This window comes from Bacillus sp. TH25 (genome assembly GCF_016650935.1).
GTDB classification, from domain to species: Bacteria; Bacillota; Bacilli; order Bacillales; family Bacillaceae_G; genus Bacillus_A; species Bacillus_A mycoides.
On the sequence record NZ_JAEKEU010000009.1, the window covers coordinates 1,326,447 to 1,384,117 of the forward strand.

Below are 57,671 nucleotides of genomic sequence, written 5' to 3' on the forward strand. Positions count from 1 at the left end.
ACCTAAGTGAGAAATCATATGGTAATGGATAGGTCGGGATGCTACAAAATATCTATGGTGAGAATGTCCTAACGGACTGGCGAACTTGCGAATGTACGGGTCTAAACGTTTAATATGTCAGAAATGTGTATGTCGTCAACGACGGCGTTATCTACCGAGAAGTAAGATTAAATAGTATGAAACTCGGAACATCTAACGATGAGGATGTAAAGATAACAGGCTTAAAGCAAGCACCTAAGGGTATATGTACAGCTAAGTCAATCGGAACGTAGTAAGCAAGAAACTGTCACCAACGCCTACTAGCGGACAGATGCATATAAGGTTCTAACGAACCGAAATTGCTTAATTCTTGTGAAGGTGGGGACACAGTACCTATGAAGCATGTAACAAATGTGGAGGGATAGTCCCTAGTCTTGTTCTTTGAAAACTAAATCAATTAGATGTAACTCACAGGATCGAGTAAGATGATGTGACCTTTCGTAAGAAAGGGGAATTAATACGTTGGTGAGTACAACATTGGTTGTAATATAGTTGCTTTAGTATAGAAGAATAAGATGGGACGCTGTATGCGATGAAAGTCGCACGTACAGTGTTAAGCGGGGGAAAAGATGGAGATAACTTCAAAGTCTTACCTATCGCAACTATAAAAAAAGAACCCGCTAACTGCAACGAGTTCTAAAAAGGAGTTTAACTCAACTCTCAGGGAGTATTTCTTTTCTATAATGGTACAGACCTGATATCGATCCGAAAAGAAGTGAAATGGAAATTATCATGATGAGATACTGTCTTAAATAGATAGTATTTGTAGGCATCCATAGAATAAATATGGCTAATAAGACAAGTAGTGAAGTGCACATTGTATAAGATATTTGGTGCTTGAGTTTTAGTCTTTCTGTATCGTTGGTACCTATTTTCTTAAACGTTATAGAAAATAAGATAACAGACGCTAGAGAGAGAAGGGGTGTCATACCTACAAATAAATTAAAATGAAGAATATCACTAGATAGCCATGATTCTAGCCATTGGAAAATAACCATTTTATCATCCTTTCTTAAATGTCTAAAAAATCATTGTTGTTAATCTATGTATATATTAACATATTGTGGGTTTTGGAGGGAGGATAACAAAAATTTCATTTTGTAGAAAAGGGGAATGGATATGAACATCAAAACGCAATTAGAAAATATCGTTTGGCACATCCAAACAAACAGGGATGTCATAGGGGATAAACAAACACTGGAAGATGTATTGATCTCCTTAAAGAGAATGGTAAGGGATGAAGAAAGTAAAAGAGCAGCTAGCAAAAGCTAACTGCTCACCCAAGGAAAACAAAGAAAGGATAACCATGTGTCTACAGTATTAACGTAATATTTAGTTTTATTCAGGGTTGGTTCCAAAAAAGTGACATACCGCCAAAATATAAAATTATTAAAAGGACAATTACTATGAAAGCAATTAAAGAGATTTTCTTCCAGGGATTTTTCATTAGTAGACCTCCTTTATGAAGAATATTAACACTTTACCAGAATCTGAACAAAATAATCCTTTGAATAGAAAGCGAGGTTATGAAAATGGAAGATAACGTAAAGCTATTAGGCGTAGGCGCAGACGGAATGTGTGGAATGGAGTTTACAGAGAATAAGGTCAATGTTCGGAGATGGCTTTTTATTTATTCGGATAAAAGGATGATAAGGTCTTTTGTCGAATAGATAGATTTGGAGAGGAGGGGGCATATATGCTGATTTCTTTTAAAGACGAAACAAAAAAACTAAAAGCTTCAATAGACAGCCATGATCTAGCAGGATTAATAGCAGTGCTAGAAAAAAATAAAAAAGTAAAAATAGGACATGATCGTTATGAAGTTGTCGAAGTGAGTTTAGAAATCAACAAGTACACAAATAGTGATGATTTAGCAGAGGTTATAGTAACTGTGAAAGAGGCTTAAAGTAGCAAATAAATCAGAAATAGCATCCATAACGGGTGCTTTTTTCTTTGTTATATAGAAATTATATATTAAACCAGTAAAACTTTGAATGAGACAAGCATATACTAATAACTGACACGACGTATTCATTCTTTATAATCGTATCGGACGAGCACCTTATAGGGCTCTTTTTTTATTGCACATAAGGAATTCCCAAACATACAATATCGAGTCAATGCCAACCAACTTATTCCTTTTCCGATAGCTATATATATTCCGCTATAAAGCTCTTTTATGTTGCGCCATTAGAACGGGCAGGGCATTGTCGTATATTTAATACTCAGAAGCTTAGGGCACTTTATAGTGTTCTTTTTTTATTGAACAAAATGGATATTTGGATAGGAGGATGAAGAAGTTAATGGAAACAATTAATAAATTTGCAGACTATATGAAACGTCTTGGTGAAAATAAAAAGGTAGTCGTTGAGGAAGAGGATGTAAAAGATATTACTGAAGATATCGAAGCGTATTTAAATAATAACGGCCATACTTATTCTTATAGTGAGAATATGGCAGGACAAGTGTTAATCATTGTTCATTAAACCAATAGCAATTATCGTAGGCGTTGCCGTGATCTTGGTTTAGCGTCTTGTTTGTTGTTAAGGGATGATAAGGGGTGAGGGCATGGAAGTTATTTACGAACATCCTTGGTTAACTACATGGTTTATTTTATGATTTGTATTTGTGCATCTAGTGTTGTATCTATGGAAAAGAAGTAACAAAACAAACGAACACAACGAACGAAAATAGAGGATTAAACGTCCGTAATGGGTGTACTTATTTAGAATTATGCTTGTTCACAAATTAGACATATTTAGAACCCTTATTTTCCAACAACCTATTTGTTCGGTTTACATGTACGGAAATTAAATGCTGTTATTAAGCTATAGTTAATTTACGGACACTTAAACGGACAAAAGGGGAGAAACGGAATGATTCTTGGATATGCTCGTGTATCAACACAAGATCAGAACTTAGCAAGGTAACTCAAACAATTGAGTGATTATGGATGTGATTATGTGTTTGAAGAAAAAGTTAGTGGAGCTACAACAGACGGACCAGAGTTATTACGCATGTTAGAGAATCTGCGTGAAGGTGATGTAATTGTAGTTACTGAATTAGCACGTATTACAAGAAGTACACAGGACTTATTTAATTAAGCTCGTTTCTAATCAAGACATAAAATACTCATTAAAAAATCGATTTCTTAACGTACAGGAAATCGACTTTTTATTTATAATCCCTTCATCCAATTCTTTCTACATTTTAGGCATCTTTGCAGCAGGACCATCTAGAATTAGAGTGTAAAAAATGTATCTTGAATAGTAGAACGAAAAGATTGGCAACGAATTTGTTTTGCCCAAAATGCCGTTTCTGCTTCTCTTTCTTGTAATGTCATGTTAGTTCTAAAGGGAGAAGGAAGAATAAGAGCAGTTACAGCTGGTATTGAATGAAAAGTTATATTATCTAGCTTTAGAAATTTTCGCCACATATTAAGATCACTCCACACATCCTCTGGTCCAGGGCTCCATCCTTCAAGAAGACGATGGTGGGTATCTATGCGGTGTCCAGCAATCGTAGGACTAAAATTTATATGACTCTTTCAACATACGATCGCGAGTCTCAAGTTCCTCCAATGATCCCTGAATGGCCATCATTTGTTACTTATTCACAATAGCCATATAGCCGCTATGTACAAAATCTGCTTTGGATAAAGCTTGCTCCATGTATTGTAAGTGATCAGGAAACCATGAATCATCGTCACTCAGATAACATATAAATTTTCCTTTTGCCAATTGTAATGCCTCATGTCGATAAATTTCTCCGTTCCTTTCCTTGCACTTGAGCCTATAAAAACAGAGAAGAAATCTTTAATCAAGCTCCTGCTTTTCAGCATGAAATACACCAAAACAATTACTTGAAATATTATTCATTTATTAAAATGAGTATGCTTTTTTAACTTTGCAACAGCAACCATAAATGCTCCTCATAATAAATATAAGGTTATTTTATATATACATAGATTTTATTCATCGTAAGCCTACTGAAAATAAGAAAAGACGTAAAAAGACAGCGGCTTATATTGTCATGCAATTTAAACTTTTAAAAGGGTGAATGGGGTATCGAAAGCTGTACAGTTATCTTTTAAACAAAGGAGTCAAAGTTACTCTGTCTCAAGTAAGACACGCCTTATGTAAGGTCAGCTTAAAGTGAAAAATTTTCACTTATTATAAGAAACAAAAGCAATAACTCAATACGTTTCCGAATATATTAGAACGCTCTTTTATACCTAGTACGAAGGAAAGACCAACAGTGGTTGAGGAAATACAAATTATATTAGGTAGATTGGCAATAAATAGTGATTTATCACAGCTAACAGAGGAAGAAAAGCGGCAATATTACCATTTTGTATGCAGAAAATATGGACTAGATCCATTTACAGAGTCGTTTGCTTTTATTCGGTTTAAGGGAAGTAAGTGAACTACAGCTATAGGCGCAGTTCCTATTAGTACAGAAGTTGGAAGAAAACTTAGTCCCGCTTAGTTAGCTCATACACTGATGACTTGTGCAACCAAAGTAAAGAGACGAGCGACAGTATCACTGTGTTGTTTAGCTATGATGGATGGAACAGAAGTAGGTGTACTTTTTGGTGTAAAACGATTTGATATACAATCCGTCATCGAAAATAAAGATTTACCTCTACAATCCAAACAATCTTATGGCGGTTATACATTTATGGTAAAAGAATCAATGGGAAAATCAGAACTATTTGGGAAAGAAAAAATAAAAAAAGAAGTGACTGTTTTGACAGAATTGAGAGAGTCATAATGGTACATCAAAAACTTCATGAATAGAAGAAGTGCACCTATTATCATATAGAATTTGTTGTGAAAGATGAAAGAAACAAGCAAGCATACAATAATGATGAAGTATGGCATTATATATATTTCTTATATTAGCACTTATTTATTTGTCAATTCTCCTTTGTGTGAAAGTAGAGTGCACGAAAATGAAAGCGGAACGAATCTTGAGATTACTATTGAAGAGGGTGTGCTTATTTATTGAGTTGTAGTACATAGATACTATAAGAGAGCATAGGATGCACATATTTTTAGAGGAATTATGTAATAAGTGACATATGAAGAAGACAATGTTGCAAATATGAGAGGTTGAAAAGAAAGCTCACAAACCAATGTAGTTTTAAGAATAGTAGTAAATAAAAAACTGTATCTAGCCTGAAAAATACATCGAAAGGATAGCAACGGTATTTAAAGTATCTGAGGATATATTGTAAGGAAGGCAGATGTTCAATGAGTATATGCTTATAAAAAATACTGTAAAAAAACTATTGTATGTTAAAAATTTATATGTTACATTGATGTTACAAAATTATTACTTTATGTGACTTTTGTTTCGTTTTGTTTTCTTGTTATTTATTTTTTGTTACAAATCATATATTAAAAGCGTTATTTCTATGTGCGTAAGAGTGTGTGTAGTAAGAGGTCTGAGTTAGAACTTCATACATTATATTAAAGATCCTTTCTGTCTTAAAAGAAGAAGAATACCAACTATATAGGGGTTTTTAGGTAATGAGATTATATAAAATGTACTTCCTTCCCCACACAATTTAGTACATATTTAAGGTTCAGTCTAATTGCTGCACAGCTACTTTTGCATATGAGTGTATCGAAATAAATGAAGAGATTGGTAATTATAACAGTATTAAAAAATTAATCTCGAGATGGATTTAAATAGAGTGATTGAGGTATATAAAGTGAAAAATTCTTATAAAGTGTTTATATGTATTTGGATAATTATTTTGTTGTTTTTTGTAATTTATTTTGGATACAAAATGACATCTGATAATAATCAGGTATCAATACAAGAAAAACAGGTAAAACAAGAAGTTCAAAAAATGTCAGAAGAATCAAATGAGAGAGAAATAGAATCCTTTGAAATATTCTAAAAGAAATCAGTAATAAAAAGAGGGCAGTTACGTACTAGCGGGTTCCCTTTTGAGGTGCAAACAGTGCAAATCACATCACATTTTTTGGCACTAATATCAATGGGATTCTCTAATTAAGTAACAATAATAAACGCAGAGGAGGGATAGCCTAATAGCTATCCCTTCATCTTAATTTCACTATCTTGAAAAAGTTTATGTTATTCAAGAGATTTAAAATGGGGTGGTTGTTCTTGATTGGATGAACATCGCATTTTTAAAAAGAAAAACAAGAATAAAGGGCTTCTTCATCAAATTTGACAGGGCATTACACTTATAGCGATTACTCACGAATTTTCGCTATGCAGAGAGCTTCCGCTCTTTGTTTGAGCTAACGTAGCGGAGCCTCCTCTCCGTCCCCTTGAAAATACGTTGGTTCAAACAAGGCGTAGGAAGAAACATATGCGTCTTGGATATAAAGATTGACTCCTTTTATATACAACAATATAAAATTGGTGTTCGTATCACCGACTCCACGGAGTATAAACGAGAAGATTCTTATTCTTCTCCCAGTCACCGAACGTAAAGAGCGTAGCTAATAAGAACTAAAAAAATTACATGATGCGGTGGCTTGGAGAAGGTTGAGAGTGATCAGCCTTGAAATGATTGCGAAATTCCCCTTTCGTGAATGTTTCTCCCATCCCTTTTAAAGCTGTCACTTCGGTGATGGTTTTTTGTTTTTATAGGATTTTCTTCTGTTCTGTCGAATAGATAGTGGGAAAGGGGATGAGTGCATGAGAGTGTTTTTTAGGAGTGAATCTGGAGAATTGATTCTTGATTCGAAAAATGAGGATGTAGCTAGTTTAATGGCTGTTTTGAAAGAAACTAACAGTATTAAAATAGGTCTCTTTAATTATGATGTAAAGAGGTATAAATTGGAGTATTATCGACATCCCAAAAACGAGGAACCAGAAAAAGAACTAAATATCATTTTGAAACGTAACTATAATGATCAATAGCATCCATAACGGGTGCTTTTTTCTTTGTTATATAGAAATTATACATTAAACGTGAATATGAATGAAATTGAATGTTGTGTTAAGAAGTTTGAAATGAAATGCAATACACTGAAGTGTTTGTCGATCCTGCATGTAAGTCGTTAAGAGAAGAATTACACCTGATTTGTATCCAACCAAGCGTAGTTGACAATAATGTTCGTGATATAAAGGGTTCGAGTAAAGGGAAAGAAGTTGGTATCGAGAGACTACAAAACACCATTACTAACGAGCAATTTTTACTTGTCGAGTGTGATGAATACGACCACTATAACTTCCTAAAAGAAATTGGTATGTATGTCCGTTTAGATAACGGAGAACCGATAGATGCTTATAACCACGCATTAGATGAGGCTCCCTATTCTAACAATTACTTCTATAAACAATATGTAAAATAAGGCGGTGAGAGCTTGTTTGGGAACATCGTTGCAAAAGTGAGGGGGTGGCTATATAAATTGGCACTGATCAAAGGTTACATGTACTTGTAAAACAAGGGCGACTTGTTCCTATTAAAGTAGTTGATAGGGTTTCATTATACTTTCGTGAAGATGTTGAAAAACTTGCAAAGGAATTAGAGGGCTTGAGAGAAAAATATCGACCATATGAATGACTAGAAGCCCTTTATAAACAGGGCTTTTTTCTTTGCAGGAATTTCTTAACTATCAGTTCAATTGCATCCGTTGTAGCGTTATGCGGTGGATTGTTAATTATGGTTGGAAGTCAGGAACGCGGATTCTCTCTTATTTCTCGTGCAGGAATTGGATATATCGTGGTCCAAATGATTCCGTTATTTATGAGGTTGCTTGTTGAAATTGCAAAGGCAATCTAATTCTATGACTCTAGTTTTTTATGAAAATTTTTAATTATTATATTAAATATCTATCAAATATATCATCAGTCTATACAAATGCAATGAAATAATCATAAGAATAATAGAGCATGTCTATCAATACTCACAAAACTAGAAAGATGGTGATATATTTGTCTAATCTTATACCAGATTTACAAAAATTTTTAAGGAGATATATTTCAGTCAACCAAGTTTCTGGTGCAATAGTAGAAGGGCTCCTTACACAAATTAATACTTCTAATGCGACAGCTGTAATCAATAGTGAATATGGTGTAAATGAGGTTGCAATTGATCAAATTATCTCATATATAATTTTGCCATATATATATGTTGCTAATCAGGCTACTAGCGATGTATCGGTTATTGATCCTGCCAATAATATGGTTATTACAACAATCCCAGTTGATAGTGGACCGTTTGATGTCGCAATTAACCCAAATGGTCTTCAAGCTTATGTGACATGTAGTTTTGGGAACTCGGTTGCGGTAATAAATACAGCCTCTAATACGGTAAGTGCAACTATACCTGTAGGGAACAATCCAAGAGGTATTGCAATTTCTCCAAATGGTCAAAGAGCATATGTTGCCAATGCGGATTCTAATACAGTTTCGGTTATTAATACAAGTAACAATACTGTTATCGCGACAGTCTCAGTACAAACATTCCCAAGTGGCATTGCAGTAACACCAAATGGTCAAAGAGTTCTTGTAGTAAATACTAATTCGAATTCTGTTTCTGTGATAAATACTTCTAACAATTCACTAGTGACTACGATTACAGTAGGTATGTCTCCTAGGTATATTGCAATTACCCCAAATGGTCTTCGGGCTTATTTTACAGTAGGTAGTAGTTCTGCTGGAGCTGTTAGAGGGCTGGATACTACAAAGAATATTTTAATAGGTTCTTATATTATTGTTGGTGTTAACACTTATGGTATCGCAATTACTCCAATTACTTTTTAAAGAAATATTTTAGAATGAATTAATAACATTAGATTTTCATTTGGATAAATTAGTGTATTTGTGAACTTAGAGTAGAAAAACTATCAAACCATTATAAATTGTTATTGATACATACATAATGAACAAGGGGGGATATCTTTAAATGAATCAGTATTTCTCAATAACAACGGCTGTATATTTTATTTACATTTATTGTATGTGAGGCGTATGCTAGATTTAGTTGTAATAAATGGAAGGGAGCTGTATTTTTGAAAAGAAAAGTTTTTTCATCAGTTTTGCTATCGTCACTTTTGTTTTTAGGAGTAAATGATTCAGGAGGGGTAGATGCTTCTACTATTACACAAGTAAAATATAACCAAGGCGGGGCAAAGTACATATATACAAATGCACCTGAAGTTGTATACGATAATCCAAATATGGGATCGAACTTTGACGCTGGTAAGTATGCTTACTACACAAACGAAAGAAAATTAGAAGCAAATCAAGAATATAGTGCTGAATTTTTTAATCGAAATTATACAGGGGCTAAGTTGAAATTTGGATATGCTGTACACAATGAAGATCGTCTACCACAAACTATAAGAATTAAAAATAGTGCTGTAAATGCCGCATATCCGGTTAATCCTGACGGTTCTTGGGATATAATGGGGATTACATCTAGTACTATAGTTAAATATGGAAATAGTAGCAATGATCAAGCTATTACTATTCCAGCAGGTGGACATGTATTTATATTAGAGAAAGATGTAGAAGACACTTTTGCAGTTAATGGAAAAATTAAATTCATTCCGAATACAAAATTAACCCTACGTCAATTTGTTTCAAAGAAAAAACCAGATGGACAGTTCCCTAGCCCTTCAGAGATCTTTGATTCTATAAAAACACCACAGGTTAAAAATTATAGTAAAAATACTTCAACTGCTAATTATAATTACGATGAAAGGTATGCTGTTATTGATAATGCAACAACAAGTAGCTTTTATGTAGGTTCAAAAACAAGTAAAGCCTATCCTCAATCCCGTGTTGGTATTAATGAATACGAAGCACCTATATGGTATCTAGAAAATTCTAACCCAACTCTTGAAGGGAATTATGGAATTGTTTACGACTTTCAATTTAAAAATGCGGCAGGAAAGAAAATTAGAATTAAACCTGAAATTATTTCAGAAAATGATAAGCCATCTGATCCAGAGAAATTCCCGCCACTAGCATTTTTTTCACAAGTAACTTATTGGACTTCAGGAACTTGGAAAAGTACTACTAAATTAACAAAACCCGATCAATATCATTATATAACTATTCCAGCAGATCAACATGTAAAATTCATTTTACCAAGTGGTAATAATGGTAATAACCTTTTTGAAATCATTGAATAATGATTTGGATTTGGGGTTAAGATTAAATAAGAAGGTGGAGCATATTGCAGATATCTTTTTTGTCACAAAGGTGTAGGAGAATAAAAAATCGTCAGTTGCTGTTTAAAAGCACTGACGATTTTTTTGTATAGTCTCATAGTTATACTTAAGTGTTTAAAGTTGTATAAATTTCTTTTGAGTGTAAAATCAAAGGAGCGTCAAATATTTAATAGAAATTCGGAACATAATTTATTTTAAAGAGATTCAGGTGGGTTTAACTTAATTGAATCTATCATAACTGTAATATTTTTCGAATTACCTTTAACTGATAGTTTTATCTTTTCAAGTTGTACTGTTTTTGAAAAATCTTCATTTCCAATTGACTCAATTAATTGATCTAATTCATTAGTCCATGTAACGTTAGTAGCTTGTATCATCGCTTTAATCGTAGGTTTATCTGCATGGCCATTATACATAATTCCATCAATCATTTTTCCACTTTCCCCTAACATGACACTTACCCATTTCGCATTTCTATCTGAATAATCTCCTGTTTTTGGATAAAAAAATCTATATGTATTAGATTTTTTTTCTAGCTCAAGATTAAATGGGAGAATTTTGATACCCTGAGTAGATAATGTACTCTTTATATTATTATAGTTCTTCAAATATTCTTCTGTTGTCATATTATTAAATGAAATTTTTTCTTTTGCACCTTCAGGCTTTTTTTGAGATGTTTCCATTTTATTTAGAGTATCCTTGTGTTCTGTATCTTTGCAACCTAATAGGCTAGCTGCTAACAGAAAGGTTCCTAGTAGAAGTATTTTTTTTGTCATATGAATCTCTCCTTAAGTAGTATAGAAAAAATGCAGAAAGAGTGGGTATCCCTAACACTTTCTGCATTTTTCATGTTTAGATACTTACTGTGTTTTTGGTATATCGAAAGAATATTATTTATATGATCTAATTGATTTAAGAAAGAACAGCACAATTAGCCCTGAAATAAATAATAAGACTCCATTTATTAATAAGATTAATGGCGGACCATATATGTCAGCAAAAAATGAGGAAATAGCTAGAGCGACTGGTGATGCTATACTCGTAAGGGAACCAAGTGTTCCAAAGGTTCTACCTTGCAATTCTGGTGATACTTCAACCTTAATAATGACATTGACTAACAGTGTACAGAACGAAAAAAGTATTCCCAAGAGTAGAATTAAAGGCACTGCATACAGTACTGATGGTGCAAAGGATATTGCTACAAAGATTGGAGCTAATAAAACCATACTAAGAATTATCCACCAACCACGACGATGTAATTTTTTATCAAAAAAGATGATAATCCCTGCACCTAACATGTAACCTATTGGAATACTGGATTCTATTATTCCAAATTCAATAGGATTTGCTTTCCATACTTTTACAGACATTACCTGGATAAGCATTAAAGAAGCGGTGAAAAATGTAATTAAAGTTGGTGAGAGAATAATAACAGACTTAGCAAATGGATTCTTCCATATATACTTAAAGCCTGCAATAAGGTCTTCATGAAATGAGTTTTTCACATCGGATTTTTTAATAGAATTAGGAAATTTTCCACTTAACAACACTAGAATGGCAGATAGCATAAAAGTAAATGCATCGACTGAAATAGCGATGCTGCCACCAAAGGCTGCAACGACAATTCCTCCTATAGCTAGCCCTGATATTCGGGAAACGTTATCTGCGACATTTAATACACCAGTTGCTTGTTGAACTTTTTCTTTTCCTACAATATCGATTAAGGAAGCATGGAAGGCGGGAGATTGAAATAGCCCTGCGCAAGAAGTTAGGGCAGTTAAGATAATAATGAGAATAAATGGTGTGCCAGGAAGTGCAATACAAAGCGCAATACCTAGTATCAAGAGACTTCGTATCATATCTGTTATCCACATTAATTTCCTGCGATCGACCCTATCAGCAACAGTACCTGCGATGGAAGAAAACAGCATGCTCATAACCATATGAGTTATGGCAATGGTAGACATTAATTTAGCACTCCCGGTTGCTTGCAGTACCCAGAGATTTAAAGCAATACTGTGAAATGAATTCCCAAACATTGACAAAGTATAACCTGTAAATACAAATGTAAATGTACGATTTTTCCATATTGTCTTTTTAGAAGAAACAGCAAGAGAAGGATCTAATTCGACTTGTTGTTGCATAGTATGGCCACCTCACAAATTTAAGTATTTAATTTTGAAAATTTGCTTACAAACTAAAAGTGGTGAATTTCAGAAATCAAGTTAATTAGAAGGCTAATGAAATAGAATCTTGCTGCATTAGAGTTATATTAATATAAAATATTGTTATTCTGAGGTAATAAAGGTAGGGATGAGATAGATTTGAGTACATAAATAACAAAAATAATCCCTATACATTATTTTTAAAATTTTTATGAAATCAAATTACATGAAAATAGCAACTAAGAGCATTATTACATTGGTAGAAGCAAGTCTATAATTTATAGAGAAATTGTTAATGAATATTTAAGGGAGAACATTTTAACTGTACAATAATGTTTAAACTTTTATATAAGATTTTTAAAAATAAAATATTTCTCCAGATTATTCTGAAATTTCCTTACAACTTTTTCCTGGTTTTTTAATATTTGTAAGGACAAAAACTATATTTGTATTTTATGGTTAATTTAGTCATATAAGATTGAAATTAGTAGTATAAATGGTGATTTTATTAAAAATCTAGCATTTATTATAAATACTCCTCTCTTCAGAAAATTTTACCAAATATTTTCAGGTGAATATTACCAAATTAAAAATGTTTTGTCTATATATTTTATTAGTTCTCTATTTTGTAAGCTGATTAAATGAAAATATTTTCTATATTTATCCTCCCTATATAATGACAATTTTTCCCTTACTTCGACATAAATCAAATGGTACAGTTTACAGGACAAATATAGAACCTACTTGTAGACGTTATTTTGTATAAAAATTAAAAAAACATTAGTTACTAGTTAGGAGAGAAGATATATTCTAACTATTTTTCAAATGGTACTTAAGGGTAGAGTGCTGAATGTTTGAAAATAGCTGATTAATACTTCTGTAGGATGGAGGTTGTCATTTGAAAGAAAAAGATAGGCTTAAATTTAGTAGGAGTAGTGTGAATTTTTCTAAAGATATAATATATCAAATTGTAACTGACAGATTTCTTAATGGATGTCCATCATATAACCCAAAAGGAGAGTTATACGATGAATCTAGGAGAAATAAAAAGAAATACTTTGGTGGGGATTGGATAGGGATTATTGAAAAATTAAATGCAAATTATTTTACTGAACTAGGTGTGACGTCTCTATGGATATCTCAACCGGTAGAAAATATCTTTACACCAATAAATGATTTGGTAGGAAGTACTTCATATCATGGGTATTGGGCTCGTGATTTTAAAAGAACAAATCCTTTTTTTGGGACATTTGAAGACTTTCAAACATTAATCAAAACTGCTCATGCAAAAGACATAAAAGTTATCATGGATTTTGCACCAAATCATACCTCACCTGCATTACATGATGATGCGACCTATGCTGAAAATGGTAGATTATATGATGATGGATTATTACTTGGTGGATACGATAATGATTACAATCATTATTTTCATCATAATGGTGGGACGGATTTTGAAGAATATGAAGATGGAGTTTATCGTAATTTATTTGATCTTGCAGATCTAAATCATCAAAATATCGTTATTGATTTGTATTTTAAAGAAGCTATTAAACTATGGTTAGATCAAGGAATAGATGGCATACGGGTTGATGCAGTGAAACACATGTCATACGGCTGGCAAAAAAGTTGGCTAAATTCAATCTATAATCATAGGCCAGTATTTATATTTGGTGAATGGTATATCAATCCGAATGAGTATGATCAAAGAAATTTTCATTTTGCAAATAATAGTGGTATGAGTTTGTTAGATTTTAGTTTCGCTCATAAAGTACGTGAAGTTTTTCGAGATGGAATTGATTCCATTTATGGTTTACACAAAATGATTGAAGAAACATATCAAACTTATAATGACGCGAACAATCTGATTACTTTTATTGACAATCATGATATGGATCGTTTTCACATGAAGGGAAAAAGTAAACGTGGAGTAGAACAATCATTAGTATTTTTATTAACTTCAAGGGGAATCCCTTCTATATACTACGGTACAGAACAGTATATGGTCGGGAATGGAGATCCGAATAATCGTGGTCAAATGGAATCTTTTAATGTAAATACAGACAATTTTAAGATAATACAAGTTTTATCCTCGCTACGTAGATTAAATAATGCACTTCCATATGGAACTACCAAAGAAAGGTATATAACAGATGATATCTATGTATATGAAAGATGCTTTGGCAGTGATGTGGTATTAATAGCTTTGAATCGAAATTTAACAGAAGGTTATGAAATAAAAGATGTTAAAACAGCACTTCCTTCTAGAAAGTATAAAGATATATTAGAGGGCCTTTTAGATGGTGAGGTAATTACGGTTGAGAATAATAGTATAGATTCATTATGGATCGGACCAGGTTCCGTACATGTTTGGCACCATAAAGGAGTAAATAGTTTACCTTTAATAGGAACTGTGGGACATAAAATGACTACAGTTGGTCAAATTATTTGTATTGATGGATGTGGTTTTACTTCTAAAAAAGGATCTGCATTTTTTGAGGAAGAAGAGGCGGAAGTGATTTCATGGTCACATACTAGTATTAAAGTAAAAGTTCCAGTGGTGAAGGACGGTAAATATGGAATTACTGTTGTAACAGATAAAGGAACGAAAAGTAATATCTATAAACATGTGGAGGTCTTAAATAAAAAACAAGTTTGTATTCGATTTGTGATTGAAAACGGATATGAAATACCCGAGAGTGAAGTTTTTATAATGGGGAATACTTATTCATTAGGGGATATGAACCCTTGCAAAGCAGTGGGGCCATTTTTTAACCAAATCATGTATCAATTTCCTACTGGTTATTTTGATATAAGTGTTCCAGCTGATACCTTGCTGGAATTTAAATTTATTAGAAGGGTAAATAAAACACTACTTATTGAAGGGGGAGAGAATCATAGATACCAGACACCGAGGTTTGGAACGGGTGAGGTTGTTGTAAAATGGCAAACCGCAGAAAAATCAATTTTGGTTGAGATTTAATGATATGAATCTACTTGCTATTAAAAATATTAATTTAAATCCTAAGCTATTTCGTTTTGAGGGTTAAATAAAAAATTTTATATTAAAGATTTCTAGAGTATAGCTTTGGAGTTAAAAAAATTCGTGTTGAAACTGTATAAAGAGAAGTGAAAAATACAATATTGGAGGTTGCTATGGTACAAGCTTCTAAAGTGGTTACTATTGAAAATTTTTACTCTGAAACACTAGAGAATAGTAGGAAATTATTTGTATATTTACCACCTGGTTACGAAAAGCATTCACAGCAAAGGTATCCTGTATTATATATGCATGCCGGGCAACGTCTATTTGAGCCTTTAATAAAAAATGATGAATCATGGAATGTCCACAAGACAGCTGATGAGCTAATTTTTGAGGGGAAAATTCAAAAAATAATAATTGTAGGTATAGCACATAAAAGAATTATAGAGAACAATGAGTTTTGTCATTTTATTTCACCAGATAAACATATAAAATGCTCAGGTTTATTATATGAAAAATTTATAATCAATGAGGTGAAACCTTATATCGATGATAATTTTAGAACAATGTCTGACGCTGAAAATACCGCTTTAATAGGATCTTCAGCAGGAGGTTTATCAACTTATAATATCGGTTTCCGTAACCCTAAAGTGTTTGGGAAAATAGGGATGATATCTCCATTCTTTGTGAAAGTCGAAGATGATCATTCGGAATTAAAATTATATGAGATGTATAAAGGGAAAAAAGACTTGAAAGTTTGGATGGATATAGGTAGTGCAGAAGGCTTTTTCTTGGTGAAACATGTAAGAGATATTGCAGAAACTTTATTAAAAAATGGTTACAAATATAGAGATAATTTAATTTTTTATCAGGATCCATATGGTGCTCATTTTGAAAAAGACTGGGGAGATCGTATGCATCTTCCATTAATATATTTCTTTGGAGATATAGGGAATATAGTTAATGTTACCTTGGATGGGCGAGATGAAGTTGGATTAACTGGAATGAAGGTAAAAATTAATCCAATTGTGACGTACGATAGTGGCTTTAAAATGAGTGATTTAGATGGTGTGTTTTTAGTCAATAACCCAGATGTATTAGAGGTTATGAATGATGGAACGATTATACCAAAAAAAATAGGAGAAGCCGAAGTCACCTTTGTAACACAAGGTGTAAAGGGAATACCAAAAAAATATAAGGTAATAGAAACATTATCAGAATTTGTAGATGTTTCCGTAACAGTCGAAGTACCTGGAAATACACCAGCTGGTGAACGAATTTATATGAGTGTAGGTATGATACTAGATAGAATAGAAAAAAATCGTTTTGCTGGGAGTTTTACAGTGCCAAGGGATCTTGCATGCAAGTTTAAGTTTTCAAGAGGCTTTAGGCTCTTTGAAGTGGATAAATTTGGACAACCTATTCAAAATAGGAAATTTAAAGCTACTAAGGACTTACAGTTAAATTATACTGTCGAGAACTGGATAGGACTATAAAAATTAAAAGTGTGGGGTGAGTGCTGTAGTGAAAATAAAGGAATTAAAACCAACCTTTGATGTTCCTTATTATTATTCATGTTATATACCAATTCTTCACGATAAATTAAAAAGTATGGGTAGTATTAGTTATATGAGCTTAATAGCAAATGAAGAATTATATAGTATACCATCTTACCGTGTGGATACTACCACATCTTTACCTTCTGTAGCTAGATATACACAGTTGTTGGAATATAATCAAACATTTCGCATGGAGAAAAATGTGTATTCTAATTTTGGAAATGGTCTTCAATTTATAAAGGAATGTCTGAATCGTCAAGAAGTTTTTATTGCCTTAGGAAGTACATTTTTTCTACCTTATAGTAATGATTATTTGAATCCAAAATTTATAAAGAGTCATATAGATATCCATACGGATAAGTATGTTACCGACCACTACTTAGCAATTAACAAAATTACAGAAGATAGTGTATTTGTTCAAGATCCTGTCCCTAATAAATATATGGGAGAGATATCACTTGAGGAGTTTCATTCTTTTTGGAAAGGCGGAAGAGGTATACCTGAATTGGTTCAGGCAAAAGGAATAGAAAGAATCTCATCTTACTCCTCAATTAATGTGATTATAGAGGAAAAAATAAACCTAGAAAATATTAGAGATATTTTTTTGAAAACATTACAAAAGATATCAAGTGAGTATATTAAAGGTTTAGTTATGAGAAAAAACAATAAGATATATTATTTTGGCAAGATTGCAGCACTTGAACTTAAAGAAAATATAAATACCGATTTTCATAAGCAAATAAACATGTTTCCTTTGTATTTAAAATGTTTATTTGATATGAGATGGAGTAGATATTTTTTATATGACTTACTTATAGATATGAATGATTTATTTAAAGATAAATTTATGCATCTTGCTAGTGATTTAATGGATATAAAGCAATCATGGGAAAGACTGTATAAGATTGCACATATTAAATTATTAAAAAAGATAGTAACTTAAGTGATCTTGAATCTTTTAATTTGATAATGATGGATGTTATTACTAGAGAGAGTGTATTACATGAGAATATTTTATTTCTTCTGCAACATAATTATAGTCTCCAGTCTTGATAGAGAAGCGATAATTGAGAAGTAAAGTAAGGGAACTACTATTTAGTATTCATGTTAAACACTTCTACAGGTGTTGGAAGGAAATATTCATAGTAAAAAATGATTCATAAAAAGGAGTGCATTTACTTGGAAGATACTAATAAAGAAAAAATTATTCAAATCGTATGGTGCTGTGTTGAAGAAGTGAATGAAAGTCTTGAAAATAAAATTGATCTTAAAAAAGGCTTGAAAGCACATCTTTATGATTGGGAAGGGTATTTAGATTCGTTGGGACTGGTATCTTTACTGGTAAGTATTGAACAAGGCTTAGAAGATGAATTGGGTTTATCCGTTGATTTGGTTAATTTAGATACAATGTCACAACATAATAGTCCATTTAAAACAATAGAAACATTAGTTGCGTATATTATAGAGTGCCAGGAAACGTTAAAATCACTAACATAGCAAAATATTAAAGGATAAAAATTAAAAGGAGGTTGGGTATGCATATTGATTTTCTATTAGAAAGGTTTGAACTGAACAAAGAATACGAAGCTATTATTTGGGAGGATAAAATTTACACGTATGAGTGGTTACTAAATCAAACAAAGATTTATACAGGGGAGTTAAATGAACATAGAAAGATGGAGTATAAAATAGTCTCTTTAGAAGCGGACTATTCTCCATATTCCATAGCAATGTTTTTAGCACTTATTGAGTTAGGGTGTACAGTAGTACCAATCTTAAATTCTTTGGTTGACAGCAAGAAGAAAGAATACTATGAAATTGTTGAATTAGAAAATGTAATTAAAGTTGAAAGTGGAAATTTTGAAATAATCAATATGCAAAGAGATTACATTCAAAATGAATTGTTATTACAACTGAAAAAGTTAAAACATCCCGGATTAGTATTGTTTTCATCTGGCACAACAGGACACAGTAAAGCAATTGTACATGATTTTACATTACTTCAAAAGAAGTACAGCGTTGCAAGAAGTGCAAAGCGGGTTATACCATTTATGTTATTTGATCATATAGGGGGAGTTAATACGCTTTTCCAAATTCTTTCTAGCCTAGGGTGTTTGGTAATTATTGATGATCGTACCCCTAATCGAGTATGTAATATGATTGAGAAACATCAAGTGCAAGCTTTACCCGCATCACCAACTTTTATAAATTTACTTATACTGAGTGAGGTTTATAAAAAGTATAAATTAAATAGTTTGCAGACTATTTCTTATGGATCAGAAGTTATGCCTGAGACTACATTAAATAAAATAAACGAAATATTCCCTCACATTAAAATTATACAAATGTATGGCTTGTCAGAATTGGGAGTTTTATATTCACAATCTAAATCGAATGATTCTTTGTGGATTAAGCTAAGCGATGGGAATATTGAGTCAAGAGTTGTGGATGGAATGTTGCAGGTTAAATCAATGTCTACAATGATTGGTTATATTAATGCTCCAAGCCCATTTACCATAGATGGCTGGCTTATGACAGGAGATATGGTGGAAGTAGATGGAGATTATATTAAAATCTTAGGAAGAAAATCAGAGCTTATAAATATTGGCGGAGAAAAAGTATTTCCAGCTGAAGTTGAAAATGTAATACAGCTAATGAGTGGAGTAGAAGAGGTCGCCGTAGTTGGTGAAAAAAATGTAATCACGGGGCAAATGGTTAAGGCTGTTGTTAAATTGAATACGAATGAAACTGTAAGTGGATTTAGAAAGCGATTGAGAGAGTTCTGTAAAGATAAACTACCAGTATATAAGATTCCACAGAAAGTGGTCCTAACAACTGAGAAAATGCATACAGATAGGTTTAAAAAAATAAGAAAGTATTTATGTAATTATAGCTTTTGTAGTAGGGAGAGGTCGCCTTAGGTTAAAATACAAATAAAAAAGTACTTCAAGTTCTTTTAATTTAGGAAATAGAGTGTCCTGACTTACGTCTCGCATATGTTATCATACCCTTTTTCGAATTGGCTTGTTTTTAATTTAATTACAAATTTCGCATAAATAAGCTTCTCCTTAACACAAATAATGAAGTGTTGGGGAGAAGCTTTATTTTTGTTTTTGCTGTTGCTTAGTTTTACGATTCAGTAGTAATTTATCTAAGGAAATAGATTGGGTGTTAGTTACCACAAAAAATAAAGATACAGCTAATAACAACTCAAATTCATACCCTCCTATAAATCCTTTATTGAATTTTACGGTAATAATCGCTCCAGCCAAAAGTATAGAAAATAAGGTTGAAATGCATGTTTTTTTATTTTCCAAATTTTGGTTTAATGAAATAAGGTTCGACTTCTCCAGTTTTTATTTGAATATCCTGAATTGCTGTATTATTAATGGAACCTTTAATGGATCCAAATGTTTTATTTAGGATGTGACCAGCGCTTTTGAATCCAACATAATGCCCACGGACCATCCGTGGAAAACATGCACCAAACATACCGTGTACCGATATAATTGATTGAAAATGTAGAATTTCTGTAATTAATGTTCCGATTGTTGTTATCTTCATCTTACTATTTGGAGGTACTTTAATAGAACGCTCAATGGAAGGAGAGGTAATGATTGATTTTGAATTACTTTCTCCCACAAAAGTTGAAATATTAAATTTGTTACCGGATTGAAATTCACCTGACATGATAAAATCTGATGTTAAAGTTAAACCTGTAGTAGATTCCGAAGTCCAAGATTGAATATTAGCCCATTGCTCTTTTATTGAGACTACAATTTCTGCTTCTTCATTATTAGGATTAAATACAAATTGTTCTTCTAGGCTTACTTCATTCTTTGAAGGCTCTTCAATATTGCGAAATATAAAAGGGCCAAGCATTTTATAACAAGCGTGACCATAACGTTCAGTAATTGCAGGCTTATTATGAATTGGAAACGTCTCATTATTTACTGCGATTTCATCAGGAAGTATTCCATAAAGATCTTTAAACGCGTCCATTATGGAATCTGTAGTTGAATCTAATGAATCTAAATCTGAAAAAGATAATTTTTCTTGTATAATCATACTAATACTCCTTACTTATCCGTGATTTTATTTATTTGTTTGATCGTGGTGGAAAAGCAATTGAAATATGAGGAGAAGATAAACTAATAGTTTGACAGATACAATAAATAATCACTTTTGAGAATAAATTCCATTTTTAACTGCAGGATTCCTATCGATAAATACTCGTTAGAAATTTATAAATATTTAATTGAATTTTAGGAAAATAGAAAGCTGTAATTAATAAATCTAACTAATAAATATTAGAGTTAATTCAGACTTTCTAGGGGATATTAATAGAATAATGAATTCCATTAACTAGTTTACTCTCTATCTTTATATCGCTGTTTAAATTTTAACTATGATGATTCAAAATCAAATAATCTTTATGCTTTAGATACACAACATGGTAGATTTGAAATACTTAATAAAAAAGGAAAACACAAGGGAGAAGTAGACTTCAATTTAAACTCAACAAAACCTGCGGACATGGTTTGAAAATGGGTTAAGAAAGGATTCATTTATGAATGAATTAGTAAAAAAAGCAATACAATATTTTACCACGAAAGAAATGGAATAGGGCCAAAACCCATTTGTAAAAATGAATGGATCCACTTTAATTGCCGGAAAACCAATCGTTGTTTGGTATCATAAGTGAAATGTAGATTTGAAATAAAGTTGTACCACTTATAAAAAATGCGATGTTTTGAATAAAGTTGCCATGTTTATATAAAAAATCTTATAGATAATTTTTAAAAAAGAGCGAAACTCATCTCAAAATGAAAAGAATACTTATCTTATTGAGATGGGAGGGAAATTTTGCAGCTATATTTTAAAATCTGCACTTGAATCAAACTAAACTGTATGTTTACCTAAAGCAAGTACAATAAAAAAAACCTTGGATGTAAAAGAACTTAAGGAAATACTCTCTATCGACATCACGCACTATTAAGTTTTGAGCACAACACAAGCTATTTAGTCTTAAGGGGTTAAAGTTAACTGTTTTTATTAAAGTGTTCTTAATGTATATTTACATGCTAGCTATAGTCTATAAGCAACCATGTAATCAATATAATATGTATAGGTGAATGTATCTGAAACTAAAAGATATTAATACTGATGAAAGGGAATGATGCATTTTATTGGATTAACATAAGAGTATTATAAAAAAAGGAAAAAAACAAAGACTTTATAACTTCGCACGAAATACCAATTTTACGCAGAATAATACGATTATATAAAAATCAAATACAGTATCTAGGGATTTCAAGCCCAAGTGCATGAATCTTAGTATATTGGTATACGCCATATAATTGATATTTTATATAAGAATAATCAAATGCTAAATTACTCATAAACAATTTTTATAGTGAATTACATTTTAATTTATAAGAGCTTTTCTTGTGTTGATCTAACTAACTCCTGATTAACCTTGATTAAATTAACCAATTCACATTTTATAATGATTTTTAAACTGTGTTCATGTATTCATTTTGTTAGAACTTATATTTGAAAATCGTTTTATTTTATATACATATATAATTTTTATCGCCAAATATGAATTTATCACTTGGTTATCTATAACTTTTATTAGAATAATTACACTTTCCCATTCAATTTCGAGTGAATTTTAGTATTACATAATTAAATTATGTAAATAAGTTCGTGTAAAAATTGAATTTAACGCGAACTTGTGTTCGTGTATTTTTTCTGTTATAGTATATATGAGGTGATTTTTATGGATTACAGCAAGCAACGTCAAAAATCAGTACATCGTAAGAAATTATACGAGAATTTAAATGAAATGCCCTTTTACATAGAAGAATTTGTGGAGTACAAAGAATTGCATGATGCCTCTCCCTCCACCCTACTGAATTATGTATATGATTTTAGAGTTTTCTTTAATTGGCTATTATCTGAACAAATTATTGAATTTAAGCCCATTAAAGACATATCCTTCTCTGATTTGGAGAATTTAAAGAAAAAAGATGTTGAGAACTTTATGAGGTTTTTAAAACTACAACAAAAAATGCAGAATTCCTCTGTTAACAGAAAAATTTCAGCCTTAAAGTCTTTATTTAAGTACCTTACCTCCCTATCAGAGAATGATGATGGAGAATGTTATTTTTATAGAAATGTAATGGCTAAAATTGAAATACATAAAGATAAGGAAACATTAAATGCCCGTGCAAAACGTATGAGATCTAAAATATTTCATAATGATGACGATCAAGAGTTTTTGAATTACATTAAGTACGAACATGAAAAATCTTTAACAAAACATCAGTTGTTCTATTTCCTAAGAGATAAAGATCGTGATGTAGCTATTCTTTCTCTCTTTCTTGGTAGTGGTATTCGTGTAAGTGAATTGGCCGATCTTCGTATGGAAGATATAAACTTAAAAGAAAGGCTAATTGATGTAATACGAAAAGGAAACAAAGAAGATTCTGTATGGATTACCCCAATTGCATTGAATGATCTTGAAAATTATATGGAAATTAGAGATAAAAAATATGCTCCAGGGAAAGAATTAAAAAATGTATTCTTATCGAAGTATAAACATACTGCACAGCCTCTTTCAGTTAGGGCTATCCAAGATATAGTAGAAAAATATACTAAGGCCTTTGGTAAAAGAATGTCTCCTCATAAATTAAGACATACATTGGCAAATAAGTTATATATGGAAGAAAAAGACTCGTTACAAGTGATGCAGCAACTTGGGCATACTAGCCAAGATACGGCCTTATTATACACACAGCTTGGAGAAACAACTATTAAAGATAGCTTAGGCAGAATAGGAAAGAATAAATAATAAAAGTTCAGCAATTTTACATTGCTGAACTTTTATTATTTTCCCTATACTAGGGTTAAAATGATATGTATTATTCGTTTCGCATTTGATTTTATTATGTAAAAAATATATAGTTTGAAATCTAAATTAATTGGAATATAAAAACTCTCTCTTAGTAGATATAAATAAAAATTTTAGATTTCTACAATTGTTGTTTACGTTAAATGGGAATTTAACGAACACTTGGGTGGTATGTAGGTTAACCTCCACTCTTATCTCAGGTTGTACAAAGACATGAGAATAGATACTCTTTAGACAAGAAAGTGGATACTTCTGTTTTTGTTATTGTTTTTGGACAAGAAAACAAGTATTAAACGAATCATCTTTATTGGTAATTCGATATTTTACGTTATTAATTAGTATCCAGTTTCATTTCCTAATGCATAAAAACATGTTTTACGATAAAGAAAAAGAATCCATTTTGAAAAAAGATTAATCAAAATAGATTCTCGTGTTAGACATATAAAATTAGTTTTTATACAAGGGTTTAATCTAAGATTCCAAAGAATCTTCTTAAATCAATATTTCATTAAATTTAACAAAGGTTTTTAATTTAAACTTTATTTTAAAGCTATAACTATATTTGTTGCCACCCTTATAGTTCTATTCTATTGTAATGCTCCAATCTCCATCTGCTTTTACTCCAAAACTATACATCCCTGAATTTTTGAAAACGTGAGAAGAAGAACCTTCATAAGAACCAATTTTTTTCACTAATAAATTCTGATCATTCACTTTAATAATAAAGTTTCTTGAACCCGTATGATTTAACTTAACAATATGATTTCCGCTTGGGATATTAATGAATACTACATCATCACCATGCCCGTTAATTGTCCCTGGAACCGATTCTGATACAAGTGGTGTTTCTTGCGTTATTGCTGCATTCCAATTACCACTCGATTTCACTTCTAAATAATATTCTCCGCTAGCCGGAATTGTAGTTGATACTTTTCCTTTATAGCTACCAATGGTATTTACTAACAATCCAGCGCCATTGCCACTAGCATTTTTTAAATGTACAATAAAGTTTCTTGAACCTGTATTATTAAAATCAAAAAATGCCAAACCTGACTTTAGATTGACTTTATTTGTGACAGAATCACCAGATCCTTCTAATTTTTGTTTACTATTTTCGTATGATTCTTTTAGTTTCTTATCAGCTTCTTCTTTAGCAATTCTTTTTTCTTCGTTCATTTTATTTTCTTCTTCTTTAATGAAATTTCCTAAAGAAGGTTCGTCAGTTAATGTTTCTATTTTAGTAACTTCTTTTGCATTTAATACCACTACTACAATTTGTCCATCTTTAGTATCAAATGAGTATAATTCGGCTGGATTGTAATTGTTATAGTTTCGAACTTTTATCTTACTGCCTTCTTTTTTTTCTTCAAATTCCTTTATACTCATCCCGATAGCAAACATTGATTTAATTTCTTCTGTACTATACTGTTTGTGAGTAGGTTCTCTAGATTCTTCTTTTGCATTTACTTTCCCCACATCTACAGCAGGTTTCTTTTGACTTGTAACATTTCCATCACTACTTTCAACACTTGTACTATATGGAATTACAATGTCTAGTATTGTATATGTGGTAAATGCAATAAGAACCACAATGAAAGTTTTTAATTTCCCGGATTGTTTTTTTACAAATTGTAAAATTAGTATTACTGTAGCGCATGCTCCAATAATAAACGTTATTGCAGCAAATCCACCTCTTACTCCAACAGAAAATCCAGATACGAGTAAAGCAAGACCGAATGATATACCAGCAATTTTCAGCCATATGATAGCTGGTTTTTTTCTTATTTTCTGTATTAGTGAGTATACTAATAAACTGATTGAAGCAAACATTAAAATTGTTATCAAAATGTCCATACTATTAAGTTCTCTCCCTACAATAATTAACTTAGTAAATATTAATACTCCAGTTATTATAATAACTTTATATACCGTAATAAGGAAGTGGTGATATTTTTTTATGAAATACAAATAGGAATTCTATTTAGATAACTATATTTTTAACAATTAAAGAAATAACTGTACAAGAACATGAAAATTGATACTTTTTAGACAAGAAAGTAGATCCTTCATGAATGTCTTTTGTTACTTATGTAGAATTAAATTTTAGTTGAACTTCACATTTAATTAGGTTTTACTGAGAACTAAAAAAGAGAGCAGGGCTCTCTTTTTTATACTATTTACTATTTAGTTTTGTTTCAAATTCAGTTAAATGAGTTGAAGCGTTATTAAACTTTTGTTCAGAAATTTTAATGGATTTTCGTGCTTCTTTCATTCTGTCTTCCATTGGAGCTACACCTCGTATTCCTTCCAATATAGCATTTGCTGCATTTCCTCTATAATTTGCCGCAGCACCAAAATCTTCTCTAAATTTATTTATTTTCTCTTTTAAAGTTGGATCATTTATTTTATCAAAGGCATTAAAGTAGCTATTCTCATTAGATAATTCTCTGTATTTAGTAGATACAAGCTCCATCTGTTCTTGTAAAGTATTTTGGTTTACAGTTGCCAAAGTTTTCTCCTCTTTGTTGAAAATTGATTTTACTTCTTGATTCCATATATCATTAAACTCTTTTATCATGGAATCAATTTTAGGTTTAATTTCATTTTTGTATGTAACAGCATCCGGATTTGAAGAAGATTGAGGCATCTCTTGTTTAGTTGTAGTTCCTCCATAATGTTGATCTATATTGAATCGAATTTTATATTTTCGAGTTTTTACAATTGTCAGTTCTGGACTTTGTTTCTGTATTTCAAAAGTAAAATCAACCCAGTTTATTGATTCTAAATCTTGGGTGCCGTAGTTATTAAATACAACTTTATTATCCATTGTATCGTCAATTTTTAAAGTAGGGTGTAAACGAGCTGGTTTGGCAGCATTAAATGTATTAGTTAGTTCGCCCTGATCAGTAGTACCATGTACGTCATTAAAGTTAAGAGTAAAAGTAGAACTTGAAGTGTTCTCAATTGTAAAGGCTATACGAATAGAACCAATATCATTTCCGTCCAAAACTTTTTCTTTATTTGTTAAAGATAGCTGGTTTATAGATACTTTAAGTCCATCAAAATCATCTTCGAATTTTGCATTATCGTAAATTAGGAAATGCTCATTATTTAAACCATTAGGACTATATTTATAGGGTCCAGCATTAATAGTTGTATTTATTTCTTTTACCGATACCTCTTCTTTTGTAGCTTTTTTCTGTGTATTGCTTGATTTTTTTGAGCTCTCTTGCTTTGATTTTTCCGCTGTGCTAGCAGTATCATTAGATTCACACGCTGTCATCCCCATAAATAAAGTACTACATGTTAGAGCTGCTAATAATTTCTTGTTCAAAATTCAATTCCTCCAAATATTCAAATGTAATATTTATCAATTATAACAAATTTAGTTGCCTGTTTTGCTATTTTTAATAAGTATCCACTTTGGTGTCTTAATTTAAAAAAGTACCCATTTTCTTGTCTTGATATGAGGACAAGAAAATGGGTACTAAATGAACTGTATCCGTTAATAATTCAGCATTTTATACTATAAAATTAGTTGCTACTTTCATGTCTTTTTACAATAAAGTGTACAAGGACATGAAACTCCAGACTATTTAGACAAGAAAGTCTAAACTAAAATTTTATAGATTTACAAAACTAAGTCCGAATAATATGTGTAAGAATATAGAATTCGAGTGATTTCTTCTACATTTTTTGGAACCATCTTTTTTAGAGAAGCAACCTGTATTTTACCTCTATATAGTTACACCTGGTAAATTAAAGGGAAGAAATCACTCTTCCCTTTTTATATTGTTTGAATTTTTATATGCTATCATTTCTTTTTAGTGAAAAACATTTCTATGCATATATTTTAATAATTTGTTATAATGATACATTCTTTTTCAGTAAGGTCACTCATTGTTAATTCCTTCACAGATCCATCTATGTAAATACCTACTGGTATGTAGTTTTTGTTTTTTTTGTTGATTCCAATTGCAATTCTAATCATGTAATCCTCCTATATAAATTTTAATACTACATTTCTCAGATATTCATTCCCTTAACAAAGTAAAGCTCATATAATGTCCGCTATATATAAAAAAAGAGCCGGAAATCGGCTCTTTTTTATCGTTTTTAAACAATTATTTAGGGGCATACGGAAGCGAAGAAATCTTGCTAGATTACTTATTTAATTGCCTTGATCTAACACTTTAAAATCATAAGCATGAATTGATTTCCCTCCCCGGACAGATTTAACAATTTCTTCCATACAACTAATTTCAGTTTCTTTAATTTTCTTACCATCTTTCAAAGAATATATTTCTATATAATAATTATTTTTTCGATTTTTATCATACCTTAATACATATAATTGATCTCCCTGGAAGAATGTTTGCTCATTATATCTAACCCCATCTGTTACGCTATAATCAATCTTAAACTTAGTATTTACTGTATTTGTCTGTGTATTAAACGTAATAACATTGCCTAATCCATTTATAAAATATAGCTCATTGTTATGTAGATAAGCGGAATTATTTTTGGTAAAAGGTATTGAAGCTGTAGAGTCTTCTTCGGAAGACAACAAAACTAATTCTTGCTTCAATGTCGTTTTATTGACACGCAACAAATAAACTTTACCTTTAATTGTATTATCATTTTCAACTAAAACCGTATAGTAAGAATTTGAATCACTTAAAATAGAAGAATAACTAGAATATGTCATGTTTTTATCTACACTAATTTCAGTAACATCTTCAAGTTTCATCTTTAGATCATTAAATGTTAACCTTTTTAAAGTATACTCTTTTTTATCTATGTCATGAGTCATGATTGGAATAGTTTCTTCATCCACTCCAGCGCTTATAAGATAATGTGGAATATTCCCTTTATGAATGCCTTTTTTATTACCATATACGACATTTGAATCATATCCTCCAGTATCAGGATTACTGCCAGAATTATAGATATTCACAAACAAGTCGCTGTTCTTTAAATATGCTCTGTAATCTCCTGTATGTTGGTATTTCATCTTAAACTCTTTAAAGTTTTCTCCTACAAATTTAAGCTTATCTTTACTTTCTAATAAAAGTTCTTTTTTATTTTCCGATACTCCTATACCACCAAGCTCTAAACCATTCATTTTATAACCACTTGCTTCGCCATTCTTATTAATAAACACGGCATAACTAATCCCCTTACCATCCATATCTTGATCAGCTGTAGAAGAAAGGTATATTACAGATTGCTTATCCTTTAAAAAATCCTTTTTTTGAACATCTTCCTCAGATATTAAATTCACATTTGAGTTACTAAAAAAGAAATAATAGACTAATACTGTAACCACAATTACACTTAAAATAGCAAATAGTATTTTTTTCATTATGATATATTCCTTTCTTAAAAGAAGAAGTGCAACAAATATGTTTGCTGCACTTCTTTCTATTAGATATTTCTAATTGTTGATGTCTGTTTTGCATCACGAACATCTCGTGGATATACGCCAGCTCCACCATCTTTATCTAAGTCTAAACCACCATTAAGCTTATATGCTGACCAAATAAGTTTTGAACAATTTTTAGCTCCATAATGAGTGGTACTTCTATTTGTAGCGAAATTATAAGAATATCCGTCTTTACCTACACGATCTTTCGCCCACCATGCAGCATCATTTTTATTTTGCCAAGAAGTATTAATAGATTTGACAACAGCATCGCCTTTATCTACTTTTCGAGCTGTTGTGCTAAGTGTACGTACTCCATTGTCTGGAACAGATTCTACTATTGTATTTGAACTATAGTACATACCAACATGTCCATGATTCAAATATGCAGTATAAGAACCAGTATAAAAGAAGTCCCCCATATTGCTATTACCTACAGAAACTGTACCACCGCCAGCTCCTAATGTTTTTACTTTTTCATTTGCTTCTTTTGTACCTAAAGCTTCATCTGCTTTGAGTTCTTTATAGATTTGTTCAGCAATTGCATCTTTCGTATTTCCTGTATTTTTTGCCATTTCATCAATACTTGATAATAATTCCGATGTACTCAGATCAGGTTGCATTTTCTTAATTTCACTCAAATGAGGTAACTCTTCACTTCCGGCAAAAGTAGCAGTAGGTACAGCCATAGCTAAAGTTATTAAACCAATTGTTAATGTTAATGCATGTATTTTTTTCATAATATCCCCTCCATATTAAAATCTTTCATAAAAATAAATTGACTAATATTTCATATGATAAGGATATTAACCTTATCATATCTTACAAATAATGTATCCGTAAATGCATTTTGTGAATTTTTAAATAATTGAAGATAGGAAACCTTTTCCCATCCCCAAGAAAAGGTTATTAAAATATTCCACTTTCTCTTTAACGCAAATTGATATTTTTTTCTTATTCCCCTCCCTTTAAACCCCATATATTTTCATAATTTCTTCATCTCCTTTTAGATTAATAATAGGTTCTATCTCATAATACAATTTATTAAATCGAAATGGAATATTTTGTAGATAAGTGTAATATTATGATGATTTGGGAATCATTGTATTATTCGGTTTTGGTTAAGAATATTTCTTTAATTAACTATGAATCTCTTATATTTATTAATAAAAAAAAGTATGCTTTAATTCGGTGTCAAAATTTGATAGGTGGAGAATACACTAAATTAGTGCATAATAGTAAAAGACGAGATGCTGGAAACATCCCGTCCGATATGTAATTGCCGCCGCTAGGTGGTAGGTTGCAAAAAGTTTATTGTCTTTTTGAACCACCTTTATTACGTTTGGCTGACGTGGAGGTGGTTCTTTTACGTTTATTACTGCCTTTTACAAGCTTATTTGCATAAGCAGTTGCAAAGAAAGGAGGCGTTTTTTAAGTTTTATAATCAACAAAATTTTGAGATTACACAAAACCGTAAATTTTATGAAGCTATGTATGACCAAGACCATCATTTGGTTCGTATTGAAAAAGAAATGAATTGGAATATTGTTTATAAATTAATAAAACCCTTCTATCAATCTCCTGTGGGGCGCCCTTCTGTAGTTCCACTCATTATCGTAAAAATTTTGTTAATTCAATATGTTGAAGGGTTCCGCTCTGTCCGTTTCACATGTAAACAAGTCAAACAAAACGCTACATATAGATGATTTTTAGGTGTTTTTCCTCATGCAAAAATACCATAACATTCTACCATTTCTAAATTCCTTACTCATCGGATACAAGGTTTTTCCATTTGGGAAGATCTTTTTCATCATATCTTACATCGAATTCAAAAGGATGGTTTTTTATCCCGTGATATCTGGATTGCTGATGAAACAGAGCTGAAGGCAAATGCAAATAAGCGAAAACGTGAAGTTTGGATACAAGAAGTAGAAATCAAAGAAGACTTTTACACATTAGAGAAAGTGAACAAGCGAAGCTTTCCTCGTTTTTGGTCTGTTCGACTTGGCGAAAGCTAAAAACCTATCTGGCCCAGTATCAACGTTGCTGTAACCAGGGGCAAAGTAGCAACGCTGGTACTGGGCCTACTTTACAGATCCATCATGAATATAACCATCTTTAAGTCTAATAACTCGATTACAAACATTAGCGACTGTTTCATCATGAGTAACCAATATGAATGTTTTTCCTATTCTATTCAATTGTGTAAAAAGATTTAGAATTGTTTGCTCGGTCTCTTCATCTAAAGAACCGGTAGGTTCATCAGCTAAAATCAGATCCGGGTCATTTATTAAAGCCCGTGCAATGGCAATTCTTTGAGCTTCTCCACCAGACAATTCACTTGGATATTGATCAACTTTATCCTCTAAACCCATTTCTTGTAATATCTTTAACACTTTAGAGTGAATCTCTTTCTTTGAAGCCTTACCATATAATAATGGTAAAGCTACATTATCGAATATATTTTTATCTTCAATAAGCGCATGATTTTGTAAAATAAAACCTATATTATTTTTTCTAAACAAAGCAAGTTCTTTATAACTAAGCTGTGTGATATCTTTATCTTGGAAGTAATAACTTCCGCCATTTGGTTTTTCTAATCCAGCTAGTATGTGCAGTAAAGTCGATTTCCCTGCACCGCTTCTGCCCATGATTGCTAACATTTCCCCTTGTTCAACAATTAAATCTATCCCTTGAATAACATATTGTGTTTTTTTCCTAGCTTATAAGTTTTTTCTAAATTAATTAATTTAATCATAAATTCATTCCTTTTTCTTTAATATTTTTACTATATTAGATTGGTTTAATTTGAAAGATAAAGGTAACATACCTAATACTATAATTATTAAACTTACACCAAGCAGAGTAAAATAATAACTGATCGGCATTTCACCCACCAATTGCATAAATGAAAAGATTAATGTAAGGCTAAGACATATAACACAAAGTATTTCTGCAAAGGCATACAATAAAATTTGAGGAACGGTTGCTCCTGATATAAGATGAATAGCATACTTTTTAATATTTGTATCCCATTTCATAATTAATGAAAGTGAAATACTAATAATACAGAATATAAATATTACTGCAGTAAACAAAGACATTAACTGAATATTTTGTTTCATCATTGTGAACATTAAACTTATTCCTATAGTATTTGCTCCTATTATTATATAATCATCAAAGCTTACTTTTTGGGATATAGCATTAACTACCTTTTGAACAGAAATCATATCTTTATTTGTAAAAATTTGCCCATTAATAGCATGTAAGTAGTGTTTTTGTTGAAAACTTAAAACTTCCGCATTCTGTGGAACTTCTTCCATAATAAATTCAGGCAGGATAACATATCTATCGGCATAAAATTCCGAATCACCATTAACTGGGAATGAGGTGTTTTTTTGTAAAATCCCCACTATCATTCCTTCTAATTCCTGATTTAAATAATCAAAATAAATAGTGTCTCCTACATTATAGGTAGATTGATATTCTGCTCCGAGAATGATAGGTATTTTCGTTCCCTTTTTAAATAAAAAGTCTTCTTTATTAAAAACTCTCCCTTTTTGTACTTTTACATCAAAAGTTGAAAGTACATTGTCGTTTATTTGTATAGATTTTACTCTATCAAAAGAAGGTAATCCTTCCTTTTTTTGATAAGGTGGTCTAGGATCCCCCTTTTCATACCCTTGAAGGAAAATAGATTGTCCTTTAAAATTTTGAACACCGATATGTTGTAACGTTGTATTCAAGTAAAGGAAATCCTTTGAATTTAAAAGAGTGTGATAAAAATTTTTCACCTTTAGTAGTTCGTTTGGATTTGAAAAAAACTCTACTTCCTTTTCATCAAACAGTTGATCTGAAAGTTTATAAATATTTTTCCCTTCATATTGTGCATAAAAGCTTTTCGTTTTTGTATCTATCTTATAAAAAGATAGATACAATGCAGATATTAGGGCGAATAACAAACATGTCTGTAATAAAATTAAAATCGATAACATCTTTTTCTTCAACAAACTTTCTTTCAATTCAATTAATAATGTTCTCAATTATTACTTCAACACCTTTAATCTAATTTTGGAAGAATAGATAAACATAGCAAGTATGCATAATATAAAATGATATACACATAAAAATAATATCCCTAAACCACAAGAATACATATATTTCTCTAAATGTGCGTCGATATTGTTTAAATTAAATATTATGAACATAAATATACTAAAAAAATAGGAACTTATTAGTAATAGAACATGCTTCTTAAATAGATTCATATAAATATTAAACATACGATGTCCTATTACATGTTGTATAGAAATTGAAATTCTTTTTTTATAAAACCAATAACTACAAATTATTATACTCATACTCAATATTACTAAAATAAAAAGAACGAATATTCCATAATCCCCTCTATTTCTTTCAAATACCCTTGAACTGCCTACAGTTTCTTTATCGGCTTTGACTATAGAAATAGAGGATCTCATATCTTGTTCGAGTCTATCGAACGTAGATGTCATAACCTTGTTACCATCTAATACATAAGAACCATAACTTTCATTTTCTAGTTTCAGTGCAGCATCTAAATTTAGGTATATCATTTTGTCTAATTTTGTAGAAAAATCCTCCCCCATAACACCAATAATTTCAAAAGATGTATTGTTTAATTGGATGTATTTTTTATCATTTTTGAGGACAATATCATTATTATCTTTTCCGACAACCGCAATGTTTTTATTTCTGAAAAAATCATCTGCTTGAAAAAAGCGTCCGCTGACTAGGGGGGGAGTTGTAATGTCACCTGATTTATAAATTCCTTTTATATAAGGAAGTTCCAACACATTTTCTTTGAACAGCATGAAATCCCTTTCATCTATATGATCTAAAAGGTTCTGCATATTTAATGGGCGGTTATCATCTTTTATGTGAAAAGCGACACTATTTTTACTATAAAAATTATTTGTTATCTTATCAATGCCATTTATTTTTATCAAATAGGTTGTAGTCAAGCTTATCATTAAGGTGAAAATTATAACATATGCACTTAATACACCATCCTCTATTGTGAATTTCTTTATCCGTTTTATATACAATCAGTCCACCCCAATAACATAGTATTTCCTATTAAAATAAAATCAGTTCTCATGGAGATTGGATAAAAACATAAATATACTCACTCACAAAGCTCAAATAAAAATAGCTAGTACAATTTTTGATATACAACAATCTATTGTACTAGCTAATCCTAATCAGAACGCAGTCCTATATTCTAATTGTTTTTTGAGGTTTTTTATTTATTTTTCATTTCCATAAAAAGTATGAGCACTGAAAAATTCATTTTTCCAAGGAGATTCTGCTCTAGTCTCATGCCAGTCCCATTGTCTACCGCTATCTGCCTTGACAGACCAATACAGTTTCAATTGAGCGCGAGTATAGTGGTAGACACCATTCCATGTTGTTTCACCAACAGCTCTTCTTTTATCATTCTTATATTCTGCCCACCCTGCATGGCTAACCCCTTGAGTTGCATAATTTAGATTACTAAATTGTATTTGTTCTTTATCAGATTCTAGTTCACTCCATCCTAAATATTCTGTAAAGTTCTGTGGCTCAGTCTGTTCTATAGATTGTGAATTAATCTTAGAACCCGTGTTTTCATCAGCAAATACACTGCCGGTCGGTAAAATCATAGCTCCTGCAAGTCCTAAAGCAATAGTCTTTCTTCTTAACATTAAATAGTCCCCCATCTCAATTTATTTATATAACAGATGCATAAATGATTAAATTTATGTATCGTTTTCATCTTAACAATATATTCTATTTATGTAAATATATACAAAATTATTTTTTCGAATATATTACAAGTTTTTCCATTGCTAAATTACTTATAAGTAACTAGGGGCCAAAACTACACTAATCAACCATAATATACCAAAAGTATTAACTATAAATTTTTTTACATTTACCACCTTCTATATTCAATATTTACAATAATAATAGTACAACCAACTGTAAATGTATATATTTTACAATCAATTCATCTATTACATTCATCTGAATTTCTAAATATAACTATAACAACTAAGGGTTTTTACTCATGAAATTTAGTTTCCTGTTTTTGCTATTTTTAAAAAGTATCCACTTTGGTGTCTCTCTTTAAAAAAGTACCCATTTTCTTGTCTCAATATGTGAACAAGAAAATGGGTACTAAATGAACTCCCTCCGTTGATAATTCAGCATTTTAAACTATGAAAGTAGTAACTTTTTATACAAGAAAGTAGATACTTCTATTCCTATCATTGTTTTAGGACAAGAAAATGGATAATAAACGAATCATTTTTATTGGTAATTCGATATTGCACGCTATAAAATTAGTATCCAGTTTCCTGTCTTTCTACAAAAATTCCTCGAAGAATCAGAGCTACAAGTAAAAATAAAACAGCTACTATACTGAAAGCAGCTGTTTCCTAATGTATTTATCTTCTATGCATTTGTAGTAATGTTATCGTTAAATTTTCTAAATCTCCATCATTTTTAATTTCCTGTATGACTTTTCCTTCTTTCATAAAGAGTATCCGGTCACCAATTTCAGCAGCTACATCCATCATATGTGTGGAAAAAATAATCATGGTACCATCTCTTTTTAAAGTCTTTAATATTGTTAAAAACTCATCTACCCAATACGGATCCAGGCCATTTGTCGGTTCGTCTAATATCAAAATTTTAGGGTTTCCAAGGTACGCCTGCCCAAATAATAGCCTCTGTCTCATCCCTTTAGATAATCTATGTAACCGTTCATTTTTTTTCTCATTTAAGCCTATTGATTTAATAACTGCCTGTACTTTTTCTTTTCCTATATTTCGAAAAGCAGCATAAAAGAATAAAAATTCTTGAACTGTCATATCTTGCTGTGCATGAAAATCATCTGGCATATAACCTATTTCACTCACATACTGTTTTCTATCTTTCTGTAATTCTATATTCCCTAATTGAACGGTACCAGTTGTAGGTGTTGTAATTCCAGCAATTATATCAAGGAGCGTACTTTTCCCAGCTCCATTCCCACCGCATAATACGATACACTCTCCTTGTTTACTTTGAAATGAGATTGGAGATAATGCTATTTTCTTTTTATATCTTTTACATACTTCTTTGAGATTTAATACTGTCATTTTTTTCTTCTCCTCTCCATTTGCCACCCCGCCACAAACAAGAACACGATTGTATAGATAATGCAGTATATTAGTAGAATCCAAATAACAGCTTTACTTTGAAAAATCATTACCAATTGATCATATACTTGCCCAAATATTGCTCCACCACCTAATTGAATTACAAATATAATTCGAAGGAATTCTGCTGGGTTGCAAAACAATAACATTTTTATTAATGGTGCAATCATTGAATATGGAACAAAATTAAGAACACTAATTAAAGCCGTTGGCCACATCATAATAAGAAAGAACCAAACTACGATACTTATGGCTAAAGCTTGCCACCTAGTTATAGAAAAAGAACCGATTGTTATTCCCAGTAATAAAAATAAAAAAATTAATAAAACAGAGAAGATATACGTTGCTACCACCCAAAATATATCAAAATTACTACCGCTTACTAACCCAATGATTATACTTACTCCAAAACTCATTGAAAAAATAGCTGTTTGCGCTATAAATTGACCGATTATTTTACCTATTACATATGAGGTATTCTTTAAAGGATACGTACATAAAAGTCTCCATTTCCCATTTTCCACTTCGCCTGCGATAGAAAATGCTCCTATAATTAACATAAGTAAGGGTACAATATATAAAATAAGGTTTACCATTGTCCCCGTCACATTTGTATAACCTACTAAAGACGGGGTATTTCTTTCCATAACAAATATTAAAGAAAATATAGTTATCCAAAGAAACAAAAACATGTATGCAAGTTTACCCCTTGCTGCACTACGCCATTCTGAATATAATATATTCCACATAGCTATTCACCTCTCTACTGAAAAAGACAACCATAGTTGGTTGTCTTTTTCTCACTAATTTTTCATAGTAATAATCACTTATTAGTGAGAATGTCCACTACCATGATCTTTCTTTTCTTTTCCCATCATCTCTTTATTCATTTCCCATTTATGTTCTGCAAGCTCTTTAGAAGAAAGGATTTCCCCAGTATGTTTTTCTACGAAGCTGTCTGCATCTTTCTTTTCTTTAAAAGAAATTACATTATAAGCCATTGGCGTCTTAATTGATTTGTCATATATATATGTAGCTTTATCCACTGCAACCCAATCTTTTGTATTGTAATCTCTTACAAATTTCTCTTGTGTTTTTTCATTTTTATGTTCATCCATCCATTTATACATACAACCAATATCATCAAATTTTAGAGCTTTTCCATTTTCTAAAATAACCTCAGTTGCAAATTGATTATCCATTACTGCCATATTACAAATATCACACTTATCATTTTTTTCATTAATAGCAACCGGTTTTGTTTTTTTGTTACCACATCCTACTATGGCAAATACCATACATAAACAAATAGCAAATAACATATACTTAACTCTCATCAATTTTTCCTCCCTAAAATAAACAATATACTTCCCATTAGTAACATACTTACACTTACAATCAAAATGTTAGACTGAAATGCCATCCCCTCACCTTTTTGCGGAACACCTTTTGGCCTCATACTAGGCTCTTTATCTAGCAATAAAGATTGATCTGGAATTTTTATGAAACTTTGTAAAATACGCATCCCTGGTGATTGAAAGAACAACTGATATTCTGGAATATCTTGTGTTAACAGAAGAAAATAGGCATCTGCTTTGTATGGAATATTACTAGTACCTGAACCGTCTGCATCTACTTTTAAAGAAGCGTCCCAATAATTATTATAGATATTGTTTTCACTGCTTTGTGTAGCTTGCGATTCATTAACATTCCCCATCATTACATTTTGAGTAAATTCATTTGCACTGGCATCTTTAAATTGTAAACCGATAAAATTATTAGAAATTGAGTTATCCATAATAGTATTGTGATCTGCCTTTTCTACATAAACCCCTACTCTATTATTAGCAATTTCATTTTGTAAAACTTTTGTTTTTGTCGCATCATATAGTAATAAGCCTTGTGCATGAACATTACTTTTATTGTAAATAAAGCGATTTCCTACTACAGATGTTTCCTTTGTTCCCATAATCATAGCACCTGTTGTATTTTCTTTTGATATATTTTTTTCAACAACTGTCCTATCAGAATACATAAGATGAATGCCATAACGAGACTGCCAGATTGTATTTGCCTTTATTGTATTATTGTCGCTTTGTTCCAAATAAATACCATCACGGGCATTTTGGATTTTGATGTTCTCAATAAGATTGCGATTGGATTGCCATAAATCAATTCCATTAGCCCGTCTTTGTCCAACGATCATACTATTCTCAATCTTTATATCCCTAGCATTTTCTAACTTAATCCCTATATATGACGTATGAACTTCCAATCCACTGATGTAGTGCTTATCTCCCTCTACAAATATTGCTGGCTGATCAGTATTATCATTACATTGTTCTATTTTCAAATCTTTAAGGATAATGTTTTCCTTATTTATTGTAATGACAGGATCTTTACCACAAGAGATTATTTTAGTATTTTTATCTCCTTGTATTGTAAGCGGTTTCGATATTTTAATTGTTTCATTATAAGCTCTATTCTCTAATGTAATTGTTTCATATGGGGAAGCCGCGTCAATTTTTGATTGTAATGTAGACTCCGCATGAATACTTACTCCTGGAAAACAAAAAACTAAAAATAACACAAGAGGAGAACAAATCTTCTTCATATACAGTTCCCTTCTCTCAAAGCTATTAGTTATCACTATAGAAGAGAATACCAATAATTTGTGTGAAATTTGTGAAAAATAAACGTAGTTTTTGTGATACATATAAGATTATACCTGAAGGTAAAAGAGTTACTACACTTCATTAGAACATGATTTTTAAACAAATAAGTTTGTTTAAAGAAGCCAATACCTACAACTCATTTATTCGCAATTATACATACGATATTTATATAAACCCAGTCAAGAAATTACTACAAGTAGTTATTGAATTACGTACAAAAGAAAAGTTTGTTAAGGCAGCCGTATAAGAGTTATGAACATTATTTTTTATTTGCGTATGTACCACCTTTTTATAGTAACCATGTTTTACTACTTGCCTAACATCATCTACTTCAATTTTCATTATTTGTGAAACATTTACAACAATTGTATTCTGCAGAACACTCACTACAAATCCCGTTAATTGTAAGTTAGGATTTTTACGCATCCACGGCTGATAGGACCCCCTGAGGTTCCAATCGGGGATGCTCTGGGCTGACCTTCACATAGCGTGGTTCAACCTCCCAATAGTTCGCGAATTTTTCCCAAACGACTTGAACAGCAGAACTAAACACAATATTGGGCCGATCCACCGGCTTCCCCTCGCTTTTACGTGCGTTTTGCCAGCGTCTCTTTAACGAAAGCCCTCCGATCGATCTTTCGGCATACTAGTCCCCCTTAATTAATGGTTTAACAAATATATTATTTACAAAAGAGTATTTGTTAAACCAAGGGGGCAATTCTATTAAAAGGTACTGCCACCATTCAAATTAAAGAAGTATAGTTTGTGATTATAAAATAGAAATAGAATTTGATTTATATTATAATGAAAATATTGAATATTTGTAATATAGTTATTAAGTTATGCATTTACAGAAACTTAAGGGGTATGATTATGGAGTTTATTACTTTTAAAGTAATTTGTATCTTTTTATTTTTAATGCTTATGACTTCTATAGAAGTTTTAGGATATGGAGTTCGACTTGTTGGGGCTAAATTAGCTTTAGTTGCATCGGCCTTTGCTATATATAATATTATGTCTTTAATTGCCCGATTTTCTAATATGTTTCAACAACCATTTACTGCTTCTTTGGTTGATAGTGCAGCAAAAAATGGTGGATTAGAATTATTAATTAAACAATTTAGATTTTTGTTATTAGGTTCTACTATGGGGGTAATACTTGGAGGATTATTAGTACCATTTTTTATGAAAGTTTTTTCTAAAGCGCTAGTACCTTTATCAAAAGATGGTTCGTTTTTAAAAATGTTCAAATTAATAAATAGTACTAATTTGAAAAGAATGAAAAACTATTTTGTTTTAATAAATAAAAATAATCTAGAAGGGGTAAATTTAAAAAACATATCAGTTAAATTATTTATTATTAATACAATTGTTTCTGCCGTATTTACAGTAGGTGTTATGTCTGCATTGTATGCAACCCTATTAATTCCTGATTATGATAAAGCAGCGATGTCTTCATCCAACATTATTACTGGAGTAGCTACGATTCTATTAACACTGCTTATTGATCCTAAATTATCTTTTTTAACTGATAAAGTTGTACAAGACGATCATAGTTATTGGGAACTAAAGAATTTCACATTTATGATATTAATTTCGAGATTATTAGGTACATTAGTTGCTCAGGTTATATTAGTTCCAGGTGCATATTATATAGCGTGGTTTGCTAAATTTATTTCTTGAAAGTTTTATATGAGAATAAAATGGTAGACGATTTCACATTAATCGTCTACCATTTTAAAAACAACAACAAATCACTTTACTTTATCAATAACCAACTTCTAAACTTTCAATACTTGTAGTAAATTCCCCGCCAAACAGCTTTCCTAAAAATAAATGACAGCTACCGAAAGTGAGTCACAGATTGAATTACAAAAAAGAACCAGCTCTTATAGCTGGTTTAATTGTGCCAATCATGAATATGAAATAAGGATTTCTAAGTCTTAAAGATAATTTGAATCTGCCAGCGAATGGAATAAAAATCATGTATTTGTTCCATTTTTAATAATTTATAAATTCGTTGAAATGTTCGCATCAAATTCATCTGATATTTTAGTATCTATTTTTTTCCCATCAATTGTCATCTTTATTTTTTGTTTTTGGTTTGCTGTTACCACCCAAGTATTTGGTAAATAACGATCTTCATGTGATAATGTAGAAGGTGAATTTATAACCTTTCCTCCTAAATATAGCGTAGCAGAAGAACCTCCATCCATTGCCATTGCATTTATTGCTCCTTTTTCATATAGAATATCTTGACACTCTTTTAACGTGGCTCCTATGCTATGTGTTTGTCTACCATCTATCACTAGAAACATTATTGTGCCATCTTCTTTTTGAGCCATAATACTTCGTGGAGCAGAACCCCAACCACCGTCTCCTTCTGTGATCATTTTTTCTCCATTTACAATTAACTGTGGCATAAATCCTGCTGCTGAAACGACTTGTTTATCCAAAAGTTGTTGGGTAGAATAATTTCCTGTTATCATTTGTCCAAACTTTGTTAAACCAGTAATAATTGTAGGGGTATTTTTATCTATATTTGTATCAATAGCTTTTCCATTTTCTATTACTATTCCAGTTGCAACATTTCCTCCACCTCTTCCTGTCTCATCAGCAAATCCACTTGCATTCACAGCAACAAGTGCATTATTACGTTTTGCCATTACGCTAATTTTTTCTCCTCTTTGATCACCCTGTGTCCCTTGATGGCTAACAAGTTTAACATTGAAGGGATTGCTAATGGTAATTAACTTTCCTTCGAAAAGAAAACGACTATCTTTATTACTTTTAATTGTTTCTACATCAATTTCTAATGGCTGATTTTTTAATTCTTCTAATCTTTTTCCTGCTATTTTTTTATAAATAGCCTCATCACTATTTGACCATTTTGGATGATTAATTCTATCTTGCAGTTTATCTAGTTCCTTTTGGGATAGGAATGTATATTTCGCATATTGTGGATGCTGAGAAGTTAGTATACTTCCAGCAATTGTTACACGAAGATCTCGGCCATAGTTAGTACCAAATAATATTCCTATGCCAATAAGCATGAAAATAGAAAAAAGAAGCAAAATTCGTTTGAAGATTTTTCTTAGATGTTTCATAGGTTTCTCCTCCGGCATTAATTACATTCAATGAATCCTTTAAGATATTATTTGCCTAAAGACAAAAGTGTTTGTTTCCCTCATTCCCGAGTTCCCCACTGTGTCTTGGCAAGCAAAGCAAAATACTTATTCTACATTTCGTATTTATTTCAGTGTATATTTACAAATTTAATAACGTTTTTGCAACCATGAAATAAATTACTAATCCTGTTCCGTCAACAAATGTTGTAATAAATGGACCAGAAACGACTGCAGGATCTAATTTTAATTTTCTCAGAATCAAAGGTAAAACAGCTGCAACAAGAGAGGCCCAAATAACAATAAATAATAAAGTGATTGCTACAACTTGTGCAACTTCTGTTCCAACTCCTAACATATAAGCACGAGTGAGCCCAGCTACCCCAAGTGCAAGTCCGAGAAGCATGCCAATTGCAAATTCCTTTTTCATTACACGGAAAATGTCTTTAAATTTCACCTCTCCAATACCGATTGCACGAGTAATTGTTGCTACAACCTGTGTTCCTGTATTTCCTCCAGTACCTACTAATAACGGTACAAAGAAAGCTAAGGCAACTACTGTTTCAATTTCGTCTTCAAAATACTTTAGTACTGTACCTGTATATGCTTCAGCAACAAAAAGAAGCAATAACCATGGTAGACGTTTGAAGAAAATGCTCCAAATACTAGATTCAAAGTAAGATTGATTTAACGGTTCACTTCCGCCTAACTTTTGGATATCTTCTGTAGCTTCTGCTTCCATAACATTCATTACGTCATCAAATGTTATAATACCAATCATTTCATTATTTGCTGTTGTTACGGGTAATGCTGCTAAATTATAATTCAGTAGCTTTTTTACAACTTCTTGCTGATCAACTTCAGCGTGTACTGAAATTACCTCTTGAATCATGATAGTAGATAATATTTCTTCATCTGCTGCTAGTAATAACTCATGTATGGAAACGATTCCCTTAAGATAACCATGACTATCAAGAACATAGATATAAGATATTGATTCTACATTTTCAGAATGCTCCCTAATGTACTTCAATGTCATTTTTACTGACCAATTCCCTCTAACTGCAACAAAATCACTTGTGACAAGACTTCCTGCCGTTTCAGGTTTGAAAGCCATTAATTTTTTTACATTATGTTTTGTAATTTTATTTAAATACGCCATTAATTTAGCTTGTTTTTCCGGATGAACCGCTAGAAGTAGATCTACTGTTTCATCAATCGGTTGTAAATCTAGTAACTTTTTAGCTTTGTTTTCAGATAAGTGAATTAAGATATTATATTTTTCTTCTGTACTCAAATGTTGAAGAATTTTTGAGCTTTTTAATACAGGAATCTTATCTAGTAATATGACTTGATCTTCAATTGAAAACCGTTTTACTTCTTGCGCAACATCATACGACGGATGACGTAAAACTGTCTCTGCATCCAAATTTTTTTGGGTTACAAGTAATTCATTTAATAATTTCTTCATGTTAACTCCTCCTTATATTGCTAAGGGAGACTCTAGAGTTTCATGAGTGGTTTTGTGTTATTTTATCTGTCTAAAATTTTTATTAGAGCATTAATAGTTACATTGCAATCAATTTATTATTTAGAACTACCTCCTTTTTGAATATAGACAAGATAAAAATAAATAACATTAAACAAAAAAACCTTTACTCAAAAAGGAGTAAAGGTTTTTTACAATACAAATAAATGATTATTAAGACAGCTCTGCAAAAATCCCAGAGGTGCCTTTCTATCAAATCGTATACCACTCCCTCGTTGAGTTTTAGCACTGTATAGCATAGGTTTTTATAACCAGCTACATTAAAAAGGGCCTTAATCCGACCGTTCCTGTTGACCCATTGGCGTCTCTCGACATTTTTGGGCAGCAGCGTTTCTCTATACAGGAGCCTCACCTAACAAAGATTATTGAATTACTTCAAAATTTAAACCAGAATTTAATATTTGTCAACTAACTTTCGATTAGATTCATAATAAATTCTTTTTAGAGAAATGTAATTCGATTCTATTGTAAATTTAAAATTCAACTTAAAAGATATAAAATTTATATACAATTAGTTCGAAGAAACGTTATAAAATATATGAAATTTCGTATAGGAAACTTATTGTTTATGATTAATTTGTAACTTTATAGCAGGAGTTGAATTATTAGTCATACCGTACTTCAAAAGAACATTCTTCAAAAATCTTATTTTATGATTAAAATCTTCTTTACTGTTTATCAAATTTATATGGTTAAACTACTTAATCAAATTATAGACTACAGGCCGAAAATAAGTATCTATACGAGATGATTAAATACATTTTCTTGCATTATTTCTCAAAATCCATAAAACAATAAAGAATATAAAATTAGCAATAGGCTTACTTGACAAGCAAAAAAAAAGTATTTATGCTGGCTACACGAAACAAATACATAAAATTTATATTGCTAAACCTGTTAGGTGAGGCTCCTATACAAACACAGGCTATTGCCCAAAAATGTCGAAAGACGCCAATGGGTAGAACAGGAATTGTCGGATTAAGGCTCTTCTTAAGATAGCTAAGTAATCAATTTCCATTACTTTACGTTGTATAGTGCCAAAGCTCTACTAGGGGGAGGAAAGCTTTATTTAGTCATGCCAATTTAAATCCCCCCTAGTATGTAACTAGGGGGGATTTTTGCGTAAGAAAACAGGGTGTAAGCTATAGAATCTTTCAAAACAAAAATACTATTTAGTAGTTGATGAGAACAAGATTCTACTCATTAGCAAATGTGATATTAAGTGTTAATGTAAATCAGGAGGATATTAAAATGAAAAAAATATTAAAACTCGATTATCTATTGCTCCTCCCTCTATTCATAACATGTACTTTAGGTATTATCATGATGTATAGCGCGAGCTCCATTGTTGCTGTTCAACATTACGGTTATAACAGTAGGCATTTTGTTGATTCTCAATTAACAAAGCTATTTTTAGGAACAATAGGGTTAATAGTTTGTGCTATTCTCCCTTATGAAATATGGAAAAAACGAATAGTCTCTATCTGTATTATGGTTGGGGGAATTTTTTTATTAATTATGGTTTTGTGGAAAGGAAAAGTGGTAAATAATGCTCAATCATGGATCTTTGGAATACAGCCAGCTGAATTTCTTAAATTAGGAACAATACTTGTAACAGCCCGTTTTTTTGCATTACGACAAGAACAAGCTAAAAATATTTGGAGTGGTAGCGGAAAACTTTTATTTTTTTTAGCTGCAATTTTTTTCCTAATCTATAAACAGCCAAACTTAGGATCTGCACTTTTAATATTAGGTATAGGTTTTAGCATATTTCTTTGCTCTGGAATAAATGTAAATCTATTAATTAAAAGAATTATAATCGGTTCTATTTTTTGGTTACCTTTTTTATACTTTTTAATTCAATTTAGCTTGTCAGAAGTTCAAAAGACACGTATTACTACAATTCTCAATCCTTTTGTTGATGCGCAAGGAAAAGGATATCAACTTGTAAATTCTTTTATTGCCATTGGCTCTGGAGGAATTACTGGACGTGGATTCGGAAATAGCATTCAAAAAACCGGCTATCTTCCAGAACCACATACTGATTTTATAATGGCAATAGTTTCTGAAGAACTAGGGTTTATTGGTGTATTTATTGTATTGGCAGGGGTTTTGACTATCGTTCTTCGTTCCTTAAAAATTGCACAACTATGTGTAGATCCATTCGGAAGTTTTATAGCAATTGGTATAGGATGTATGATTGGTATGCAATCCATTGTAAATTTAGGTGGTATTACGGGACTATTTCCTCTTACTGGTACCCCATTTCCATTTGTTAGTTTTGGTGGAAGTTCTTTAATGGTCAATTTAATAGCAATAGGAATATTGCTTAATATTTCAATTTTCAATAAAATTAAGTTTAATAATTATAATATATAATTCTATTTTTTAGAGATTATAAAATTTAACCTCATTGAGCAATCTATGTTCAAATAATTTCTAATTAGGTTTTTAACTGTATGAATATTAATTTTAATACCAAAAAAGGCAGGAGCTTTTGGTGAAAACTTATTAAATAATTGTTTAATCGATGTATGTGTCTTTTCATTATATGTATTATTCATCTCAATCACATACCCTTCACCTAAAATGATTAGAAATATATTGACTTGTTATTTTTCTTATATTGAATTTAATTGGACCACTTTTGTATTGTCGTATCGCCTATAAAAAAAGAAAACTTAATTAAGTTTTCTTTTTTCATGTTATTCCAAATCTGATTAGTTTTCATAAAGTATCTTATGTTTCCGCTGGAACGGATAAGTTTTAATTTCATCTGTATCTAAATTTTCATGAAATAAATGAATAGCTATAATTTGTCTACAATCATAGGTATGGTAATAATATGTACCAGACTCCATACACATTGCGCTTGTATAAATGGTATTATCTAATGTACCTTCTTCCGTTATTACTCCACCTTTTGGAACCTCACAATTTGATAAGATATGAAAAATGGCCGATATGCCCTCTTCTTCGTTATCTATACCTTGAATATTTTGTTTGCCATACGCTGCCCGAACAAACCTTGATGGTGGGGTGAAATCCCCAGGGAGTCCCATCGAACCTGAACCTTGTCCAAAAGCACTTAATGGTACATCCCCCCATTGTGTTGGCGCATATGGCTGCGATTTAAGACCGATATATTGTCTTAAATTTTGTAAATGCCAGTTAAACTCAGGACTATTGGTCATTACCCCAAGAGGATTATCATATATTTTTAATCCTTCAGTTGTCGGCTCTAGTACAATACAATCTCCCCATTTATCCGCTAAAATCCAATGTAGCGGTGGAGTAACCCCTAAAACAGGTAATGGTACATCCAAAAAGGAAATACTATCTACAGAGTTCTTTAACTCTTCGACAGAATTGAATTGTGTGAGACTCCATGCCACAAAATCAAATGGAGCCAGATTCGTTTTATTTTCATCTATACTGTTACTATAACTTGCGAATCCTGGAAAATAGAGTGTTGCACATGTCATACCTGATTCATTTACTCCGTCCGCCAGGATGATCCTTCCTTGATGGTTAATCCCCATCCCTACAACAGCTTGTTTCGCCTCGATGGTTTCACCAGTTATATTGTTCCATTGATAACTTCGAGGAACTATTATTACTTCTTGATTGAAATCTAATGTAAAATCCATCGTTCTTGCAAAAAGATGCTGACCGCTTTTTGTCTGTAATGTCAAACTGGTACACATAAAGAACACCCCTTTATTTAGTTTATTTGAACAAAAACCATTTAATTTCTATCCTTAAGTTAATAGGCATGTATCGTGACCTTTATTAAAAAATATGGTTGCTAATTTTATTTCGATCTTCCTTGCACCCAAGCAGCAATATCATTTATAACATACTCAGGGATATTAGCAGGACTATAATATTCATCCGGTTTACTTAACTCCCCATCTCCTTCTGTAAAGAAGTGATTTAACTTTGGATATAGTCGATAATCAACGTTATCTCGCTCTTTTAATTGTTCTTTCCAAAGAGGAATCTCGATTTTTGATTGAACTTGATAGTCTCTTTCTCCTTGAATAATAAGAAGCGGTGTCTTTTGTTCTTTTGACATTTCTGCTGCTTTAATTTTACGAATAGAATCCCAAAATACTGCTGATCCTAAATAAAAATCTTTTGGAGGATTCTGACTAGAGAAATTGGGATCATTTAATAATTCAAATTGCGATTTGTAAAATTTATATTCATCCGATTTCATTGCTCCAATAGAAAAAAGATACTCGAATTGATCTAAAACAACATCTTGGATTGTACGGGCTGGTCCTCCCATCACAATTGCTCCAGCTATATTGTGATTTTGGTCTTTTTCAATCATTTTCGGAAGCATCAGTCCACCTTGACTATGACCAAGAATATAAATTTGATTCTTATTTATCATAGGTTCATTTTGAAGAAAATGAGTCACAAGAAGAGCATCATCTGTTGTCTCTTTATCAACTGTATAAAAAGGACTGTATTGTGTTTTCAATCCATGTTCATAAGTTCGTTTATTATAGCGAAGGACAGCAATTCCTTTCGAGGCAAGACCTTCAGCTAAATCGCGAAATGGTTTTAAAGCAAACGCTGTTTCATCCTGATCGGTTGCTCCAGATCCTTGCACAAGAATAACCGCTGGGAAAGGACCCTTACCTTTTGGAACAGACAATGTTCCTGGTAATGGAAATGCACCACTTCCAACTACTACTTCTTTATCAACAAATGATTCAGGCTTACTATATGATGGACGCTCTGCAACAGGACTAAACGACATGCTGAGTTGAAAATCGTCTATTTTTCCAGATGGATCTAGTTTAATTAGTAAAGGTACAGTAAATTGTTCAAAAACTAATTTAACTTCTACATTCGCATGCACGGAATTTGTCTCTTTTTGTATTACCTCTCCAATTCCTAGAAAAGAACCTGCTTGTAATTGCAATGGGAGTCCCTCCCAATAGCCCTTCAGCCATTCTTCCGATATTATTTTCTGTAATGACCTTGAGGTTAAATCAAATGCAGATTTATAATCTTCACTATTCATATGGCGAATAAATGAAAGAGTAGTAGATATAATAGGATTTTCATCATCAATATTGTCTACTTTTTTTATATTTGTGTTTGTTTCCTTTAATGTCGGAATAAATTGATGGTTAAACGGATTATTATATGTATTGGGATATACACTTGTTTTCAATACATCCATATTCCGTTCCTCATACAGACTTGAAGCAATCGCGAAATTTTTAGGTAAAGTTACTTCCTCCGCATATGAAACTGAAGGAATCGTTATTGTACAAATTGCACTGACAAGTAATAACTTATTACCTATTCTTTTTTTCTTGCCCATATTTATTGATTCTCCCTTCAAAATTTAAAATTTTTAATACAGTATGCCAAATACTATAAGGGAAATAAAAATTATCAAAGAGATTAATAATCTACTTTACGATTCCCCCTAACAAATTAAAAAACTATTATAAACAAACTTCAATAAAAAATGCCTTCCCCCTCTTTTTATAACTCGATTTTTTGATTAGATGGATGTTATCTAAAACAGAATTATTTATTGCATGTGCTTCGTGCTGATTAACTCAAAAGTCGATCGTCAGCAGACAATCGACTATAGATTCTTATAATTATTGTGTTCGCTAAATGAGAATTTAACGAACACTTGGTAAATGCAAGGTAGACTCCCCTACTATTGTTGTACAAGGACATGAATCTCCAAACTATTTAGACAAGAAAGTCTAAACTAAGATTTTATAGATTTACAGAACTCACCCCATTTAATCTTGTGTAAGATGCTCCCATTCTTACCTAATGACCTATACCATCATTCGTATTAATTCGTTAATATAAATGTAATGATTTGGATAGGTTATGAGAGTTACATTATCTTGAAGGAAAACTTTTCCCCCAACATTTCATATATGATTCAAAAGGTCTATGTATTTTTGAAGTCCTTCAAAATGTTATCTCGAACCTTTCGATACATTGATTTTTATAGAAATATAACTACTTCAAAAGGCGTACTTTTTGGGACAATGAAATAAGCCTAAAGAAATAAAAATTCTAATCATAAAGGTTAGTTAATACTAATTTGTTTTTGACAGAAGTTTTGATAACGTATTTAAACAATATATACGATACCAATCTTGGGACATTTCGTAACTATCAAAAAGCTAAACGACAACATAATTTTCTCAATAAGTAATTTTTTGATTTTAATATAAATTTTTTACAATTAGTGTTATACCTATATTAAGGGGAGCTTTTCAGTTAATTAGGGAGAAAAATTATAAAAATGATATGGGAGGAACAAAAAAATGTCATTGAAAAAGAAATTAGGTGTTGGAGTGGTTTCAGCCGCTCTTGGCTTATCTTTAATTGGTGGGGGAACATATGCATATTTTAGCGATCAAGCTGTAACAAATAATACATTTGCTGCAGGTACATTAGATTTAGCTATGCAACCAACTACTTCACTTAACTTAGGAAATTTGAAACCCGGGGACAAAATATTAAAGAAATTCAATTTAACAAATAGTGGTACATTAGATATTAAAGATATCATGATGAAAATTGATTATACTGTAAACGATTTAAAACAAAATAATAATACAGAGGATTTCGGCAAATATATTAAAGTACAATTTCTTTGGGATTGGGATCCAGCAAAAAGCCCTGTACACGAAACAACTCTTGCAGAACTAAAATCACAAAGTCCAGAAATTGCCTCCAAAAAAGTATTTCATCCTAAGTGGGCTGAAACAGGGGGATTAAAGTCTGGGAAAATGGATTGGTTTTGGATGAAGTTTATATTTGAAGACAACGGAATGGATCAAAACGTGTTCCAGGGGGATAGTATTGCACTAAAAATGGAGTTCCAAGCCAATCAAACAGAGGGACAAGAAAGATAATTTTACGAACATATTGTTGGTAAAAAGTAAAACTGATTACTACACATCTATACCAAAAGTCATTGATATTAGTATTTGCGCATGATATCAATGGCTTTTATAAAATTAACATTTTGTATTTTTTTATGCTATTTTCAAGGTATACGGTTGTTTGAACGTTGTATTTTGTGTTGAGCTAGAAAAACAAAAAGAACTTGTAGGAATCACTACAAGTTCTTTTTTAGAGTCATACTATCAGTATGTCCAAGTTTAGGAGATTACTTGCAAGAGCTGCACCAGAACCAAATCATTTAACACCAACAGCATCAAATGCTTTGGTTACAGAGGTAACCTCAGCTGATTGTGTTCCATATAAATCTGCGGCTGACTGTACAAGGGCTTGTCTTGTCTGAGAGAATGTTGCCGATTCTGTGAGATATTGAGTATTTGCGCGATAAAAGATTTTACCCATTTTATCTTTACCAATACCGTTCACAGTTACTCCATAATGAGTACCACCCTCTGCAACAAGATACGCTGCTTTATTGATAATCCCACTATTTGTGTGTACTAATTTGCTTTGATTCGTTCCTGTATAACGTTTAGAATAATGGTCTGGATCACCGTATTGTGTTGGATCACTCATAGAACGAAGGGCTTGTCCCGATTGGAAGAATAAATCTTCTCCAATTAGATAATCGGGATTAGAGTTATTATAATATTCGATTAATGTTCCAAAAATATCTGACATTGATTCATTAAGTGCGCCAGATTCATTTTGATAAATTAAGTTGGATGATGATTCTGTTACTGCATGTGTTAGTTCATGACCAACAGCATCAATTGCGGCTGTAAATGAACGTGTTGATCCATCTCCATCTCCATAAACCATTTGTTTTAGGTCTGGATCCCAAAATGCGTTTTCATACTGTTTTCCAAAATGAACAGATGAAACAATTTTGGCCCCATTTCCGTCATAGGAATCTTTTCCCTGAACGTTTTTATAATAATCATATACAATTCCGGCATAAGTATGAGCATCCACAGCTGCCTGTGCATTTTTGCTTGTAAAACTGTTAGTGCTATTACTTAAAAGGACACCTGGGAGAAACGAAGTGTCATCATCACTTCCTTGATTTTGTGCATCATACGTATAAATTCCCTTTCCACGGGTCTGATCTACTAAATAATAAGTATTATTAGATTGTAAGAGATTCAAATTTTTTGTATTTCCAAATGAATCTTTTCCTGTTCCCGTTGTTGTTGTCCCAATAATATTTTTTGGGGTGCTTGCTGCATGTAAAACTTCAATATGATCTAAGATTTTTCCAGTCTCTGCTTCGACAAAATAATCATGGTTACCTGGTTGTGGAGATAAAAATCCTAAATGAACATGATATGCATAGGATACTGTGTCATTTTTTGCATATACTACAAGTTCAGATGTCGGTTTCACATCATAGTTTGGTTTAAAACTTAGTTCTTTTTCAGCAATAGACACTGCCTCATCAGCAGAGACTTTTTGATTTGGTTGTTGTAATTTTTTATCTAAATCAGGAATTACGGTTCCAGAAAAAACAGTTAATACTCCCTTATTATCAACATGTGCAACTTGTGTAGATCCCCATACTGGAACACCGCTATATGTTTGTTGTAATCGAACAACTTTTGCACCTAACTTGTCATCTTCTTGTTTCTTTACAGTGAATGATTCTTTAGCACTTTTTGTACCTAGTTTATATTTGTCCTTATTTTCATCAACATATCGAAATACTACATCCTCAGTTTTTGTTGAAGATGGTGTAGTCAGCTGTCCAGAAATAAACTCTGGAGACTTGATGACCTCATTATACTTCTCTGTAGACAGCACATTACTTGATGTAGCGGCATAGCTAGGTGTTGGTAAACTAATTGATGTAGCAATAACACCAGCCGACAATAAAACTGCTAGACTTTGTTTCTTTGTTTTCATATTTTCTTCTCCCTTGTTTTTACATCCTGTTCTAGACAGAATATTTATATTTTTTGAAAATTATATTTTTATATATAGATTCTGTAAAGGTAGGGGATTGTAATAAATGGGAAATAATTCATATTTTTTATACCTGTTTACTTATAATTTGGATTGTACAGGACCTTAAAGTGCTGAGTTTTCTAGGTTTTCATAATCACTATGCAATTTTGCATAGTGTATAAATTTTAATCGGGAATCGTTGCCCATCCTCCGAAAAAGGGGTCACCATACATGCCCATCAAGTTAAAATTTATAAGAATAACCCCTTACCACTTCAAAAGTAAGGGGTTATTCTATTGCTGTTGTATAGTATAAATAAAGTTATTTTTTTTGTTTTATTTTAGAAATTCCAAATCCAATAGTAATGCCAATCACCATCCCCAGAGCAAGGTTATTAATAAGCAACCCGAAAGTTGTCCCCAAACACATTCCTATAGAAATTTCAATTACCGTTTTTTCATGACTTTGTATATTTTTATCCAAAAAGGTAAACCTCCCTTCATCAGAAGTATGAATGTTAAATGAATGCCATATTGATAATGTCGTGAAGATAAATAAACACAATATTTTAATTATATAATAGTATTTTATCATTTTGAATGTATACTTTTATTTCTATTTTGAGGATACCAGGAGAATTAGAATAAAGTTAGTGTTTTTAGGTGTGTGAAAGTAAACTAATGGCTAAAAGTTTACATCCGAATTTTGAGATAAATTTATATTAAGGGGTACGTAAAAAAAAACCTATTAAGGGGACAATTATACAACGTATAGACTTAAGATAATCTTGCCGATTATCGAATTGTTTTAAAAACCTCTAATTACCTGTAGGGTCCTTATAATTAATTGGATCACCTTCAGAATATGCATATGCATTTATGCCACCCTTATCAAAAGGACTGAAGCTATCAGGTGAATGAAAACGCATCAAGACCGGATTATACGTACGGTATCCATTTCCTAAAAGATAGTGTCCAGTTACTTGCTCTAACTGTTCTCCTGCAAATCCAAGTGCTTTTTGTACTTCTAAATTATCTACTTCTGGTTTACTAAAAGGAAATCCCTTTTGTGTTTCGGATGAATTTGTCATTTTTGATTTACCACCTTTTATAAAAACTACTCATATCACCATTATTTAATTGGGATGTTACTTAGTATTATAAATTGTATAGCTATTATTCAATGTTGATAAAATAAACGTTTTTGTTACTCGCCCTCTAAATCAACAGGTACTTTAAGCGTAAGTGGTTCACTACTATATTCTCTATTACCACGAGTAACTTGATATGAAACCTGAACCGTTTGCCCCATATTAGCTGCTATAACTTGTGGAGGTATTGTAAATTCAAGTGAAAATTCGTTGTTAATCTCATCTTTATGTAAATTATGTTCGAGTTCATAACCATCCCAATAAAGTTGAATTGTATCTCCAGCTTTCATGTTTGTATAGGCAGGTATCGTAACTTGAACTCCTTCTCTTGCATCTTCCATATCAATCATGTCAATATCCAAAGGTTTTAATTCTTTTTCAGAATCATTTGATTTATTAGTAACCATCCTTATCTCTCCCCTTTAATTTAATAATTACTACGTACCACGATATTACTTCTGTTTTGTGTAAGCTTATACCTTTTTATCGTCTAGTAGATGGTAAGACAAGTTCTTTTTGAGATAAATGAAATAATACAGCTGATTTGTATCAATTTGCTATTTTCATACATTTGTAAAACTCGTTTTCACTACATGAACATTAAACATGTTTTAAAAGTTGTACCTTTTGAAACACTTCACAGACGTATAAAGAATTATTTTATCTTTAGATGTATAAAAATAAAAACTATTCGAAAAGTTACACTTTATCAATACAAGTTTTTTTCCTCCTATATTAAAATGAAAATAACCTTTCAAAGTATCGTAACTCCTTTCGTAAATCATGGAAGGAGTTTTTCTATTCATAAAGGTATAATAAAAAGAAAATATTTTAAATAAATCCACATATTTTCACATGACAGGAAAATACTAATACTTGTTTTAATACTTTAAGTCCAAAGTATTAAAACAGGATTACTAACTGCGATACTAGGAGGACGTTACTATGAATATTCGTGAAGGATTAATTCCGACTACATTAGGTACAGCAGTTACAGCTGCGGGTTATGCCTTGAAGCAAACTCGTGGATCTAATAAGATGATTGCAAATACAGTATTTGGATTTGGCTTAGCTCACGTTGTTTTAGGTGTAATTGATCTTGTAGAACATCGTCGTTAGAAGAAAAGGCAAGCACATTTTGATGCTTGCCTTTTTAATATCGTCAGTATGTATTATTTTTGTTTATAGATTTCTCGAGCTCTTTATTTATAGTGTTTTGAAAGTAAACTTGTGAATATTAGTTTACCTTCGGTTTTTATTAGAAAAACAAAGAGAACTTGTAGGAATCTCTACAAGTTCTCTTTGAGATAATGTAACTACAAGGGCAAAACAAATCATCTTAACAGAAATGACAGGGTAAACTATTTAGAAACTACTTTGACAAATTTATTATATAACAAATATTTCCTTTTAAAGAAAATATTTGTAGAAATTATGTGAATTTTTCAATAAATGAAAATAATATGTTGTCCCCTATAAGAGGTCACCATATCATTTCGGGAAAATTGTACGTTCAGACACGATTCGGACCATTTCACGTAAAGCTGTAGCCAAGCTGTTTTGTCTTGAATAAGAACCTAGTTTCCCCATAATAAGGGCTGCTGAAACTGTTCATTCCCTTATAAAATGAGCTAATCGCAAAAAATCCTCATAATTTTCTTTAATAACCTTTGTATTTATTTGTCCACGTAAAATGACTTCTAATTTTGGATACTCACTTGCTTTATCTATTGTAAATAATTTCGAGTCCGATAAATCTCTTATTCTTGGGGCAAATTTAAATCCTAATAAATGGGTCAATCCGAAAATTTGATCTGTGTAACCAGCTGTGTCTGTATAATGTTCCTCTATGTTTAGATTCGTCATGGTGAAATAAACCATCTAGAATATGAATTGCATCCTTTGAATTAGTATGAAGAATCTTTGTGTAGTAGGTATGGGGTGGAATTTTAATACGGAAAAGTTCTGAGCAACCCTCACCTATACGTTTAATGAATACAAAGTTGTGAAGGGTATTCACATATACAAAAAGACAATTTCACAGGATATTGTCTATAAGATATAGTTAATTCATAACAAAGGAAGGAGGGGAAATATGGAACAAAAACTTTCGCGCTCCGTCTCAGTTATTGGTACGAGCACTCTTCCCCAGAGGTATTTTGATGATCCTATGTATGAAGGACTTTCCATCTTGGCCTAGAGACAGGATAGCTGCTATGAAACGCAAAGTAATTAGATATTTTGGAGAAATTCCAGGAGAATTCCAATATTTGTTACCAAAAACCATTGTTTTTGTAATTTATCTTGTAACTATAAGGCTTGTTGATAACGCAGTTTTTAGGGTTTACCATAAAATATTACCAAAAGTCTTACCAAATACCTTTACCATAATGCTGTATTTATTTATCATACTTACTTTACGGATTAGAATAAGAACTATAATTCTGGATTTATTTTCAGAGCGTGCCTCTGATATATTGCAAAATAACATACTCACAGAACGGAGCTAACCATTATGAGCGAAAATCAAAAAGGATTACCCATCAAAAACGACGAAAAAGGACACGTTATGACAGCCGACAATGCCCCAATGGCATCAGTCCGTATCGCTGGCGAGCCCGATGATAAGAACATCAACCGATACGAACTCGAATCGGCCCGTCGAGCACTGCGCCTCATCAAGGGCAACCTTGGTTATAATCGGTTGCATGCTCTTGTGAGCGAGCAGATCGCGGAGGGAAATGCCCTTTTCCGTGACCACGTGAAGCGCTCCGACGGCAAGCAGGCAACAGGCATTATCACGCTCGAAGCCACCGGACTCACCGCAGCCAACTTCTCCGCCTGGATGAACCGCGCATTCGCAAGAGAGGACGTCCTCATTGCCGCCCATCCCGAGCACTACCTGATCATGTCCGGCCCGAATGGTCCGCACATCGTCGAGACACTCGGAGACCATGTCGTTGGCTTCTACATGGGCAGTTGGGACAAGAGCGAAGTGCCTGCCGGTGGCACCGACAGCATCGGCAAACGCCACTCTCTCCTCACTCTCGACGATGACGGGACAGTGTTCGGTTCTATTTCCACAATGTTTAGCGAAGCCGGCGGCGGCATGACTGTAGAGCTATCCGTTACCCTACCTGCGACGAGTGCGCCTGATGCCATCGACCAGCACCTCCAGCATTTCTCAGTCGAGTTCCGCAACTGGATGCTCTTGGCGGCCGCTGAGATCCGTGAAGGTAGCTTAACTGTTGATGGCCAACAAAACTAAAAGCTGGACTAATGGAATGGACGCCCTCTTTCCCGCCGTGAAATAATCCATGTGCACTTGAGTCTCTCATACAATGGTGATGATTCAATAGGGATCGCAATGATTGATTGAAGAAATTACATGAACGGCAAATCATTCGCAACCAGAACATACAGCTAGGATATGTGACCACAGGGCTTGGAAGCCAACAAGCTTCCAAGCCCCCATTATATCTTGCTCTATTTTTCGCCATGCAGAGTTTACACCGAACTTAGGTCACATCAATGTGAGTTTATGGGTTCATTGAAACTTATTAATTCAGAAACAAATATCGGGATGATGGGATTTGTGTTATCTCTTTTAAATGCTAATACGAAATCCAAATCGCTATCGATTCCTTCTATGCGCAACACCTTAATATCATAGGTTTCATCGGGACGATTTATGTTGTGTGTAGAATGTAGAAAGGCGATGCCTTTTCCTGAACCAACTAAAAGTAATGCTTTTTCTGCATCATTAACGTA

General features: G+C 31.9%; 46 protein-coding genes, 10 pseudogenes and 2 riboswitches (1 of these 58 only partly in view). Of the genes and pseudogenes, 26 read left to right on the plus strand and 30 right to left on the minus strand.

Features of this window, described 5'->3' with window-relative positions:
• Window positions 1-1,158: 1,158 nt before the first annotated feature.
• The 4 genes and pseudogenes from JFT89_RS11145 to JFT89_RS11160 form a co-directional block, all read left to right on the plus strand.
• Complete coding sequence (locus JFT89_RS11145; RefSeq protein WP_176523409.1) at window positions 1,159-1,311, plus strand: hypothetical protein; 153 nt, start codon at window positions 1,159-1,161, stop codon at window positions 1,309-1,311.
• A gap of 424 nt (window positions 1,312-1,735) precedes the next feature.
• Window positions 1,736-1,945, plus strand: a complete 210-nt coding sequence (locus JFT89_RS11150) for a hypothetical protein (RefSeq protein WP_002204055.1) — start codon at window positions 1,736-1,738, stop codon at window positions 1,943-1,945.
• A 385-nt stretch (window positions 1,946-2,330) separates the two neighbouring features.
• Window positions 2,331-2,525: a hypothetical protein gene (locus tag JFT89_RS11155; RefSeq protein WP_229178928.1), complete on the plus strand. Its 195-nt coding sequence runs from the start codon at window positions 2,331-2,333 to the stop codon at window positions 2,523-2,525.
• Window positions 2,526-2,915: 390 nt separating this feature from the next.
• Window positions 2,916-3,137 (plus strand): annotated as a pseudogene (locus JFT89_RS11160) (recombinase family protein); the annotation flags it as partial.
• Window positions 3,138-3,280: 143 nt separating this feature from the next.
• Here JFT89_RS11160 and JFT89_RS11165 read toward each other — a convergent pair.
• A complete protein-coding gene (locus tag JFT89_RS11165; protein WP_016096711.1) occupies window positions 3,281-3,475 on the minus strand; it encodes a hypothetical protein in 195 nt (64 codons plus the stop codon).
• A gap of 821 nt (window positions 3,476-4,296) precedes the next feature.
• On the opposite strand from JFT89_RS11165, the gene JFT89_RS11170 reads away from it, so the two are divergent.
• From JFT89_RS11170 to JFT89_RS11200, 7 genes and pseudogenes are all read left to right on the plus strand, one after another.
• Window positions 4,297-4,464 (plus strand): hypothetical protein, encoded by a 168-nt coding sequence (locus tag JFT89_RS11170; protein ID WP_154214060.1) that lies wholly within the window; start codon window positions 4,297-4,299, stop codon window positions 4,462-4,464.
• A gap of 78 nt (window positions 4,465-4,542) precedes the next feature.
• A complete protein-coding gene (locus JFT89_RS11175) occupies window positions 4,543-4,812 on the plus strand; it encodes a hypothetical protein (protein WP_016096710.1) in 270 nt (89 codons plus the stop codon).
• A 1,908-nt stretch (window positions 4,813-6,720) separates the two neighbouring features.
• Window positions 6,721-6,945, plus strand: a complete 225-nt coding sequence (locus JFT89_RS11180; protein ID WP_016096709.1) for a hypothetical protein — start codon at window positions 6,721-6,723, stop codon at window positions 6,943-6,945.
• Between the two features lie 95 nt (window positions 6,946-7,040).
• Window positions 7,041-7,379 (plus strand): annotated as a pseudogene (locus tag JFT89_RS11185) (PBSX family phage terminase large subunit); the annotation flags it as partial.
• Window positions 7,380-7,441: 62 nt separating this feature from the next.
• Window positions 7,442-7,591, plus strand: a pseudogene (locus JFT89_RS11190) (DNA-binding protein); the annotation flags it as partial.
• 371 nt (window positions 7,592-7,962) lie between these two features.
• Window positions 7,963-8,793 carry a YncE family protein gene (locus tag JFT89_RS11195; protein ID WP_201039974.1) on the plus strand — a complete coding sequence of 277 codons (831 nt, stop codon included), beginning with the start codon at window positions 7,963-7,965 and terminating at the stop codon, window positions 8,791-8,793.
• Window positions 8,794-9,041: 248 nt separating this feature from the next.
• Entirely contained in the window at window positions 9,042-10,169 is a 1,128-nt protein-coding gene (locus JFT89_RS11200; RefSeq protein ID WP_016096705.1) for a hypothetical protein, read from the plus strand.
• Window positions 10,170-10,402: 233 nt separating this feature from the next.
• Here JFT89_RS11200 and JFT89_RS11205 read toward each other — a convergent pair whose 3' ends face one another.
• Both JFT89_RS11205 and JFT89_RS11210 read right to left on the minus strand, forming a co-directional pair.
• A complete protein-coding gene (locus tag JFT89_RS11205) occupies window positions 10,403-10,984 on the minus strand; it encodes a hypothetical protein (RefSeq protein WP_201039975.1) in 582 nt (193 codons plus the stop codon).
• A gap of 114 nt (window positions 10,985-11,098) precedes the next feature.
• Window positions 11,099-12,352: an MFS transporter gene (locus tag JFT89_RS11210; protein WP_201039976.1), complete on the minus strand. Its 1,254-nt coding sequence runs from the start codon at window positions 12,350-12,352 to the stop codon at window positions 11,099-11,101.
• 919 nt (window positions 12,353-13,271) lie between these two features.
• Here JFT89_RS11210 and JFT89_RS11215 point away from each other — a divergent pair.
• From JFT89_RS11215 to JFT89_RS11235, 5 genes are all read left to right on the plus strand, one after another.
• Window positions 13,272-15,356, plus strand: a complete 2,085-nt coding sequence (locus tag JFT89_RS11215) for an alpha-amylase family glycosyl hydrolase (protein WP_201039977.1) — start codon at window positions 13,272-13,274, stop codon at window positions 15,354-15,356.
• 173 nt (window positions 15,357-15,529) lie between these two features.
• Window positions 15,530-16,852, plus strand: coding sequence for an alpha/beta hydrolase (locus JFT89_RS11220; protein WP_201039978.1), 1,323 nt, complete (start codon window positions 15,530-15,532; stop codon window positions 16,850-16,852).
• 28 nt (window positions 16,853-16,880) lie between these two features.
• Window positions 16,881-17,858, plus strand: coding sequence for a hypothetical protein (locus JFT89_RS11225; protein ID WP_242488389.1), 978 nt, complete (start codon window positions 16,881-16,883; stop codon window positions 17,856-17,858).
• Window positions 17,859-18,094: 236 nt separating this feature from the next.
• The gene (locus JFT89_RS11230; RefSeq protein WP_016096699.1) at window positions 18,095-18,412 is read left to right on the plus strand and encodes a hypothetical protein; all 318 of its coding nucleotides are present in this window, start codon (window positions 18,095-18,097) and stop codon (window positions 18,410-18,412) included.
• Window positions 18,413-18,450: 38 nt separating this feature from the next.
• Entirely contained in the window at window positions 18,451-19,836 is a 1,386-nt protein-coding gene (locus JFT89_RS11235; protein ID WP_201039979.1) for an ANL family adenylate-forming protein, read from the plus strand.
• 385 nt (window positions 19,837-20,221) lie between these two features.
• Here the strand turns inward: JFT89_RS11235 and JFT89_RS11240 are convergent, their stop codons facing one another.
• A complete protein-coding gene (locus tag JFT89_RS11240) occupies window positions 20,222-20,983 on the minus strand; it encodes a hydralysin-2 (RefSeq protein ID WP_201039980.1) in 762 nt (253 codons plus the stop codon).
• A 357-nt stretch (window positions 20,984-21,340) separates the two neighbouring features.
• Between JFT89_RS11240 and JFT89_RS11245 the strand changes: the two are divergent.
• The 3 genes and pseudogenes from JFT89_RS11245 to xerS all read left to right on the plus strand — a co-directional run.
• A pseudogene (locus JFT89_RS11245) lies at window positions 21,341-21,460 on the plus strand (colicin E3/pyocin S6 family cytotoxin); the annotation flags it as partial.
• Between the two features lie 55 nt (window positions 21,461-21,515).
• Window positions 21,516-21,617: pseudogene (locus JFT89_RS11250) on the plus strand (DUF4879 domain-containing protein); the annotation flags it as partial.
• Between the two features lie 1,083 nt (window positions 21,618-22,700).
• Complete coding sequence (gene xerS / locus JFT89_RS11255) at window positions 22,701-23,774, plus strand: tyrosine recombinase XerS (protein WP_078205333.1); 1,074 nt, start codon at window positions 22,701-22,703, stop codon at window positions 23,772-23,774.
• A gap of 642 nt (window positions 23,775-24,416) precedes the next feature.
• Here xerS and JFT89_RS11260 read toward each other — a convergent pair.
• The 5 genes from JFT89_RS11260 to JFT89_RS11280 all read right to left on the minus strand — a co-directional run bounded on the left by JFT89_RS11260 (window position 24,417) and on the right by JFT89_RS11280 (window position 29,999).
• Window positions 24,417-25,688, minus strand: a complete 1,272-nt coding sequence (locus tag JFT89_RS11260; RefSeq protein ID WP_201039981.1) for a glycosyltransferase family protein — start codon at window positions 25,686-25,688, stop codon at window positions 24,417-24,419.
• Between the two features lie 319 nt (window positions 25,689-26,007).
• Window positions 26,008-27,168 carry a ribonuclease gene (locus tag JFT89_RS11265; protein WP_201039982.1) on the minus strand — a complete coding sequence of 387 codons (1,161 nt, stop codon included), beginning with the start codon at window positions 27,166-27,168 and terminating at the stop codon, window positions 26,008-26,010.
• A 519-nt stretch (window positions 27,169-27,687) separates the two neighbouring features.
• Complete coding sequence (locus tag JFT89_RS11270) at window positions 27,688-27,825, minus strand: hypothetical protein (protein ID WP_201039983.1); 138 nt, start codon at window positions 27,823-27,825, stop codon at window positions 27,688-27,690.
• Window positions 27,826-28,005: 180 nt separating this feature from the next.
• A complete protein-coding gene (locus JFT89_RS11275; RefSeq protein ID WP_201039984.1) occupies window positions 28,006-29,199 on the minus strand; it encodes a hypothetical protein in 1,194 nt (397 codons plus the stop codon).
• A 62-nt stretch (window positions 29,200-29,261) separates the two neighbouring features.
• Window positions 29,262-29,999 carry a hypothetical protein gene (locus tag JFT89_RS11280; protein WP_201039985.1) on the minus strand — a complete coding sequence of 246 codons (738 nt, stop codon included), beginning with the start codon at window positions 29,997-29,999 and terminating at the stop codon, window positions 29,262-29,264.
• Window positions 30,000-30,749: 750 nt separating this feature from the next.
• Between JFT89_RS11280 and JFT89_RS30230 the strand changes: the two genes are divergently transcribed.
• Complete coding sequence (locus JFT89_RS30230; protein WP_483862146.1) at window positions 30,750-30,965, plus strand: transposase; 216 nt, start codon at window positions 30,750-30,752, stop codon at window positions 30,963-30,965.
• Window positions 30,966-31,343: 378 nt separating this feature from the next.
• On the opposite strand, the pseudogene JFT89_RS11290 reads toward JFT89_RS30230, so the two are convergent.
• The 10 genes and pseudogenes from JFT89_RS11290 to JFT89_RS11330 form a co-directional block, all read right to left on the minus strand.
• A pseudogene (locus JFT89_RS11290) lies at window positions 31,344-32,017 on the minus strand (ABC transporter ATP-binding protein).
• A 4-nt stretch (window positions 32,018-32,021) separates the two neighbouring features.
• Window positions 32,022-33,305, minus strand: a complete 1,284-nt coding sequence (locus tag JFT89_RS11295; protein ID WP_098167487.1) for a permease — start codon at window positions 33,303-33,305, stop codon at window positions 32,022-32,024.
• Between the two features lie 3 nt (window positions 33,306-33,308).
• Complete coding sequence (locus JFT89_RS11300; RefSeq protein WP_201039987.1) at window positions 33,309-34,349, minus strand: ABC transporter permease; 1,041 nt, start codon at window positions 34,347-34,349, stop codon at window positions 33,309-33,311.
• Between the two features lie 201 nt (window positions 34,350-34,550).
• Window positions 34,551-34,988, minus strand: coding sequence for a hypothetical protein (locus JFT89_RS11305; RefSeq protein WP_002144126.1), 438 nt, complete (start codon window positions 34,986-34,988; stop codon window positions 34,551-34,553).
• A 744-nt stretch (window positions 34,989-35,732) separates the two neighbouring features.
• Window positions 35,733-36,428, minus strand: a complete 696-nt coding sequence (locus JFT89_RS11310; RefSeq protein ID WP_016119309.1) for an ABC transporter ATP-binding protein — start codon at window positions 36,426-36,428, stop codon at window positions 35,733-35,735.
• Entirely contained in the window at window positions 36,425-37,237 is an 813-nt protein-coding gene (locus tag JFT89_RS11315) for an ABC transporter permease (RefSeq protein ID WP_201039988.1), read from the minus strand. The genes JFT89_RS11310 and JFT89_RS11315 overlap by 4 nt, the downstream gene beginning before the upstream one ends.
• Before the next feature lie 81 nt (window positions 37,238-37,318).
• Window positions 37,319-37,825: a nitrous oxide reductase accessory protein NosL gene (locus JFT89_RS11320; protein WP_201039989.1), complete on the minus strand. Its 507-nt coding sequence runs from the start codon at window positions 37,823-37,825 to the stop codon at window positions 37,319-37,321.
• Window positions 37,825-39,102, minus strand: a complete 1,278-nt coding sequence (locus tag JFT89_RS11325; RefSeq protein WP_201039990.1) for a right-handed parallel beta-helix repeat-containing protein — start codon at window positions 39,100-39,102, stop codon at window positions 37,825-37,827. Before JFT89_RS11325 ends, JFT89_RS11320 begins: the two co-directional genes overlap by 1 nt.
• Window positions 39,103-39,418: 316 nt before the next feature.
• Window positions 39,419-39,589: pseudogene (locus tag JFT89_RS30235) on the minus strand (DUF2187 family protein); the annotation flags it as partial.
• Window positions 39,588-39,794 (minus strand): annotated as a pseudogene (locus tag JFT89_RS11330) (pyridoxal-dependent decarboxylase); the annotation flags it as partial. The pseudogenes JFT89_RS30235 and JFT89_RS11330, both read right to left, overlap by 2 nt.
• Before the next feature lie 242 nt (window positions 39,795-40,036).
• Here JFT89_RS11330 and JFT89_RS11335 point away from each other — a divergent pair.
• The gene (locus JFT89_RS11335; RefSeq protein ID WP_098167493.1) at window positions 40,037-40,846 is read left to right on the plus strand and encodes a lipid II flippase family protein; all 810 of its coding nucleotides are present in this window, start codon (window positions 40,037-40,039) and stop codon (window positions 40,844-40,846) included.
• Between the two features lie 326 nt (window positions 40,847-41,172).
• Here the strand turns inward: JFT89_RS11335 and JFT89_RS11340 are convergent, their stop codons facing one another.
• The gene (locus tag JFT89_RS11340; RefSeq protein ID WP_098167494.1) at window positions 41,173-42,270 is read right to left on the minus strand and encodes a phosphodiester glycosidase family protein; all 1,098 of its coding nucleotides are present in this window, start codon (window positions 42,268-42,270) and stop codon (window positions 41,173-41,175) included.
• A 160-nt stretch (window positions 42,271-42,430) separates the two neighbouring features.
• Complete coding sequence (mgtE, locus tag JFT89_RS11345; protein WP_201039991.1) at window positions 42,431-43,759, minus strand: magnesium transporter; 1,329 nt, start codon at window positions 43,757-43,759, stop codon at window positions 42,431-42,433.
• Between the two features lie 277 nt (window positions 43,760-44,036).
• Window positions 44,037-44,204, minus strand: a riboswitch (M-box (ykoK) riboswitch).
• A gap of 519 nt (window positions 44,205-44,723) precedes the next feature.
• Window positions 44,724-44,900: riboswitch (M-box (ykoK) riboswitch) on the plus strand.
• A 188-nt stretch (window positions 44,901-45,088) separates the two neighbouring features.
• Between mgtE and JFT89_RS11350 the strand changes: the two genes are divergently transcribed.
• Window positions 45,089-46,216 (plus strand): FtsW/RodA/SpoVE family cell cycle protein, encoded by a 1,128-nt coding sequence (locus JFT89_RS11350; protein WP_002090536.1) that lies wholly within the window; start codon window positions 45,089-45,091, stop codon window positions 46,214-46,216.
• A 104-nt stretch (window positions 46,217-46,320) separates the two neighbouring features.
• On the opposite strand, the pseudogene JFT89_RS30240 reads toward JFT89_RS11350, so the two are convergent.
• The 3 genes and pseudogenes from JFT89_RS30240 to JFT89_RS11360 form a co-directional block, all read right to left on the minus strand.
• Window positions 46,321-46,401: pseudogene (locus JFT89_RS30240) on the minus strand (serine hydrolase); the annotation flags it as partial.
• Between the two features lie 156 nt (window positions 46,402-46,557).
• Window positions 46,558-47,544, minus strand: a complete 987-nt coding sequence (locus JFT89_RS11355; protein WP_002069031.1) for a choloylglycine hydrolase family protein — start codon at window positions 47,542-47,544, stop codon at window positions 46,558-46,560.
• Between the two features lie 107 nt (window positions 47,545-47,651).
• Entirely contained in the window at window positions 47,652-49,184 is a 1,533-nt protein-coding gene (locus JFT89_RS11360) for an alpha/beta hydrolase (RefSeq protein ID WP_201039992.1), read from the minus strand.
• A gap of 979 nt (window positions 49,185-50,163) precedes the next feature.
• Between JFT89_RS11360 and JFT89_RS11365 the strand changes: the two genes are divergently transcribed.
• A complete protein-coding gene (locus JFT89_RS11365; RefSeq protein ID WP_016093942.1) occupies window positions 50,164-50,757 on the plus strand; it encodes a TasA family protein in 594 nt (197 codons plus the stop codon).
• A 286-nt stretch (window positions 50,758-51,043) separates the two neighbouring features.
• On the opposite strand, the gene JFT89_RS11370 is transcribed toward JFT89_RS11365, so the two are convergent.
• From JFT89_RS11370 to JFT89_RS11385, 4 genes are all read right to left on the minus strand, one after another.
• Window positions 51,044-52,708 (minus strand): M4 family metallopeptidase, encoded by a 1,665-nt coding sequence (locus JFT89_RS11370; protein ID WP_201039993.1) that lies wholly within the window; start codon window positions 52,706-52,708, stop codon window positions 51,044-51,046.
• A gap of 363 nt (window positions 52,709-53,071) precedes the next feature.
• Entirely contained in the window at window positions 53,072-53,233 is a 162-nt protein-coding gene (locus JFT89_RS11375; RefSeq protein WP_201039994.1) for a glycine zipper domain-containing protein, read from the minus strand.
• A gap of 334 nt (window positions 53,234-53,567) precedes the next feature.
• A complete protein-coding gene (locus JFT89_RS11380; protein WP_201039995.1) occupies window positions 53,568-53,840 on the minus strand; it encodes an RHS repeat-associated core domain-containing protein in 273 nt (90 codons plus the stop codon).
• 116 nt (window positions 53,841-53,956) lie between these two features.
• Complete coding sequence (locus JFT89_RS11385) at window positions 53,957-54,307, minus strand: hypothetical protein (protein ID WP_201039996.1); 351 nt, start codon at window positions 54,305-54,307, stop codon at window positions 53,957-53,959.
• A 538-nt stretch (window positions 54,308-54,845) separates the two neighbouring features.
• Here JFT89_RS11385 and JFT89_RS11390 point away from each other — a divergent pair.
• Window positions 54,846-55,019 (plus strand): hypothetical protein, encoded by a 174-nt coding sequence (locus JFT89_RS11390; protein ID WP_001025956.1) that lies wholly within the window; start codon window positions 54,846-54,848, stop codon window positions 55,017-55,019.
• A 381-nt stretch (window positions 55,020-55,400) separates the two neighbouring features.
• Here JFT89_RS11390 and JFT89_RS11395 read toward each other — a convergent pair.
• A pseudogene (locus JFT89_RS11395) lies at window positions 55,401-55,836 on the minus strand (Tn3 family transposase); the annotation flags it as partial.
• A gap of 280 nt (window positions 55,837-56,116) precedes the next feature.
• Here JFT89_RS11395 and JFT89_RS11400 point away from each other — a divergent pair.
• Entirely contained in the window at window positions 56,117-56,410 is a 294-nt protein-coding gene (locus JFT89_RS11400) for a hypothetical protein (RefSeq protein WP_201039997.1), read from the plus strand.
• Window positions 56,411-56,415: 5 nt separating this feature from the next.
• Entirely contained in the window at window positions 56,416-57,168 is a 753-nt protein-coding gene (locus tag JFT89_RS11405; protein WP_201039998.1) for a hypothetical protein, read from the plus strand.
• A 260-nt stretch (window positions 57,169-57,428) separates the two neighbouring features.
• On the opposite strand, the gene JFT89_RS11410 is transcribed toward JFT89_RS11405, so the two are convergent.
• On the minus strand, window positions 57,429-57,671 hold the end of the coding sequence (locus tag JFT89_RS11410) for a LysR family transcriptional regulator (RefSeq protein WP_201039999.1). Its footprint extends 675 nt past the window's final position; only the last 243 of its 918 coding nucleotides appear in the window; its start codon lies beyond the right edge, outside the window — the gene reads right to left on this strand; it ends in the stop codon at window positions 57,429-57,431.

Coding starts and splice junctions, on each gene's coding strand:
- JFT89_RS11145 (WP_176523409.1), top strand. CDS start 1,159: ATGAACATCAAAACGCAATTAGAAAATATCGTTTGGCACATCCAAACA.
- JFT89_RS11150 (WP_002204055.1), top strand. CDS start 1,736: ATGCTGATTTCTTTTAAAGACGAAACAAAAAAACTAAAAGCTTCAATA.
- JFT89_RS11155 (WP_229178928.1), top strand. CDS start 2,331: ATGAAGAAGTTAATGGAAACAATTAATAAATTTGCAGACTATATGAAA.
- JFT89_RS11165 (WP_016096711.1), bottom strand. CDS start 3,475: ATGTGGCGAAAATTTCTAAAGCTAGATAATATAACTTTTCATTCAATA.
- JFT89_RS11175 (WP_016096710.1), top strand. CDS start 4,543: ATGACTTGTGCAACCAAAGTAAAGAGACGAGCGACAGTATCACTGTGT.
- JFT89_RS11180 (WP_016096709.1), top strand. CDS start 6,721: ATGAGAGTGTTTTTTAGGAGTGAATCTGGAGAATTGATTCTTGATTCG.
- JFT89_RS11205 (WP_201039975.1), bottom strand. CDS start 10,984: ATGACAAAAAAAATACTTCTACTAGGAACCTTTCTGTTAGCAGCTAGC.
- JFT89_RS11210 (WP_201039976.1), bottom strand. CDS start 12,352: ATGCAACAACAAGTCGAATTAGATCCTTCTCTTGCTGTTTCTTCTAAA.
- JFT89_RS11220 (WP_201039978.1), top strand. CDS start 15,530: ATGGTACAAGCTTCTAAAGTGGTTACTATTGAAAATTTTTACTCTGAA.
- JFT89_RS11235 (WP_201039979.1), top strand. CDS start 18,451: ATGCATATTGATTTTCTATTAGAAAGGTTTGAACTGAACAAAGAATAC.
- JFT89_RS11240 (WP_201039980.1), bottom strand. CDS start 20,983: ATGATTATACAAGAAAAATTATCTTTTTCAGATTTAGATTCATTAGAT.
- xerS (WP_078205333.1), top strand. CDS start 22,701: ATGGATTACAGCAAGCAACGTCAAAAATCAGTACATCGTAAGAAATTA.
- JFT89_RS11260 (WP_201039981.1), bottom strand. CDS start 25,688: ATGGACATTTTGATAACAATTTTAATGTTTGCTTCAATCAGTTTATTA.
- JFT89_RS11270 (WP_201039983.1), bottom strand. CDS start 27,825: ATGATTAGAATTGCAATTGGAATCAACAAAAAAAACAAAAACTACATA.
- JFT89_RS11275 (WP_201039984.1), bottom strand. CDS start 29,199: ATGAAAAAAATACTATTTGCTATTTTAAGTGTAATTGTGGTTACAGTA.
- JFT89_RS11280 (WP_201039985.1), bottom strand. CDS start 29,999: ATGAAAAAAATACATGCATTAACATTAACAATTGGTTTAATAACTTTA.
- JFT89_RS30230 (WP_483862146.1), top strand. CDS start 30,750: ATGTATGACCAAGACCATCATTTGGTTCGTATTGAAAAAGAAATGAAT.
- JFT89_RS11305 (WP_002144126.1), bottom strand. CDS start 34,988: ATGTTAAGAAGAAAGACTATTGCTTTAGGACTTGCAGGAGCTATGATT.
- JFT89_RS11310 (WP_016119309.1), bottom strand. CDS start 36,428: ATGACAGTATTAAATCTCAAAGAAGTATGTAAAAGATATAAAAAGAAA.
- JFT89_RS11315 (WP_201039988.1), bottom strand. CDS start 37,237: ATGTGGAATATATTATATTCAGAATGGCGTAGTGCAGCAAGGGGTAAA.
- JFT89_RS11320 (WP_201039989.1), bottom strand. CDS start 37,825: ATGAGAGTTAAGTATATGTTATTTGCTATTTGTTTATGTATGGTATTT.
- JFT89_RS11325 (WP_201039990.1), bottom strand. CDS start 39,102: ATGAAGAAGATTTGTTCTCCTCTTGTGTTATTTTTAGTTTTTTGTTTT.
- JFT89_RS11335 (WP_098167493.1), top strand. CDS start 40,037: ATGGAGTTTATTACTTTTAAAGTAATTTGTATCTTTTTATTTTTAATG.
- JFT89_RS11340 (WP_098167494.1), bottom strand. CDS start 42,270: ATGAAACATCTAAGAAAAATCTTCAAACGAATTTTGCTTCTTTTTTCT.
- mgtE (WP_201039991.1), bottom strand. CDS start 43,759: ATGAAGAAATTATTAAATGAATTACTTGTAACCCAAAAAAATTTGGAT.
- JFT89_RS11350 (WP_002090536.1), top strand. CDS start 45,089: ATGAAAAAAATATTAAAACTCGATTATCTATTGCTCCTCCCTCTATTC.
- JFT89_RS11355 (WP_002069031.1), bottom strand. CDS start 47,544: ATGTGTACCAGTTTGACATTACAGACAAAAAGCGGTCAGCATCTTTTT.
- JFT89_RS11360 (WP_201039992.1), bottom strand. CDS start 49,184: ATGGGCAAGAAAAAAAGAATAGGTAATAAGTTATTACTTGTCAGTGCA.
- JFT89_RS11365 (WP_016093942.1), top strand. CDS start 50,164: ATGTCATTGAAAAAGAAATTAGGTGTTGGAGTGGTTTCAGCCGCTCTT.
- JFT89_RS11370 (WP_201039993.1), bottom strand. CDS start 52,708: ATGAAAACAAAGAAACAAAGTCTAGCAGTTTTATTGTCGGCTGGTGTT.
- JFT89_RS11380 (WP_201039995.1), bottom strand. CDS start 53,840: ATGACAAATTCATCCGAAACACAAAAGGGATTTCCTTTTAGTAAACCA.
- JFT89_RS11385 (WP_201039996.1), bottom strand. CDS start 54,307: ATGGTTACTAATAAATCAAATGATTCTGAAAAAGAATTAAAACCTTTG.
- JFT89_RS11390 (WP_001025956.1), top strand. CDS start 54,846: ATGAATATTCGTGAAGGATTAATTCCGACTACATTAGGTACAGCAGTT.
- JFT89_RS11400 (WP_201039997.1), top strand. CDS start 56,117: ATGAAACGCAAAGTAATTAGATATTTTGGAGAAATTCCAGGAGAATTC.
- JFT89_RS11405 (WP_201039998.1), top strand. CDS start 56,416: ATGAGCGAAAATCAAAAAGGATTACCCATCAAAAACGACGAAAAAGGA.